Raw genomic sequence first — 55,514 nt, 5'->3', positions numbered from 1 at the left:
GAACGTCTACTCGCGCTCGCCGGCCGTCCTCGCGATGACCGCGGCCTCGCTGCAGCGGGTCTCGGACGGCCGGTTCGTCCTCGGAGTCGGCACGAGCACGAAGAAGTCGATCGAGGACCTTCACGGCGAACGCTTCGACCGCCCCGTGCGGCGCGCCCACGAGACGATCGAGCTCGTCCGCGCGTTCATCGGGGGAGAGGGTCGGGTCGAGTACGACGGCGAGTTGCTCGAGGCGAAGGACTTCCCCTCCCTCGAGGTGCCGACGCCGATCTACCACGCGGGACTCGGTCCCGCGAACCGCCGGGTCGTCGGCCGGCTCGCCGACGGCTGGATCCCGCACAACATCCCCTTCTCGCGGCTCGAGGACGCCTTCGATGAGATCGCGACGGCGGCCCGAGAGCGGGACCGAGATCCCGACGAGATCGCCGTCGCACCGTACGTCCCCGCGGCCGTCAGCGAGGATCTCGAGGCGGCCCGGGACGCGATCCGCGGCCACGTCGCCTACTACGTCGGCAGCGGCGAGGGGTACCGACGGGCCGTCGGCGCGGCCTACCCCGACGAAGCGGAGCGGATCGCCGAGGCGTGGCGGGAGGGGGAGCGAGGGGCGGCCGCGGACGCCGTCACCGACGAGCTGGTCGCCGACCTCGGCGTGGCGGGAACGCCCGAGGACGCCCGGGATCGCCTCGAGTCCCTCGTCGCCGACACCGTGATCGACCACCCGATCGTCGTCGTTCCCGACCCCGCCTCGAGCGCGGTGACGGAGCTGACGATCGAGACGCTCGCGCCCGATCGGTAGCGGGGCGAAAAAGCGGGCTGCAACGGTCGAGGGGAAGACTTTGCGCTTCTCCTGGAGGGCGACCACGGCTACACCTACGACCTCGACGAGTTCGTCGACCGGATCCGCGAGCGGCTCAATTACGAGGATCTCGACCTCGAGAGTTCCTACTCTACGCCCTCGAACGTCGATCGGGCCGACACCACCTACCGAACGAAAGCCGTCATCGCGCTCCTGAGCGAGACGACGCCGGGCGATCAGATCGCGAACGTCGAACGCCAACTCCCCGCCGAGTTCGAGGAGCCGTTCGAACTGGTCGACGCCGAAACCCAGCCCTGGGAGCAGTCCGACTGTCGCCCATCCCGCCAGGGTTCCTTCTACTCGAGGTCGATCCGTCGCCCCGAGTCCGCCGACTCGTAGGCCGCCTCGATGACTCGCAGGTCGGCGAGCCCGTCCTCGCCGTCCGGTTCCGGATCGGTACCGGTCAGCACGCAGTAACCGAAGTAGTCGAACTCCTCGCGGACCTCGTCGACCGGCGGCCCCGTGTACTCCATGCGGACGTCGCCGCTCTCGACGACCATCTCCTGTGGGACCACGCCGCCGAACGGCGAGGAGATCGACACCATCCCGTCGGTGCCGATCAGCTCGAGCCGACTGCTGGCGTGGGCGTCGAAGCTCGCGGTACAGGAGGCCGTCGCTCCCGTCGGGAACTCGAGCTGGAAGGCGACGTGTTCGTCGACCCGATCGAAGGGCTCCCCGCTCGAGTGGGTCCTCGCGTAGACGCCGGTCGGATCGCACTCCAGCAGGAACCGGACCGTGTTCAGCGGGTAGATCCCGAGATCGACCAGCGCGCCGCCGCCGGCCAGCTCGGGATCGAGCCGCCACGTGTCGGGTCCCGAATGCTCGAGCAGCGGGTGCGAGAAGCCGCCGTGGACCTGGACGATCTCGCCGAGGACGCCCTCGCGAATCAGATCGCGGGTCCGTCGGACCGCGGGCTCGGTCTGGAGTCGGTAGGCGGTCATCAGGACGACGCCGGCGTCGGCGCAGGCGTCAACGACCTCGCGGGCGTCCTCGGGGTTCGTCTCGAGGGGTTTCTCGCAGACGACGTGCTTGCCGCGCTCGGCCGCGGCGATCGCGTACTCGCCGTGGGTGGCGTTCGGCGTCGCGATATAGACCGCGTCGTAGGCGTCGGCCGCCTCGCCCGTCAGATAGGCGTCGTAGTCGATCGCACGGTCGGCGCCGACGTCCTCCGCGAGCGACGCTACCCGGTCGGGATCGCTCGTGACCAGCGTCGTCGTCCGGCAGTGCTCGCTCTCGCCGATCGCCGGCAGCGCCCGGTTGCGCGCGAAGCCGCCGATCCCGACGACGGCCATCCGCACCGTCCCCTCGGCCGAATCCCGTTGCCAGTCGCGCCGGGCGAAGTTCGCGAACGCGTTCTCGAGTCCCATAACCGGCGTACGGACCGGAACGACAAGGGCGTATTTCACGACTATCGGACCGTCGGCCGAGCGAACCGATCGCCGCGACGTACTGAGCGGTATTTATCGTTCCGTTCGGTCACCAGCGAGTGGTACCTATCCATGCTACCGTATCGAATAGAAAAGTTATTCAATAGTGGTCGGTGTGTAATTCTAGCCACGTGAAAGACGAATGGCAAAAATGGAAACCGCGGAGATCGAAACCGACCTGAGTCTGTTCAAATACGACCATCTCGAACAGCTTCCCTCGGAGTATCGGGGTCTCGAAGAGGAGGAACGAACGGAACGGATCGAGGCCGCCCTCGAGATCCTCGGCGACGACGTCGTCGTCCTCGGGCACAACTACCAGCGACGGGAGATCGTCGAGCACGCCGACTTCGTCGGCGACTCCTACGGGCTCTCGAAGGAGGCGGCCGCGGCCGACGCCGAGTACGTGATCTTCGGCGGCGTGACGTTCATGGCCGAGAGCGCCGACATCATCACCGACGACGACCAGACGGTGATCCTCCCGTCGATGGAGGCCTCCTGCCCGATGGCCGGGATGGCCGAGGCGCTGCAGGTCGACGCCGCCTGGGCGGAGATTACGGAGGCCGCACCCGACGCCGACATCGTCCCGATCACGTACATGAACTCCTACGCCGATCTGAAGGCGTTCTGTGCGAGCCAGGGCGGCCTGGTCTGTACCTCCTCGAACGCCCACGAAGCCTTCGAGTGGGCCCTCGAACGCGGCGACAAGGTCCTCTTTCTCCCGGACAAGCACCTCGGGGAGAACACGGCTCACCGCCAGGGAATGGCCGACGAGACCGTTACGTGGGATCCGTGGGATCCCGAGGGAAAAGACGCCGAAGAGGTCGCCGAGAAGGACCTGATCCTCTGGAACGGCTACTGCCAGGTTCACGAGCGCTTCAGCGAGGCCCACGTCGAGCAGGTTCGCGCGGAGCAGCCGGACGCGAACGTGGTCGTTCACCCCGAGTGTCGCCGCGAGGTCGTCGAGGCCGCAGACGTCGTCGGCTCGACGGCGACGATCCGCGAGACGGTCGCGAACGCCGCCCCCGGCGAGACGTGGGCGATCGGCACCGAGATCCACCTCGCCGAGCACCTCCAGCGCTGGCATCCCGAGGTCAACGTCGTGCCGCTGTGTGGCGACGCCTGCATGGACTGCAACGCCATGCGCCAGATCGACCCCAACTACCTCGCGTGGGTCCTCGAGGAGCTGGTCGCGGGCCGGGAGCGCAACGTAATCGAGGTCGCCCCCGAAGAGAAGGAGCTGGCCGAGCTGGCGCTCGAGCGCATGCTGGAGCTCTGATCGACCATGTCCGAGACACCACCCCACGACACCGCGGACGTCCTCGTCGTCGGCAGCGGCATCGCGGGCTGTGCGGCCGCGCTGCAGGCCGCACGCGAGGACGCGGAGGTACTGCTGGTGACGAAGGCCGAGCGCCCCGCCGACGCCAGCACCGACTGGGCCCAGGGCGGTATCTCGACCGCCCGCGGCGATCCCGAGGCGCTGAAACGCGACGTCCTCGCGGCCAGCGACGGGACCGCCGATCCCGACGCCGTCGACGTCCTCGTCCGCGAGGCCGACGCGGCCGTCGAGGACGTCCTCCTCGAGACCCTCGGAATCGGTTTCGACGAGCGCGCAGACGGCGCGTTCGACTACGCCCGCGAGGCGGCCCACTCCGAGCGACGCATCCTCCACGTCGACGCCGCGACGGGGACTCACATTCTTCGCCCGTTTCTGGCCTACGTTGACGACCACGAGCGCATCGAGGTTCGCCAGGATACCGCGGCGCTCGAGCTGATTACCCACGAGGGCCGCGTCCACGGCGTCCTCACCGACGAGGGCGCGACCGGCCACCCCGTCTACGCCGGGGCGACGGTGCTGGCGACGGGCGGAATCGGGACGCTTTATCCGCGCTCGACGAACCCCGACGGCGCGACGGGCGACGGGATCGCGACGGCCGCGCTCGCGGGCGCCGACGTTGCGGACCTCGAGTACGTGCAGTTTCATCCGACCGCTTTCGACGGGGAGGATCCGTTCCTGCTCTCGGAGGCGCTGCGCGGCGAGGGCGCCGTCCTTCGGAACGCGGACGGCGACCGCTTTATGCCCGACTACCACCCCGACGGCGAACTCGCACCCCGAGACGTCGTCGCTCGCGCGGTCGAAACCGAACGCGAGGGGACCGGCGAGGTCCTCCTGGACGTACGGACGCTCGAGGAGGGTTTCGAGGACGAGTTCCCCGGCATCGCCGAGAACTGTCGCGACCGCGGGATCGAGGGCGACGAGATTCCGGTCGCGCCCTGCGAACACTTCCTCTGTGGCGGGATCGACGTCGACGACCGCGGACGGACGAGCCTCGAGGGACTGTACGCCGTCGGCGAGTGCGCTCGGACGGGCGTCCACGGCGCGAACCGCCTGGCGAGCACGAGCCTGCTCGAGGGATTGGTCTGGGGATTGCGGGCGGGCGAGGCTGCGGCCAGCTGCGAAGTGAGCCCCCAGATCTTCGACGCCCCCGCCCTCCGGGACAGCGACCCCGCGCTGCCCGAGCGCTTCGCCGCCGAGAAGTTCGCGCGGCTGCAGCGAACAATGGCAGAACAGCTCGGCCTCGAGCGCGACCCCGACGGGATCGCCCGCGCGAGCGCCGTCCTCCGGCGGCTCAAGGGGGAGATCGACGCCTACACCCGAACCAGGACCTCCCGCGAGCTCTACGAGCTTCGAAACGCCTGCGTCACCGCGCTGCTGATCGCGCGGGCTGCAGGCGAGAACGCGGAATCGCGGGGCTGTCACCACCTCGTCCGCGAGGACTCGCCGACCGCCGAGCGGGAGGTCCCTCGATGATCACCGACGCGCAGGTCGAGCGCTGGCTCCGCGAGGACGTCGGCCACCACGACGTCACGAACCGAGTTCCGGGCGAGACGACGGGTCGGCTCGTCGCGAAGGAGAGCGGCGTCGCGGCGGGACTCGAGGCCGCCCGCGCCGTCTTCGAGTATCTCGGTATCGACGTCCTCGAGACGCTCGAGGCGGGGTCGCCGATCGAGCCCGGCGACGAACTCCTCCGCGTCGCGGGGGCCACGTGCGAGGTTCTCCGTGGCGAACGCCTTGCGGTGAACCTGGTCGGGCACGCCTCGGGCATCGCGACCCGAACCCGCAGGGCGGTCGACGAGGCGCGAACCGAGTCGGACGACGTCCGGATCGCCGCGACCCGGAAGACGACGCCCGGCCTGCGGGGCCTCGAGAAGCGGGCCGTCGTCGCCGGCGGGGGCGACACCCACCGGCTCGACTGCTCCCATATGGTGATGGTCAAGGACAACCACGTCGCCGAGCTGGGTCTCGAGGACGCCGTCTCGCGGTTCCGGGAGCGGGCGTCGTTCGCGACGCAGATTGAAGTCGAGGTCGAGTCCCCGGTAGACGCCCCCCGGGCCGTAGAGGCCGGTGCGGACGTCGTCCTGCTCGACAACATGACGCCCGCGGAGACCCGGACGGGGGTCGAGCTGCTCGCCGAGACTGACGCGCTGACAGAGGCAAGCGGCGGGATCGGACTCGAAGAGGTCCCCGAGTACGCCGGGACTGGCGTCGACGTGATCTCGATGGGGTCGCTGACTCACTCGGCGCCCGCGCTGGATCTGTCCTTTCGAACCGGCGAGGAGACCGCGTAGAGCGCGTCGCTCCGCGCACGACCTTTTTGGCCCTCGAGCGCCCATCGCTCTCTCGTGACGGAGCCAGTCCGAACCTGCGCGGATCACGGGCCGTTCGCGACCGACGACGGGACCTGTCCGCGCTGTGGCGGTCGTGGGACGGAGCTACTTTCGGGAGAGCGACGGCGTCGCCTCTCGAAGTTCGCGAGCGGTGCCCTCCGACACTTCCCCGGCGACGCCGGCCTCGAACTCGACGAGCGGGGGTGGACACCCTTCGAGGCGCTTGCTGCCGTCGTCGAGCGGAAGTACGACTGGGCGGGACCCGACCGTATCGCGGCCGTGATCGCGACCGATCCGAAGGGGCGGTTCGAGCGAACCGGCGGGGCGGACGGCGACGGGAGCGGCGACCGCGTCCGCGCGGCCTACGGCCACTCCGTCGACGTCGACCTCGAGCCGACCGACGCGCCGGTGCCCGACGAGCTCTACCACGGCACCGCCCCGGAGAACCTCGCGTCGATCCGCGAGTCGGGGCTCCAGCCGATGTCCCGCCAGCACGTCCACCTCTCGGAAAGCCACGGGGCAGCCCACCGCGTCGGGAGCCGCCACGCGAGCGATCCCGTCGTCCTCGTCGTCGACGCCGCGGGGATGCTCGCCGACGGCCACCGGATCACGAAACGCGGCCGCGAGACGTACACGGCGGATCGGGTGCCGCCGGCGTACCTCGAGAAGTTCGGCTCGAGCGACGATCCCCGCCGCTAGAGCGGGAGCGACGGTGCAGACTCGGTCGGTTCCCGTTTTCGGCATCGGACGAGGGCCGCCCGTGACGGATCCTCCGCTGTATCCGACGCGGACTGAGACGCGCCGTACTTGGGCGGTGAGCGGGTCGATCACCGTCGCGGCGGACACGGTCCCTCGAGACCGGCAGCGAGAGCGACGCGGAGGCGGTCGAACTCGCGAACGGCAGGATCCACGGGCTGCCGGGATCGGTCCGCGTCGAGACGGTCGCGCAGGCCCGCTGTTTGCGGACTGGTACCAGGAGTCGACAGGAAATTTATCCGTTCCGGTAGCCATTTCGCGGACATGGGTACGGGAGCGAGTCCCGAGAAAGGGGACGGACGGCTCTGGGGGAGCGTCGACGACGACGCGGCACTCGAGCGGTATCGGACGCTCGTCGGTGCGATCGACGACGGCGTCTATCAACTCGATGCGGACGGGACCTTCGTCGCGGTCAACGACGGTCTCGTCGAGATGACGGGCTACAAACGGGACGAACTCTTGGGGGAACACGTCTCGTTGGTTCTGGACGACGACGACGTTTCAGCCATCGAGGACGCGGTTTCGGCGCATCTCGAGGGAACGAGTGAGGGGAACGAAACGTTCGAACTGGGCGTTCGAACCGCCACCGGCGAGATCGTCCCGTGCGGACTCCGGGTCAATCCGCTCGCGGACGACGGCGAGCTTCGGGCCACGATCGGCGTAGTGCGGGACCGCACCGAGCCGAAGCGACGACTGGATACGTTCGAGTCCCCGGATGCGCCGTCGGGATCCGTCACCGACGTCCTCGACGAGGCCGACATCGGGGTGTTCGTCCTCGACGACGCGTTCGAGGTCGCGTGGGCCGACGAGACCATCGAGCGGTACTTCGGACTGGATCGGGACGCGATCGTCGGCCGCGACAAACGGACGCTGGTGGAGGAAACGGTAAAATACGAACTCGAGGATCCCGAGCGGTTCGCCGAGACCGTATTGGCCACCTACGACGACAACAGCTACATCGAGCGCTTCGAGTGCCGTGTCACGGCGGGCGACGGTCGCGACGGTCGGTGGCTCGAACACTACAGCAAGCCGATCGAGTCGGGCCGCTACGCCGGCGGGCGGATCGAGTTTTACTACGATATCACCGACAGGAAGCGCTCGGAGAGCGCCCTCCGGGAGAGCAGAGAGGAGTTTCGCTCCCTGGTCGACGCGATCGAGGAGTACGCGATCTTCCGGCTGGACCCCGACGGTCGCGTCATCAGCTGGAACACGGGCGCCGAGCGGATCAAGGGGTACGACCGCGAGGAGATCCTCGGCGAGGAGTTCTCGGTCTTCTACACGCCCGAGGACCGCGCGGCGGGCGTCCCCGAGCGGAACCTCGAGCGAGCGACCGAGCGCGGCTCGTTCGAGGACGAGGGGTGGCGCGTCCGTGCTGACGGGGCGCGGTTCTGGGCGAACGTTACCATCACGGCGGTCCGGGACGCCGACGGCACCCACCGGGGCTACCTGAAGGTGACGCGGGACATGACCGAGCGCTGGCGGCGCGAGCAACGGCTCGAGAGCGAACTCGAGGAGGTCTTCGGGCGGATCTCCGACGCGTTCTACGCGGTCGACGAGGAGTTCCGGTTCACCCACGTTAACGACCGCGCCGAGGACCTCCTCCAACGTCCCGAGGACGAACTGCTCGGCGAACGCCTCTGGGACGTCTTTCCGTCCGCCGCCGAGCTCGACGAGGTCTGGGACGCGTTCCAGACGGCGCGGGAAACCCAGGAGGCGACCAGCTACGAGCTCTACTACGACACGCTCGGATTCTGGGTCGAGGCGAACCTCTACCCCTCGGAAACCGGGATCTCGGTCTACTTCCGGGATATCACCGACCGCAGGGAACGCGAGCAGTACCTGGAGGAGACCAAAGAACAGCTCGAGGCCGCGACCGAGGCCGGCGCGGTCGGCACCTGGGAGTGGAACGTCGCCGAGGACACGTTCGTTACCGGCGCCTCCTTCGCGCGAACGTTCGGGCTCGATCCGGAGCGGGCGCGGGAGGGAGTCCCCCTCGAGCGGGTGCTGTCGTCGATCTACGAGGACGACCGCGACCGGGTCGTCGCACGGATCGAGGACGCCCTCGAGCGCTGCGGCGAGTACGAGGCGGAGTACCGCGTTCGCGACGCCGACGGCGAGATCCGCTGGGTCTTCGCTCGCGGCCACGTCGAATGCGACGAGGCGGGCGAGGCCGAGACGTTTCCCGGCGCGCTCACCGATATCACGGAGCGCAAACGGGCCGAGCTCGAGGCCGAGAAGCAACGCAGGCAGCTCGAGACGCTGTTTCGAGTGTTGCCCGTCGGCGCCGTGGTCGCGGACGCGGACGGGTCGCTGATCAGGGCCAACGCCGCGGCCAGGGAGATCTGGGGCGGGGACGTCTTCGACGCCGACTCCGTCGCCGAGTACGAGAAGTACGCCGCCGTCTGGGCCGACTCCGGCGAGCCGGTCGAACTCGAGGAGCGGACGATGTCCCAGGTGCTCCGCGGGGAGGAGGTGACCGAACCGAACGTCTACCAGATCCGGACGTTCGACGACGAACGGCGGATCGTTATGGAACACGGGATGCCGGTCAGAGACGAACGCGGAGACGTGCGTCGTGCGGTCGTTACGGTCACGGATATCACCGAGCGCCGCGAGTATCAGCGACGACTCGAGGAGACGATCGAGCAACTCGAGACCTCGAACGAACGCCTCGAGCAGTTCGCCTACGCGGCCTCCCACGACCTACAAGAGCCCCTGCGGATGGTCTCGAGCTATCTACAGCTGATCGAGAGCCGTTACGGCGAGCTGTTCGACGCCGACGGCGAGGAGTTCCTGCAGTTCGCTATCGGGGGTGCAGAGCGGATGCGAAGCATGATCGACGGCCTGCTCGCGTACTCTCGCGTCGAGACGGGCGGAAGCTCCTTCGAACCGACCGATCTCGATCGGCTCCTCGAGGACGTTCTCGACGACGTTCAGCTCCGGCTCGAGGAAAGCGGTGCCGACGTGACGGTCGAAACCCTCCCCCGGGTGAACGGCGACGCCAGCCAGCTCCGACAGCTGTTCCAGAATCTGCTCGAGAACGCGGTCGAGTACAGCGGCGACGAGCCGCCGACGATCCGCGTCGACGCCGAGCGACTGAACGGGACGTGGAAGATCGCGGTCCGCGACGAGGGGATCGGGATCGCCCCCGGCGATCAGGAGCGCGTGTTCGAGGTCTTCCAGCGCCTCCACGGCCGCGGCGAGCACGAGGGAATGGGGATCGGGCTGGCGCTCTGTCAGCGGATCGTCGAGCGCCACGACGGCGAGATCTGGGTCGACTCCGACCCCGGTGAGGGGACGACGGTCTTCGTTACGCTCCCGGCGGTCGAGGAGTCGTAACGGTCGGTCGATCGTCGAAGGGAATCGCGTCGACGGATGTCCTCGAGCCGAGACTACGGGAAACGACGCACCGGCGTCTCGCGTGTCTCGTTCGGCGACGTCGGAGCAGCCGGTTCGCTCGAGGCAGGGCTCGTCGGTTTTTTGAACTGCGAGGGAAGGGATTCGAACCACGCCCGAGAACCTGCTCGCTCCGCTCGCAGAACCTCGGTCTGATTCAAATCCCCTCGTCTCGCAGCTACCGCTCACGGGTGTTCGCGGTAGCATGCGAGGGAAGGGATTTGAACCCTCGGACCCCTACGGGAGCGGGTCTTAAGCCCACCGCCGTTGGCCTGCTTGGCTACCCTCGCACAGAAGTGCGCTCGAGGGTAGTCGCCGTGCTGGAATGTGTGTTTCGGTGTTCGCTCACCCCCGCGTCGGTCGACCGAGGTCGGAGCGTAGTTATTTGGGGAGCGGCCGATTATCGAGGGTGTATGGGTGAGAGTAACTTGCAGGAGGAGCAGGAGCCGCTGAAGGCCGAGTACGAGCAAAACCCCGAAGCGGCCCAGATCACGCTGACCGCGACCGGCGAGGAGCAAGACGACAGCCGGAGCTGTAACGTGGACATCGGCCGGGCGATCTACGAGGCCGAACTCCACGAGGGCGCCGGCGGTCCCGGAACCGGCGCCTGTTCGGGCGATCTGTTGCTGGGCGCGCTGGCGGCGTGCTCGCAGCTCACCGCCCAGGCCGTCGCGGAGAACTTCGGCCTCGAGGTCGACATCGGCGTCGAGGCCAGCGGCGACCTCGACCTCCGCGGGACGATGGGCGTCGACGCGGACGCACCCGTCGGCTTCCAGGACATCCGCCTCGAGGTCACCGTCGACGGCGATGTCGACGACGATACGAAGGCCGCACTGCAGAAGTACACCGAGCGGTACTGCGTGGTCTACCAGACCCTCGCGGAGCCGTCGGCCCTCGAGACCGAGTGGACGTTCCGGGAGGGCGGGGCGGACTGATCGGACGAATGACACGTCGGGGCCGCGCCGTCGCTACCAGTCGACGCTCAGCGTGCCGTCGCCGTGGGGATCTGGCGCGATCTCCTCGTCCGTGCGGCGGTCGATCACGTGGATACAGCCGTCGCCCTTCTTGGCTGGGCAGACCTCCGCGGCCCGAACGTTGTGCTCGAGATCGTCCTCGCCGAAGAAGTAGACCTCCGGCTGAGCGATTCCCGACTCGAGGGACATCCCCCAGTTGTCGCTGACCTCGGCGCACTTGCCCGCGCCGAAGCACTTGTTGGCCTCGAAGACGATCTTGTACGGCTTCTCCGAGACCGGCGGCGCGTCCGCGGAGCCGACGTCGCTCGCGCGCGTGATCTCCTCGTTGTTCATTGCGTAGAGGTTCGGCCGAATCGCCTTTCGCGTTACGGTCGGTTCGAGGGACGATCGGTCAGCTCCGCGCCGGCACGCCGGCTTTCGGTTCCGGGAGGTCGTAGCTGACGTCGGTCAGATCGCTCGAGACCGCCCACAGCCAGCGGGCCGTCTCCTCGTCGTAGGATCGGTCCGAGGAGGCCTGGCGTTCGGGCGTCCCGCGCATGTTCCCGAACCCGCCGGGGCCGTAGTAGGCGCCGCCCTCGGCCTCGGGCGCGGTCGCGGCGTACAGCGTCGGCAGCGCGCCCGTCGCGGACGGCTGGGCGATCACCGCGTTCATGAGTTTCATCGCCGCCATCCGGAGCCGACTGCCCCGCTGTTCGGGGCCTCGGTACTGCAGGTTCGTGTTCGCGTAGCCCGGATGCACTGCCACGCTGTCGGCGTTCACGCCGGCGGTGAGGAAGCGTCGCTCGAGCTCGTACGCGAACAGCACGTTCGCCAGCTTCGACTGGGCGTAGGCCTCCCACTCGTCGTAGGATCGCTCGCCGTGGAGGTCCTCGAAGCGGATCCGTCCCCGCTCGTGGACGGCACTCGAGACGGTGACGACCCGCGCGGGCTCCTCGCCGTCGGTCGCGAGGTTCTCGAGGAGCAGACCGGTTAGCGCGAAGTGGCCGAGGTGGTTGACGCCGAACTGGGTCTCGAACCCGTCTTCGGTCTCCGAACGGGGGATCGCCATGACGCCGGCGTTGTTGATCAGGACGTCGATCTCGTCGCCCTCGAGCCGATCGGCGAAGGCCCGAACCGACTCGAGATCGCCCAGGTCACACTCCTCGACGCGGAGTTCGGCGTCGGGTGCGTCCCGGCGGACCTCGCGTGCCGCCTGTTCGCCTCGATCGGTGCTTCGACAGGCCATGATCACCCGAGCGCCGTTGCGCGCGAGTTCGCGGGTCGTCTCGAGGCCGATCCCGCTGTTGGCTCCCGTGACGACGATCGTCCGGCCGCTCTGGTCGGGAATGTCCGCAGCCGTCCAGTTCATACGACAGCCAAGGGAGGCGTGCCCCTAAGCGTGGCCGTTGCATCGTTTGGGCGAATCGGGTATCGATCCGGCTCCGCCGAGCTCAGTCCTCCCCGAGCGACGGCGACGCGGCGTCGATCGTCGCCTTGAGCTTGAAGCCGTCGTAGACGGCGGCGACGGGAAGCTCGAGGAGTTCGCCGTCGGTGTCGGTGTAGCCGTAGTGTTCCTCGTCGGGTTCGAACTCGCCGAAAACCCGCAGCTCCTCGGCGTCGGTGGTGGCGAGGAACTGCTGGAGGTCGCCGGTGTCGTACCCGATCCAGAGGAGTCCATCCTCGATCTCGGCGGAGACGGGGTCCGGAGCGTCCTCGTCGACGTCGGTCGTCGCGCCGAAGAACGTCTCGGCGTCGCCGATCTCGGCCGCCCCCTCGGGGACGTCGAAGCAGAGCAGCGTTCGGCCGTCCTCCCGACGAACGGCCCGGTAGCTCCCGACGTCCTCGTCGACCCGCAGGATGCGGTTCTCGAGTTCGGGCTCGACGGGGCTGTGTTCTTCGACGTACTCCATCACGGCGGGGCCGAGGATGATTCCACCCTCCCAGAGCAGCTCCGCGTCGCTGAACGGTGCGTAGTCCTCGGCGGTGTTCTTGAGGTAGTCGGTCGTCGAGACGACGTACGTCTCGTCGGGCTCGAGGGGTTCGCCCTCGACGTAGACGTCGCCGACCTCGGGTTCCTCGTGGCCGCTCCACTCGTACTGGAGGCCGCCGACCTGCTGGCCCTGCTGGGCGCCGAAGGTGTTGTCCGGGAGCGTGTCGATGCGGTTCTCGAGTACCTGCAGGATCTCCTCGCCGGTCGCCTCGAAGACGACCGCCTCGTTGCCGAACGGGAGGATCCCCAGCACGTCGCCCGCGGTGAGTTCGCCTGGGCCGTACGTGGTGTTCGTTCGAATCCCGCCGCCGTTCTGGAAGGCGACCTGCGCGTCGGAGTGCAGATCGAGCATCGTGTCCGTGATGAGGTTACCGATCAGGGCCTCGCGGCCGTAGGTGATCGAGCCCGAGGTGTCGAGTTCGACGGCCGTCTCGCCGATCACCTCCGAGAGCTCCTCGTCGAGCTCGTCGTACTGGGCCTCGATGCGCTCTTTGAACTCCGGATCGGCTTCGGTGTCCTCGTCCAAGTCGAGGCGCTCCCAGCTCACGAGGTTCCCCTCCGAGTCGAGCGTCATCACGCCCAGGTGGAAGTAGGCGTAGCCGACCTCGCTGATGACGGTTCCTTCGTATTCCTCCGCGGTGTCCATCGTGTAGTGGGAGTGCGAGCCGAAGATGGCGTCCAGCCCGTCGACCTCCTCGGCGAGCTCGAAGTGGGTCTCGTGGGGCGTGTGCGACGAGCAGACGACGACGTCGGCGTCCTCCTCCTCCCGGAGCAGCTGGGTCATCTCCCGGGCCGTCTCGACGGGGTCGCGTTGCTCGTAGTCGTCCGGGTAGTCGGTGATCCCGTGAAAGCCCCGAAGGACGACGTTGAACAGGCCGACCGTGAGGTCGCCGATCTCGAGGGTGGTGTACTCCTCGGTCTCGGGGAACAGCTCGCCGTCGGGCGTGTACAGCGCCGAGTTCAGCCACGGGAACTCGCTGTCGGCGAACCGTTGCTCGGCGACCTCGACGCCGTAGTCGAAGTCGTGGTTGCCGACGCCCGCGGCGGTGAGGTCCATGTCGTTCATGAAGTCGATCTTGTGCTCGCCCTCGGTGAAAAACGAGATCGTCGACGAGCCGAGTTCGTCCCCGTTCGCGAGGAAGACGGCGTCGTCCCGGTCCCCGAGCTGCTCCTGGACGACGTTCCAGTAGCGCGCGATGTTGGGCTCGCCGGGCTCGCCGATCTCGCTGTGGGTGTGCAGATCGTGGACGATAGTGACGGTGTCGCCCTCCGGCTCGTCGGCCGCGACGCCGGAGACCTGCGAGCCGAGCGTCAGCGCACCCGCGGTGGCCGCGGTTGCCCCCATGAACGTCCGGCGCGTGTGCGTTCGTCCGCAGCCACACTCCCGCGCTACCTCCGAGGGCTCCTTGGGGCAGAGTTCGCCGTCGTCCTCGACCGCGTAGACCTGGCTCCGCTCCGTCGCCGGTTCGCCCCGCGTCGATCGACTCCCCGTTCGCCGTCCGCAGTCCGACTTGTCGGAAGACATCGATCGATAATTGAAAACCATCCGTGAAAGTTGTTCTCATACATGGATCGTATCTGGTATAATCTGACACGACTAGTAAAACAATTCGCTCGAGCAGCGTACCAAATCGACAGGATTGGCTCGAAACCGTGGAAACGACGGGCGCAAAACGAGAGAAACGCTCGAGTCGCTACTCGTAGTCGACCGACACCGACTCGAGGACGACGTCCTCGCGCGGTCGGTCGTTGGCGTCGGTCTCGACGTCGCCGATCTCGCGGACGACGTCCATCCCGTCGGTAACTTTGCCGAAGACGGCGTGGCGGTCGTCGAGGTGGGGCTGGGCGTCCAGCGTGATGAAGAACTGCGAGCCGTTGGTGTCTGGTCCGGAGTTGGCCATCGAGAGGACCCCGGCGTCGTCGTGGCGCAGCTCCTCGTGGAACTCGTCGTCGAACTGGTAGCCGGGGCCGCCACGACCGGTTCCGGTCGGGTCGCCGCCCTGGATCATGAATCCGTCGATGATCCGGTGGAAGACCACGTCGTCGTACAGCGGCTCGCCCTCGACCTCCTCGCCCGTCTCGGGGTCAGTCCACTCCTTGCCGCCCGTCGCGAGCCCGACGAAGTTGTCGACGGTTCGCGGCGCGCGCTCGTCGTAGAGTTCGACCTCGATGTCGCCCTCGCTCGTGTGCAGGGTCGCAGTAACGTTGCCCATACGTCGCTCGACGACCGGACGGGTGAAAACGGTAGTGGTCTCGGAACGGTGTAACCGCCTGCCGCAGGTACATACCGCCGGACGTGAAACGGTCGTTCATGACCGCCGGAACCCACACGGCCGAGGAGGTGACGCTCGCACGACTGCCGTCGGGCGTCGAGATCACGACGACGGTACACAGCTACGACGGCGCCGACGACGGGCCGACGCTGTACGTCCAGGCCGCCCAGCACGGCCGCGAGATCAACGGCACCGAGGTGCTTCGCCGGTTTCACGACCGACTCTCGCTCGAGTCGCTGTCGGGTCGGATCGTCGCCGTTCCCGTCGCGAACCCGCTGACGTTCGATCGCGTCTCCTACACGACCCCGGAGATCATCGACAGCGTCAACCCGAACATGAACCGGGTGTGGCCGGGAAACGCCGACGGGACCCTCCACGAACGCATGGCCGCCCGGCTCTGGGGGTACGTCGGCGACGCCGACGCCGTCGTCGACCTCCACACCGGGAGCCCGGACATGCTCCCACACGTCGTCTTCCTCGAGGGCGACGAGGAGTCGCACGCGCTGGCCGAGGCGTTCGGCACCGACCTCCTGCTCTCGGAGGAGGCCGACGACGAGGCGAGCGAGGAGTGGCACCGCCGCGGGTTCGCCGGCAAGCTGCGGGTCGCGGCCGCCAATGAAGGAATTCCCTCGATCACGCCCGAACTCGCCCACAACAAGCAGATCCTCGAGGATGCGGTCGAGATCGGCGTCGACGGGCTGCTCGACGTCTGTCGCCAGCTCGGGTTGTTGCCCGGCGAGGTTCCCGCGCGCGAGCAGACCCTCGCCAGGAACCACCTCGGCCAGGTCGTCGCCGACCACTCGGGGCTGTTCCGGCCGGATCCGGCCCTCGAGATCGGCCAGCCAGTCTCGGAGGGCGACGTGCTCGGCACGGTGTACGATCCGTCAACCTACGAGGCGCTCCAGGAGGCCGTCGTCGGTCGCGAGGGACTGTTGTACACGCTCACCCAGGAGGCGACCGTCCCGGCCGGCGAAAAGCTCGCCAGCGTCGCGCTGATCCGCGAGGAGTGAGCGGCTACGCCAGCCCGAGCGCGGAGAGGCCGGCCACCGAGCCGACGACGAGCGCGACCGTCCAGGCGCCGAGGCCGACCGTCAGCCAGACCGCGACGCGACGCGGACGGCCGTCGACCGTGACGGCGATCAGCGCCGCGAGGTGGATTCCGGCCAGTATCGGTCCGACGAACGCGAACGCGACGAGTCCGTACCGCTCCCAGACGCGTCGCGCGCGTTCGGGTCGACCGCTCGAGGTCGACCCGTCATCGCCGGAGCGTCGCCGCCACAGAGCGAGTAGGCGGTCCTGGAAGGCGACGAGCAGGTAGACCGCGGTAACGCTGCCGGCGAACGCGGCGACGCCCGTCGCAACGGGATCGAATCCGAGTCCGATGGCGATCGGAATCACGGCGAACGGCTCGACCGCCGGCACCATCGCGAGCAGGAAGACGAGCGCGTACCGGAGGAGCCCGCCCGCTTCCTCGAGTGCGGTCCCGGCGTCGACGACTGCGATCGAGAGTGACATGTGAGTGACTCGGCGTAACGGCGTCGCCGATAGCGACGTGAACCAACGAAAAAGCGATTTCGGTTCGCCGCCCAGCGGGCCTCAGCAGGTCGAAAAGCCGCCGTCGACGACCAGCCCGTGGCCGCTGACGAACGAGGCCTCGTCGCTCGCGAGAAACAGGATCGCGTCGGCGATCTCCTCGGCTTCGCCGAGCCGCTTGAGCGGGTACTCTTCGGCCATCGCCTCGCGGGCCGCCTCGGGGTCGTCCCGCATCGCCAGATACTGCTCGAGCAGCGTCGTGTCGGTAAAGCCCGGACAGACGGTGTTCGCCCGGATCCCGTAGGGGCCTGCCTCGGCGGCGATCGCACGCGTGAGGTTGAGCACGGCGCCCTTGCTCAGCGAGTAGGCGGCCTGCTTGGGCAACCCGAGGATGCTCGCCAGCGAGCCGACGTTGACGATCGACCCCTCACCCTGCTCTTTCATGTGCGGTAGGGCGGCGTGACAGCCGTTCCAGACGCCCTTGACGTTGACGTCGATGACGAAGTCCCGAATCGAGTCGTCGGTCTCCTCGAGCCGCGAGGAAGGGTGGCCCGTCCCCGCGTTGTTGACGACGATATCGAGCCCGTACTCCTCGGCGACCGTGTCGACGACCGCGTGAAACTGCTCGCTGTCGGTGACGTCGAGGTCGTAGAACTCCGCTTCGGTGTCGCCGTCGGCGAGTTCAGCCGCAACGGCTTCCCCGCCGTCGCTGTCGATATCGGTGACGATGACACGTGCGCCCTCGTCCGCGAAGCGTTCGGCCGTCGCGCGTCCGATTCCCGACGCCGCGCCCGTGATGAGGGCCGTCTCGTTCTCGAGTCGCATACCACGATGCTCGGACGGCTACTATATAAATTCGTTCGTGGTTTCGACCGATTCTCGAATTTTGTTCGGGATACCGGCCTAGATACAAAACATTGGTAAGCTCTCTCGAACCGATCGTTAGAACTCGCTTTCGGCATAGACGCCGATAACGCCGCCGAGGGCGCTCAAACCGACGGTGTATATCGTTACGAAGAGGAACGCGACCAGTCCCAGCACGCCCAGCACCGCCGAGTTTGCGCCGAACCCGAGGAGAAAAAGCAGGAAGAACCCGACGACGCTCAGCGGGAGCAGCGCGACCAGTCCGGCGAGCGCGCCGACCCGCAGTCCGTCGTCGGTGTCGCCGCCCTCGAGGTAGCCCGCGACGGCGCCCCCAAGCACCGGCGACAGCGGAACGAACGAGAGGACGATCCCGACGACGCCGCCGAGGACGGCGTTGAGCGTGGTACTCGTGCCGCGTCCGGGATCCTGTTCGTCGACCGGGGGCGGCGTCGGGTTCTCGAGCGACGGCGGCGGATCGTTCGGTGCCATACGCCAACCAATACACGATAGTTGATATATTTGGCTGTCAGGTCGCCGTAGTGGGCGGGATGATTGTCGGCGCGGACTCGATCAGTACGTGACGACCGCCAGCAGGCTCGACCGTGACGATTCCTCGTGCGAGTCCGAAGGAACCTCCTTGGCTCAGAACTCGCGTAGCTCCTCGAGGACCGCCTGCGCGCTGCCGTCAGCGATGGCGTCGCGAGCCCGCTCAAGGACGTGGACGGTTCGGAACGAACGCTTATCCGATACTCCGTCCTATCGTTGGCTATGACCGCAATCGAAATTCCGGAGGAGGTCTACGACGCGCTTCGGCTTCCGGAAGACGAGCGAGAGGGGGTCATGCGCGAGGAACTCGCGTGTTCGCTGTACGATCGGAGGGCCCTTTCGTTCGGGAAGGCACGAGAACTCGCGGGGCTGTCGAAACGGGAGTTCGGCGAGTTGCTCGGGAAACGCGGTATCGAACGCCACTACACCGACGAGGAATTGGCCGAAGATCTCGACTATGCCGACCGATAAGGGCGTCGTCGCCGACACGTCACCCCTGCTCAACCTCGCGCTGATCGGTCGACTCGAGTTGCTCCGTTCGCAGTTCTCGTCGATCACCGTTCCCGAGGCGGTTCGCTCGGAACTGCTCGCCGGTGAGGGCGAGGTCGATCGGCTCGAGTCGTTTCTCGAAAGCGGGTTCGTAACCGTAACCCGGCCACAGCGGACCGATCTCGTTCGAGAGTTTCGAACGGAGCTAGACGAAGGCGAGGCCGCCGCGATCGCGCTGGCGATCGAACACGGCGCCGAACTGGTGTTGATCGACGAGCGGGACGGGCGGCAGGTCGCACGTCGTCACGATCTCCCGGTAACCGGCGTTGTCGGTATCCTGTTGAAAGCCGCCGAACGCGACGAACTTGCGATCGAGCCGGCGCTCGATGCGCTTCGCGACGCCGGATTCTGGATCGACGACGAATTGTATCAGCAGGCGATCGATGCCGTCGACGACGGTCAAGACGGAACGTGATTCGTGAATCGGCGTTTCAGAACTCGCGTAGCTCCTCGAGGACCGCCTGCGCGCTGCCGTCAGCGATGGCGTCGCGAGCCCGCTCGAGTCCCTCCTCGAGCGAATCGACGTCCTGGCGGGCGTACATCCGGAACGCGCCGTTGAGCGCGATGGCATCGGCGAACTGATCCTCGCGCTCGCCCGCGAGAACGTCCTCGGTGATCGTCGCCGAGTCGGCGGCGATGTCGTCGACCGCGAGGTCCTCGCTTTCCATCTCCATACCGTACTCCGCGGTTTCGATCTCGTAGTCGGTCAGGTCCTCCCCCGCGTTCCACTCGGCGACCTTCGTGTACCCCGGCCGAATGTCGTCGTACCCCTCCATCCCCTGGAAGAAGATCGCTCTCGAGTAGTCGAGTTCCTCGCTCCCCTTGAGGAGGTCGGTCAGCTTCTTCGCGAACGCGAGGTGGTAAAAGGAGCCGAGGTGGACGTCGGCTTCGGCGGGGTTGGCGACCGTCTCGATCGTGTTGACGAACGTCCGGACGCCCATCTCGTCGCGTCGCTCGAACAGGTCGTCGATTCCCGGATTGAACGCGGGCTGGTAGTAGAAACCGAAGCCGGTCTCGTCGACCATATCGGCGCTTTCGTCGGGCTCGAGGTCGGTCCGAACCCCCAGTTCGTCTAGCACGTGCTTGTAGGCGGTCTCCTTCTGGGTCGGAACGCCGTCGCCGGAGTGGACGACGACCGGGGTGTCCGCCGCGGCGGCGACGACGCCGGCACCGACGCCGAGCAGCGCGGAGGTGTGTTTGCCGTCGTAGTTCGCGCCGCAGTCAACCGGGTCGACGTCGGGGGCAGCGGTGACGACCGACTCCTCGCGCATGACGTCGGTGTAGGCCGCCAGCTCCTCGGGGGTGTTTCGCTTCCAGCGGTTGGCCAGCCAGAACGCGCCGAGTGTCGTCTCCTCGGGCTCGCTAGCGAGGATGCGCTGGAACGCCTCGCGGGCCTGCTCGCGGGTCATGTCGTCGGCCGATTTGGGACCGGAGCCGACGACCTCGGTCAGCAGCCGCTTGAGCGGCCACTCGCCGAACGTCTCGGAGTTGTTCGTCATGGATCGTCGTTACCGAAGCGGGCGCAAAAGATTCCCGTTTCCGGCGCTTTTTCGGGACCGTCTCCGACGCCGGGCGACGTAGCTGGATTCGAAACGGACCCCGCTCTCGGGGACGTCCCCGCCATCCGTGGTCGCACCGAGGGGAGCTCCGAGAGGCGTCTCAGCGGACGATCGTGACCGGAACCGGCGAGCGGCGGGTGACGGTCTCGGCGATGCTACCGAGCAGGATGCGGCTCGCACCCGAACGCCCGTGGCTTCCCATGACGATCGCGTCGACGTCGTGGTCGGTCGCGTAGTCGACGATCGATCGGGCGACCGCGCCGGTGACCCACTCCGTCTCGATCTCGGCGCCGCGTTCGGCGGCCGTTTCCTCGACTTCCGCGAGCAGCGCCCGAGCCTGCTGCTCGTAGTTCTCCTGGATCTGCTCGTAGTTGGTCGTGATGCTGCCCTCGATTCCGGTCCCGGAGTAGAACTTCCGCGGATCGACGACGTGAAGTGCCGTGATCGTCGCGTCGGGGTGGACCTCGAGGGCGTACTCGAGGGTCTCGTTCGAGCGCTCCGAGTCGTCGATCGGGACGAGTACGGTGGAGACCATGGCGGTTTCTACGATGGGCAGCGCCATAAACCGACTCCTCGAGTGCTGATCGGTCCGGCTCGCTCGAGCCCTCGCAACGGGTTCTCCGACGATTCGACATTCAGTTGGATCTTCTACATTTCTATCGAGTAATATCCAGATAAAACATATATGCATCACAGAATATATCGAGTGACCAAATAAGTAAATTATATTATATTCGCTTGGTTATGTATATATCGCCGTATGACAGGACACAGATCGCGTCGAGCAGTACTGGCGGGAGCGGGCGCTGCGGTTGCCGGACTCGTGGGAATTGGATCTCAGGCGGCCGCCGACGGACACGGCGTACCGGTCGTCATCGAGTCAGTGACGCCCGAGCAGGACCTCATCGTGCTGCGAAACGAGGGGGAGTCGACGGTCGACCTCTCGGGCTACGTCGTCGACTGGCTGTACAACAATCCGGACTACGACCAGTCCGACTCGCTGCCGAGCGGAACCGAGATCGCGCCGGGAGGAGAGCTTCGCATCACCTCCGGATACTACGACACCGACGCCGACGTCACCTACGACTACGAGGCCGGACGGATCGACAACGAGGGCACGAACGTGATCGCCCTGTACACGCCGAGTCGGTCCAACGCAGTCTCGGTCTACGACACCTCGACGGGTGAAACGGAACCCGGCGATCCCGTCGACGACTCGGAGGACGAGGAGACCGAAGACGAGGAGTCGGAGGACGAGGAAGCTGAAGACGAAGAGCCCGAAGACGGTGAGGCAGAGCCCGACGAGCCGGAGCCCGAGGACGGAGAACGCGAAGACGAGGGGGAGGAGACTGAGGAGAAACCGGACGAGTCGGAGCCCGAGGCCGAGGAAGAGGAGACGGCCGAACGGAAGGAAGACGACTGTCCCGAGGAGGAAGCTGAAAAAGAGGAGTCCGAGGAAGACGATTGCTCCGAAGAAGAGAAGAAAGAACCCGAACCCGAAGACGACGACTGTCCCGACGAAGAAGCGGCGGAGCGATCCGAAAAAGGGGAGAAAGAGACGGACGAATCGGAGCGCACGCAAGACGACTGCTAACCAACAACCGGGTAGCGCGATTCGCTACCGGACAGTGAATTTTTAGACTGGAAGGTTTCGAGGGGAAGCTACCGAAGCGCGGCGTCGACGAGTTCGATCGGCGTCGGAGGCTCCTCCGTGTCTCCGTCGCGGTTCTGCAGCTGGGTGCGACAGGAAGCGCCGGGTGCGACCACCCGCTCCCCGGGACTCGAGTCGACCTGGTCGTAGAGGATCGAGGCGATCGCGTCGCTCATCGAGCCGTGTTCGGCCTCGTACCCGAAGCTGCCGGCCATGCCACAGCAGCCCGAGTCGAGGGGGTCGACGGCGTACCCCGCCCGCCGGAGCACGCCGACGGCGTGGTGGTCCTTCGCCGTCGCCTTCTGGTGGCAGTGGCCGTGGTAGGTCAACGACTCCTCGGGCGCGTCGAACGCGAGCCGTTCGTCGAGCCGGAACGCGTCGATGTACTCGCAGACTCCGTAGCTCGCCTCCGCCAGGGTTCGGGCCTCCTCGTCGGAGAGCAGGTCCAGGTAGTCCGACTGGAACATCACCGCGTCGGAGGGTTCGATCACGACCACGTCCCACCCTCCCTCGATCAGCGGGGCGAGCGCCCGGACGTTCTCGCGGGCGGTCTCGCCGGCCTGTTCGAGAAAGCCCTTCGAGAACGCGGGTCGACCCGTGTCGTCGAGCTCGTCGGGTACCTTGACCGGGACGCCCGCGGCCTCGAGGACCCGAACGGCAGCCTTCCCCGCCTCGGGGTGGCTGTAGTTGGTGTAGGTGTCGGGGTAGACGATCGCCTTCCGGTCGGCGCCGCGCTCGGGAACGCGCGAGCCACCTCGCGCTTCCAGCGCTCGCCGTTCCGAGGCGGTCGGGCCGCCTCGCTCTTCGAACCAGTCACGGAACGTCATCGGGCGGAACGACGGCAGCGGTCGGCTCGAGTCGATCCCGACCGTCGCCTCGAGCAGCTTCCGGGCGCCGGGGAGCTTCGGGGCAGCGCTCGAGAGCAGCGGGAACTTCGAGCCCCACTTCGAGAGGGTCGAGACGTTGGCGAAGAGCCGATCCCGCAGCGACGAACCGTTTCGCTCGTGGTACTCGTGGGTGACCTCGGCCTTGAGCTTCGCCATGTCGACCTCGCTGGGACAGTCGATCGCACACCCCTTGCAGCCGATACAGAGGTCCATCACCTCCTCGACGAACTCGTCGGAGAAGGCCTCGTCGGGGTCGAGGTCGCCGCTCATCGCCTGGCGCAGCGCGTTCGCTCGACCGCGGGTGCTGGTGATCTCCTCGTGGCTCGCCCGGAACGTCGGACACATCACGCCCCCGGTCGTCGACTGTTCGCCCCGACAGCCCCCACAGCCGTGACAGAGTTCGACCATCCCCTGAAACCCGTTGTCGTTGTCCCACTCGAGGGCGGGCTCGAAGCCGGGTTCGAACTCGTAGTCGGGACCGAACCGGTGGTGCTCGGTCATGTCGGTCGGGTTCTCCTCGCGAAAGACGACCTGGCCGGGATTCAGGATCCAGTCGGGGTCGAACGCCGTCTTCAGCTCCTGGAAGGTCTCCCACAGCTCCTCGCCGTAGAGCTTGCGGTTCCACTGCGTGCGTGCACGGCCGTCGCCGTGCTCACCCGAGACCGAGCCGTCGTACTCGACGACCAGATCCGTGACGGCGTCGGCGATCGACGACATCTCCTCGAGGCCCGCCTCGGTCTTCGTGTCGATCAGCGGCCGGATGTGGAGGACGCCGGGCCCGGCGTGGGCGTAGAAGCTGGCGTAGGTATCGTGGTCCTCGAGGACGTCCTGGAAGTCCGCGACGAACGCCGGGAGGTTCTCGGGTGGAATGGCGGTATCCTCGAGAAAGGCGATGTGCTTCTCGTCGGTCGTCCGCGAGAGCAAGATCGGCAGGCCGGACTTGCGGAGCTTCCAGATCTGGCTCCGGCTCTCGGCGTCGTGGGCCTCGATCGCGTCGAACGCGTGGACTTCCTCGTCGGCGACGACCCGCTCTTCGGGAGGGTCGACCTCGCCGACGGGATCGACCGACGGACAGCGGTCGGCGAGCAGGTTCGCGACCCGTCGCTTTCCGTCGGCCGCGTCCTCGGCGTAGAACTCGACGATGAGGACGGCGCCGGTCCCCTCCGGAAGCATCTCGGTGACGGACGCAAACTCGGCGGTCCCTCGTGCGAGGTCGATCAGCACGTCGTCGATGACCTCGACCGCGGCCGCGTCGTGGTCGACGATCGCCGCCACGTCGTCCATCGCCTCGAGGACGCTGTCGTAGGCGAGCAGCGCCATGCTCTTCTCGGCGGGGATCGGCTCGAGCGAGACGGTCGCCTCGGTGACGATCGCGAGGGTGCCCTCGCTGCCACAGAGCAGCTTCGCGAGGTTGACCGTCCCGCCCTCGGAAGCGGGCTCGCCGACGCCGCGCTCTCCGCCCAGCGCGTCCTCGACGAGCCAATCTAAGTTGTACCCCGAGACGTTGCGCTTGAGGTCGGGGTACGTTTCCGCGATCAGCTCACCCCGTTCCTCGAGGATCCGCGCGACCTCGGCGTAGATCGCCGACTCGAGGTCGTCGCCGGCGGCGAGCTCGGGCAGGTCCTCGAGGGCGACCTCGCCGAAGCGCGTGCGAGTACCGTCGGCGAGGACGACCTCTACCTCCTCGACGTAGGCGTCGGTCTTGCCGTACTGCAGAGAGTGGGCGCCCGTCGAGTTGTTCCCGATCGCGCCGCCGAGCGCGCTCTTGTCGCCCCAGGCGGGGTCGGGCGCGAACTTCAGTCCGTGGGGCTCGAGGGTCTCGTTGAGCGTCTCGAGGTAGATTCCGGGCTGGGCGGTCGCCCGACTGGCGTCGGGGTCAACGTCGACGACGCCGTCCATGGACAGCGTGAAATCGAGCACGACGGCCTCGTTGACCGTCTGCCCGGCGAGGCTCGTTCCGCCGCCCCGCGGCAGCACCGGGATTCCCCGTTCGGCGCAGTACTCGACGGTCGCGGCGACGTCGTCGGTCGACAGCGGGAAGACGACGGCGACGGGAGTCACCTCGTAGATGCTCGCGTCGGTCGCGTACAGCTCCCTCGAGTACGAATCCGCGCGGACGTCGCCGTCGATCAGTCCGCCGATGTCCTCGACCAGCGCCGGCCGATCGACGTCGTCGCTCCGGTAGTCGTAGTCGGCTCTGGGATTGTCGGCCGGGTCGGATCGGGAGGGTGGCGTCGTAGTCATGGGAACGATCGGTGTTCGCCCGCGGTGAAAGTTCCTGTCGCGATACTTGAACGACCGCCGAGAACCGAAGGGGGACGGTCACCGCCGCGCTCGAGGGAGAATCGAACGGCCATTATCCGACCATGAGTGGACCCCACATATAGTTGCTGGGCTAGAGGACGGTTTTCGTCACGGCCCCTCGCGGTCGACCCGCGAACCGACCCCTCGACGACACCGGGGAGTCGCTCCCAGTGAGTGAGACAGCCACTCGAGGGAACGGGTTGCACAACAGTAATGTGGATCGGGTCGCAGGGTCGAGATATGAGTACCGAATCAGGGTCGCTTCGACGGCGGTTTCAGGACTCCCTCGCCGACCTCGAGGTCGGCGTGAGCCGGACCGAGCCCGCCTCGTTCGAGGCGACGCTCGAGGACGTCGTCGACGACCCCGTCGTGGGAACCCCCCTCCCGTTCGACGGCGTCTCGTTGCCGGCGTGGGTCAACGAAGAACCGTCGCCGCGGACGCTCGAGGCGGCGACGACGGGCGTCACCGCCGCCTCGTTCGGGATCGCCGACTACGGCAGCGTCGTCCTGCCCACGACCGAGGACGGCGCCGAGCAGGTGAGCCTCTTTCCGGACCTCCACATCGCCGTCCTCCGGGAGGCGGATCTGGTCCCCGACATGCCGACGGCGATCGACCGCCTCGGCCCGACGCTCCGCGATGAGGGGAGTGCAATTCTCGCGACTGGACCGAGCGCGACCGCCGATATGGGGTCGCTCGTGAAAGGCGCTCACGGCCCGAAGGACGTCCACGTCGTCCTGCTCGAGGAGGCAGCCGATGAGTAAGCCCGACGACCGACGGGCGAAGGCGGCCCGGATCCGCCACCTCCTCGAGACCGAGGGCGACGCCGTCGAGGCCAACACGGCCGGATTCAACCGGGGACGGTACGAGGCCGTCGCCGATCTCGAGGCCTACGAGGAGCTGAAAGGCGAAGCTCGCGCGATCAAGGAGGACGCGATCGAGCGCCTGCCGGAGCTGCTCGAGCAAGTGACCGAGACCGTCGAGGAAAACGGCGGGACGGTCTACCTCGCCGACGACGCCGCAGACGCCAACCGCTACATTCGGGAAATCGCTGCAGAGAAAGAGGCCGACCGTGTCGTCAAGTCGAAGTCGATGACCAGCGAGGAGCTCGAGGTCAACGAGGCGCTCGAGGGCGACGGCGTCGACGTCGTCGAGACCGATCTCGGCGAGTGGGTGTTGCAGGTCGCCGACGAGTCTCCCTCCCACATCGTCGCGCCGGCGATCCACCGTTCCCGCGCGGAGATCGCCCGGCTGTTCAACGACCGCTTCGAGCTCGAAGAACCGCTCGAGACGGCCGAGGAGCTGACGATGTTCGCCCGGGAGCGACTCGGCGAGCAGATCCGCGGAGCCGACGTCGGCATGACGGGCGCGAACTTCATCACGGCCGACTCGGGGACGATCATGCTCGTCACCAGCGAGGGCAACGCCCGCAAGACGGCCGTCGTGCCCGACACCCACGTCGCCGTCGCGGGCGTCGAGAAAGTCGTCCCCTCGGTCGAGGACCTCTCGCCGTTCATCGAGCTGATCGGGCGGTCGGGCACCGGCCAGGACATCACCTCCTACATCTCGCTGCTGACGCCGCCGGTCGAGTCGCCGACCGTCGATATCGACGAACCCGACGTCACCTTCGCCGAGCGCGAGGACGACCGCGATTTCCACCTCGTATTGATCGACAACGGCCGCACCGCGATGCGCGAGGACGATCAGCTCCGCGAGACGCTGTACTGCATTCGGTGTTCGGCGTGTGCGAACTCCTGTGCGAACTTCCAGTCGGTCGGCGGCCACGCCTTCGGCGGGGAGACCTACTCGGGCGGGATCGCGACGGGCTGGGAGGCCGGCGTCCACGGCGCCGACAGCGTCGCCGAGTTCAACGATCTCTGTACGGGCTGTTCGCGCTGCGTCAACGCCTGTCCGGTCGAGATCGACATCCCCTGGATCAACACGGTGGTTCGGGACCGGCTCAACCGCGGGGGCGATCCGGACCGGTTCGAGTTCCTCTACGACGAGCTCGTCCCCGACGAGGAATCGAGTGGGCTCGACCTCCAGAAGCGCCTCTTCGGCAACTACGAGACCCTCGCGAAGCTCGGCAGCGCGACCGCGCCGCTGTCGAATCGAGTGGCCGAACTCGGGCTGGTCCGGTCGCTACTCGAGCGGTCCGTCGGCGTCGACAGCCGGCGACCCCTGCCGGCGTTCGAGCGCGAGACGCTTCGCGAGTGGTACGGCGAACGAGGGTCGCGAGTCGCGGCGAGCGAAGCCGACCGGGAGGCCGTCCTCTACCCCGACACGTACACGAACTACGTCGACGTCGATCGGGGGAAGGCGGCAGTCAGGGTTCTCGAGGCGCTGGACGTTCACGTCCGCGTTCCGAACGTCGGCGAAAGCGGACGCGCGCCGCTCTCCCAGGGGATGATCGCGACCGCCGACGAGCAGGCCAGCGAGGTGTACGCGGCGCTGGCCGAGCACCTCGATGCGGGACGGGACATCGTCGTCATCGAGCCCTCGGATCTGGCGATGTTCCACCGGGAGTACGAGAAGCTTCTTCCGGAGCGCTCGTTCGAACGGCTCCGGGACGGGAGCTACGAGATCCTCGAGTACGTCTACGGCTGTCTCGAGAACGGCGCCGACCCTGCGGCGCTCCAGGCTCCCGACCGACCGGTCGCCTACCACAGCCACTGCCAGCAGCGAACGCTGGGACTCGAGGCGTACACGACGGCCGTCCTCGAGGAGCTCGGCGCCGACGTCTTCGAGAGCGACGTCGAGTGTTGCGGAATGGCCGGCAGCTTCGGCTACAAGCAGGAGTACTACGAGCTCAGCATGGACGTCGGCGACCGACTGCGCGATCAGTTCGAGAGCCCGACCGCCGAGGACCGACTGGTCCTCGCCAGCGGCACCTCCTGTGAGGACCAGCTCGACGACCTGCTCGAGCGCGAGGCGAGCCATCCGGTCGAAGCGATCGATCCAGGCAGCGGGGCCTAGTCTCGACCCATCAGGTTCGAGATAATCAACCGAGGTCAACAGGTTCGATCGGTCGCCGTCGCTGGAAGTGATCCCGTCGAGCCACTCTACGGGGGCAAACCCCGAACCAGACGTCGATACTCCTGCCGGTAGGCGGTCTCGAACGGCAGATCTCTCTTCTCGATCGATCGTCTTCCGTAGCGTACAAGACCGTATTCGAACGATAGGGGGTCCGAGCTAGTTTGATAATAATTCTGATACTATACGACTCCACTTCACATTGGAGTCAGTATTTTTATCCGGACAGGAAGAGTTGAACACATCGCCGCGCGAAACGACCAGGTTTCGTCAACCGAACGCCTCCCGCCCCGGGAGCGACTACAGCAGTTGATCGGCGATGATGTTCTTCTGGATCTCGCTGGTTCCCTCGTAGATCTTCGTTATGCGGGCGTCGCGGTAGTACCGTTCGGCGGGGTAGTCAGTGACGTAGCCAGAGCCGCCGTGGACCTGAATCGCCTCGTCGGCGACGTCGACCGCGCGCTCGGAGGCGAACAGCTTCGCCATGCTCGAGAAGCGCGCGGCGACCTCCTGGTTGCCCCGCTCGACCTGCGTCGCGGCGCGGTAGGTCAGCGAGCGGGCGGCCTCGACGTTCGTGGCCATCTCGGCGAGCTTGTGCTCGATCGCCTGGAACTCGCTGATCTTCTGGTCGAACTGCTCGCGCTCGGTGGCGTACTCGAGGGCCGAGTCGAGCGCCCCCTGGGCAGCCCCGACGGCCTGAGCGGCGACGCTGGTTCGTCCGGCGGCGAAGAACTCCATCAGCTGATAGAAGCCCTCGTCGACTTCGCCGATGACGTTCTCTTCGGGGACGCGGACGTCGTCGACGATGACCTCCGCGAGGTCCGAGGCGCGGATGCCGAGCTTGTTGTCGATCTTCTCGGTCGAGATCCCGTCGGAATTCATCTCGACGAGGAAGGCGGTGATGCCGCGGTGGCCCTCGTCGGGGCTCGTCTTGGCCATCAGGACACCGACGTCGGCGACGGTGCCGTTGGTGATCCACATCTTGTTGCCGTCGAGAACGTAACCGTCGCCGTCCTTTTCTGCGCGGGTCTCGATCCCCGCGACGTTCGAGCCGTGTGCGGGTTCGGAGATCATCGAACACGACGCCGTTTCTCCGTTGGCGATCCTCGGCAGCCACTTCTCTTTCATCCACTCGTCGCCGAACTCGAGGATCATGTTCGTCCCGAAGCCCGCGGAGCCGACCGCGGAGCCGATTCCCGGATCCGCGCGCCACAGCTCCTCGGTGACGATCGTCGAGGAGAGCTTGTCCATCCCCGCGCCGTCGTACTCGAGCGGAATTCCTGGCGCGACGAAGTCGTACGATGCCGCCTCCTTGCGGATCTCCTCAGGATACGTGCAGTTCCGGTCGTACTCCTCGGCGACCGGCTCGATCTCGTTTTCGCCGAACTCGCGGACGGCCTCGCGGATCGCGCGGTGCTCGTCGGACAGGGCGAATGCCATACCCGGGTATCGGAAGCTACGTACAAAATACCTTCGCTTATGCTAAACACTGTAAGGTGATGTGGGATATATGGAATTGGTGTAAGGAGTGGTCGGCGAGAGTTTTGTTCGAGCAACCCTGTAGACTGGACGGACGACCCCGATCGCAACGTGTGACAGAATGCGTACCACAATGCCTATTGGCTCGTTGGCGTACTATCCGGTATGCTGGATTTCGTCCAACTCGAGGCCGATCTCGACCAGGAGGAGCGCATGATCCGGGACACGGCCCGGGAGTTCGTCGAGGAACACGTCAAACCCGACATCGGCGACCACTTCGAGGCCGGAACCTTCCCCGAGGAACTCATCCCGAAAATGGGCGAACTCGGCTTCTACGCGCCGAACCTCGAGGGGTACGGCTCGCCGAACGTCTCGGAGACCGCGTACGGACTGCTGATGCAGGAACTCGAGGCCGGCGATTCGGGGCTGCGCTCGATGGCCTCGGTCCAGGGCGCGCTCGTAATGTATCCGATCCACGCCTACGGGAGCGAGGCCCAGAAGGAGGAGTGGCTCCCGGCGATGGGACGGGGCGAGGCGATCGGCTGTTTCGGCCTCACCGAACCCGAGCACGGCTCGAACCCCTCGGCGATGGAGACTCACGCCGAGGCCGACGCGGACGGCTACGTCCTCAACGGCTCGAAGACCTGGATCACGAACTCGCCGGTCGCCGACGTCGCCGTCGTCTGGGCGCGGGATCGCTCGAGCGAGGACGACCCCGTTCGCGGGTTCTTAGTCGAGACCGATCGGGACGGCGTCTCGACGAACAAAATAACCGAAAAGCTCTCGCTACGAGCGTCGATCACGGGCGAGATCGGGCTCAACGACGTTCGGGTCCCCGAGGAGAACGTCCTGCCCGGCGTCTCCGGAATGAAGGGGCCGCTGTCGTGTCTCACGCAGGCCCGCTACGGCATCGCCTGGGGTGCGGTCGGGGCCGCGCGGGACTGCTTCGAGGAGGCCCGCGCATACGCTACCGAGCGCGAGCAGTTCGGCGGCCCGATCGGTCGCTTCCAGCTCCAGCAGGAGAAGCTCGCCGAGATGGCGACCCAGATCACGCTCGCCCAGCTGCTGGCCTACCGCCTGGCGGAGCTCAAGGAACGGGGTGAGATGCGCCCCAAGCACGTCTCGATGGCGAAACGCAACAACGTCCGAACGGCCCGCGACCAGTCGCGGGTCGCCCGCGAGATGCTCGGCGGAAACGGGATCACGACCGACTACTCGCCGATGCGACACATGGCGAACATGGAGACGGTCTACACCTACGAGGGGACCCACGACATCCACACGCTCGTCCTCGGTGAGGAACTGACGGGCTTCCAGGCGTTCACGTAGCGGTAGCGATCCCCGGCGGCTGATCCGCCCGTCGCCGAAGTGGCGTCCGCTCGAACCGAACCGCTAGATCTCGGAGACGACGTCGTGGCTCTGTGCGAGCTGCTCGGCGTCCTCGTCGAGCAGCGCCACGACGAGGTACGGCGCGTACGACTCGAAGTACTCGACCAGCGCCGTGATCCGCTCTGCGTCGATCGCCTCGAGGGAGTCGAGCAGCATGAACGGCACCGTCTCGTAGACGTCGTGGACGAGGTATCCCGCCAGCGCGAAGACCAGTCCCGTCACCTCGCGCTCGCTCTCGCTTAGGTGTTCGATCGCGTCCTCGTAGGCCGCGCCCTCCTCGGTGCTGCGGACGATCTTCAGATCGAACGAGGACCGCGAGACCTTCCGGCGACCCTCGCGGACCTCCCGCGTGGTGCGGTCGATCCAGATCCGATCGAGGTTGCTGTACCCCAGCGTCTCGAGCAGGTTCTCCATGTGCTCGTTGAACGCCTCGACGGCGTCCTCCTCGATGCGGTCGATGCGGGTTCGCAGGTCCGTCAGCTCCTCGGTCGTCCCCTCGCGGCGGCTCTCGAGACCTTCGCGCTCGTCGAGTCGGTCCTCGACGTCGGCGATCTCCGCTTCGATCTCGTCGCGCTCGCGCTCCTTGCGCTCGAGTTCGAACTCGAGCTGGTTGACCTCGCGGTGCTGTTCGAGGATGTCCTCGGAGCCGTCGCTTTCGAGGTCGTCGATCTCGCTCTCGAGGTCGTCGATCTCCTCGGTGAGCGACTCCCGCTCGTCGGTGAGGTCGTCGATCCGGTCGCGGCGGCGCTCGATCTCGTCGTCGATCGAGTCGAGTCGCCGATCCGCTCGGTCGTACTCCGTTCGGTTCTCGTTGATCTCGGTCAGCGTCGCCCGCTTCTCGTCGAGTTCGTCGTCGATCGCAGAACGATCCTCGAGTCGGTCTTGGTGGACCCCGCGAAGCTGTTCGAGCGTGCTCTCGATCTGTTCGGTGGCGACCGACGAGCCACAGGTCCAGCAGGTGACCGTCTCGGAGTCGCTGTCGGCCAGCAGCTGGTCGGTAACGGCGCCGCCGTCGTGTTCGTGGCCGTCGTCGCCGAGGAACTCCCCGGCTTCCTCGAGTAGCCGTTCGTTGAACTGTACCGTCCGCTGGAGCTGCGAGATTTCCTCGTTGAGGTCGTCCTTTTGGGCCTGCAGCGAGTCGATCTCGGCCTCCAGGCGGCCGACGTCGGTTTCCTCGCCCGTCGAGAGCTCCTCGAGCTGCGCCTCGACCTCCTCGCGTTCGTCCTCGAGGGCCTCGATACTCTCGCGTTCGGTGTCGATCCGGTCGCGGGTGCGCTCGAGGTCGGATCGGGTGCCGCGGAGTTCGTCCAGCTTCGTCTCGAGCTCGGAACGCTCCTCGCGGCGGGTCTCGACGTCGACGTTCGTCGCCTCGAGCTGTGCTTCCGCTTCCTCGAGTTCCTCCCGGAGCGACTCGATCTCGTCGCTCACCCGCGTTCGCTTCGCTTCGAGATCGGGAAGCCGATCCTCGAGGTCGTCGAGTTCGTCGAGTTCGTCGTCGATACGCTGCTTTCGCTGTTCGAGCTGCTGGATCTCAGCCTTGATCGCGTCGGTGTCGACCGGACGCATGATCAGGTCCCGGAGCTCGTCGCCCCGAGCGACGGCCCGGCGCGCTTCGTTGGACTCGAGCAAGAACGCGAACAGATCCGCAACCTCCGGATCCTCGAGGTACGGGTCACCCTCCGTGGCAACGGTTCCGTTCCGCCGGTGGAGCGTTCGGCGGTACGTCTCGTCGCCGAACTCGAGGACGGCCTCACCCTCCTTCGCGTCGGCCTTGAGACTCGCCCGGTCGCTTCCGAGTGCGGCCATGATGCCCTGGAGCAGCGACGTTCTGTTGGTCGCGTTTCGGCCCGAGAGGACGGTGATCCCCTGCTGGAACGAGACGGTCGTCTCCTCGATACCGCCGATGTTGCTTACCGAGAGCGTCGTCTGGTCTGGAGTCTCCCGATTCGATACGTTCTGGCTCGTCTTCATACAGCCCGGTAACGCGGCCGGGCAAATAGGTATTGTCCATTCAGCTTCCACCGGGACCGGATTCAACTCTCGTTAGGCCGAACAGTCGCAAGCTCGCTCCTCAAGGAGTTCGCGCACCGTATACTGCTGCTGGCACTCCTCGCAGGTCACCGTCACGGAGACGAGCACGTCGAACGTACCGATGTCGACGACGTCGTTGCGTCGCAGTTGGGCGATCGTATCGCCCGTGACCGCCTCAGTCCGGTTCTGGAGCGCACCCAGTTTCTCCTCGGCTCGCTCGAGCCGTTCCTCGTCGCTCGGGGTCGCAAGCTCGGCCTCGAGACACTTGGTGAGGTGGTTGTAGACGGTCTGGTGGGAGACGAAGTTCGATTCGACGTCGTCGACTGGGACGCCGTCACGCTCGAGTTCGTTGCGCGTCTGGACTCGAGTCCCGCTCGTCACGTCGTCGGCGCTGAGCAGCCGATAGGTGTTCTCGATCTCCCCTTCTTTGTACGAGACGCCGGCGGTCTCGAACGCCGCCTCGAGGATCCGTTGGTTGACGATCGTCGCCAGCTCTCGCGTGCTGTACTGTTCGTCGCCCGTCCCGGTCCAGTACGAGACCAGATCCTCGTCGAGTCCCGAGAGCGAGTACGTCTCGGCGACTCGGCCGAGCTTGCAACACGTCGCGTCACGGTCAGCCATTGGTACGGCGAACGGCGTACCAAGCAAAAAGGGTTCCGAGACCGCGGTGCGTTTACACAGGTATGTCCGTAATACGGACTGGAAGTCCAGTAATAAGTGCCAGATAGAGATAATACTAGTTCTCTATATCTATCGAGGCAGGTACGAACGATACAGCTACGAACCGATCTTCGGATTCGTAATAGTTCCACTAATTTAGTCCTAAATATTATACCTAATTGGAATTAATATCGTCTTTAGGTCCCAAATGGCTCGTAGTCGATTCATCACCGAGGTGTTCTATCCGGAACACCTCGTACCCGAATCCCGCTTTGGATACTTATCTGTATTCGTAGTATTTCCCCTATACATACATAAAGTGATTAGTTTCGGTGCATGTGATCGAACTGTCCCTTCCGGTTCCACGAATTTATATATCAAACCGAGGCCAACCGGGGTATGACAGATCGAACGAAACTGTCGCGACGAACCGTCCTTCGAACTGCGGGCGCACTCGGGATCGCATCGGTCGCCGGATCGGGCGCGGCCGCTGCGCGATCGGAATCGGCCTCGAGCGAGGGCGTCGACCAGTACATCGGCGTCGTCGATCGGATCGTCGACGGCCGACACGTCGTGATCCTGCTCGAGGAGGACAACCGGGTGGTCGACCAGCTCGTCGTCGACGTCGACGAGTTCGACGAGATCGACGAACGGGACGTTTTACTCGTCGTCGTCGAGGATAGAGCGCTCCGTCGCTACCAGCACCTTCCGGAAAAACCCGAGAGCACCGGTCGGCCCTGACGCTCTCGGGAACGACTTCGTCGACTCGCGACGGCCGGGTCGGAAACGACGCGATTCGGGATCGAAACGAAGCCGACCAGTGGTGTCCAGTGGCAGGTCAGCGACGACAACAGTTCGCGATCGCGCTCTCTGCCGCCCGAACGTCACGACTTCGGGCGACGGTTCGAACGGGACTGCTCACCGGGGCGGTCGTGGCCCGTTTCGTCGTCGCCGCCGAAGCCGGCGCTGATGATCCGCGTCAGCGCCGACTCGGTGGTCTCGTCGAGCTCCGTGATGTCGTCGGGATCGGCCTCGAGCACGAATCCCGTGGAGATGTTCGGCGCCGTCGGCAGGAACAGCATCACCTGGTCGTCGTCCGTCTGGTGGCCGGTTTTGAACGCCGTCATTCGGACCCCGCGCCAGATCTCGAGTTTGACCGGTCCCTGGACCGACTCGGAGCCGACCGTCACCTCGGTCGTCGTCTTCGAGGCGTTGTAGACGAGTCGCAGCCCCGGCACGCGGTTCGCGGCGCGGTCGAGCCAGGCCTCGAACAGCTCTCCAGCCGTCGTCCGCGCGAGGTGGCCGAGCAGGTACATCAACGCGGCGATGATCGAGAAGACGGTAACGACGCGCAACAGCCCCGCGACGATCTCGCGTGCTCGGTCGCCGACGCCGGGGAGAACCGGCTCGAGAGCGGCGCCGTCGAGCAGCATCGTCGGAACGAACGTCGAGACGAACGAGTAGAGCACGTAGACGAGAACCGCCGTGATTGTGATCGGAACGATGACGACGAGTCCGCGCCCGAAGTCTCGCTTCCACGTGCTCAGGTCGGTTCGTTCCACACTCACGGGTAACCGCCTCGCCCTATGAATAGGTTTAGATCGCGGTCGGCCGAGGTCAAAGCGTCCGCCGGAGTTCCGCGAGGAGGGGCGCCGGCAGATCCAGCCCCGCAAGCAGCGTCTCGCGGTGGCTTCGATCGCCGTATCCGGCTACGAACCCGTTCAGTCGCGCGACGATCGTCGAGTCGACGAACGAGTCGCCGTACAGCGTCTCGAGTTCGTCCCCGACGGTCGGTCTCGAGCGGAGCTCGTACTTCTGGTGGGACGGCTCGGCCGAGTAAAACGACGAGAGCCGCTCGATATCGGTCGCCGGCGACCGTCCGGTTCGGTCCGCGATCGCCGCCCGTTCCCGACTCGCGGTTTCGTACTGGTCGTCGTCGTGAGCGAGGACGACGCTGCGGTACTGTCGCTTCGGAGCGCTCGAGTGCCAGTCGTGGTTCGCCCAGAACGCCTCGAGAAGCTCCTCGTAGGACAGCAACTCGGGGTCGTAGACGACCCGGACGACCTCGGTGTGATCGCCCAGTGCGAAGTAGGTCGGATCGGGCTCGGTCCCGCCCGCGTAGCCGACTCGGGTTCGGGCGACGCCCTCGAGCGCGCCGAAGCGGGCGTCTGGTCCCCAGAAACAGCCCATCCCGAGCGTCGACCGCGCGGTCCCGTTCGGAAGTTCGATGGGACCGTCCTCGAGCAGTGCCGGCTCGTCGGTCGCGGACTCCGTCGGTTCCATACCGGTTCTTCGGGCCGAGCTTGATGTGACTGTCGTCGCCCGCCGGACGACTCCGTTCCGTCGGCACCTGCAGCCCCTAGTTCCTTGCCCCTCGTCGGTGGCTCTCCGGACGTTATGGGAACAGTTGACGTAGCGATCGGCGTCGACGCGGACTGCGTCGCCGGCTGGCTCGGCTCGTACGGCGGCGAGGACTCTCCGGCGGACCTCTCCCGAGGACTGTCGGCCGGAAGCGAGGGAATTCCTCGGATGCTCGCGCTGTTCGAGGAGCAAGATATCGAGACCTCCTGGTACGTCCCCGGTCACACGATCGAGACCTTTCGAGACGAGATCGAGGCGGTCGCGGCCGACGGCCACGAACTCGGCGTTCACGGCTACTCCCACGAGAATCCGACTGACCTCTCGCGGGAGCAGGAAGACGAGATCCTCGAGGTCTCGATCGAGCTCATCGAGGACGTCACCGGCTCCGAACCCGTCGGCCACCGCGCCAGCTGGTGGGAGTTCAGCGAGAACACGCCGGAACTCGTCCAGAAACACGGCTTCGACTACGACAGCAGCCTGATGGAACGGCAGTTCGAACCGGGCTGGATGCGGGAGGGCGACAGCTGGGAGAAGATCGACTACGACGAGAGCCCGGAGACCTGGATGGAGCCCTACCAGTACGGCGAAGAGACCGACGTCGTCGAGATTCCGATCAGCTGGTACCGCGACGACATCCCGCCGATGCTGTTCATCAAGCAGCCGGTCTATCACGCCGGCTACAAGGACCCCGAAATGATGTACGAGCAATACTACAAGCGACAGTTCGACTACCTCTACAACCGTCGGGGATCGGGCGTCTACACCTTCACGATCCACCCCGACCTCCACGGGCTTCCGCACATGATCCCGCTGTTCGAGGAGTTCATCCAGTACGTCAAGAGCCACGAGAACGCGCAGTTCGTCACCCTCGAGACGATCGCCGAGCGGTTCAGGGACGATCCGTCGGTGTACGAAAGCGAGAGCAACTACGTCTGATCGGCCGAATCGGAGCCGGTCTGCGGACGACGACCGTCAGCCGAGTCGTCGGCCGACGGCGTCCCCGATCTCGTTGCGGACCTGGCGAACGATCGGCATCGGATCGTCGCGGTGGAGGAAGTCGAACGACCGGTCCTCGACGCATGATTTGGCGATCTCGCCGGCCCGTCCCGCGAGCGATGGCCGTTCGACGAACGGCGACTCCTCGCGGGCGACGCTGACGAGGTGCTCGAGTTCGCCGTAGAGGTAGTGCGTGCTGACGCCGGTCTCGTAGGTGGGGTCTATCAGCTCGCTGCGACCCGTCGCCGCGAGCCAGTACCAGGCCGGGAAGTCCGCGCCGGCCTTGACCGCACAGGCGAGCGACTGCCACATCCGCGGGTTGATCTCGACGATCGAGAACTCGCCGGTTTCGGCGTCTTCGATGTACTCGATGCAGGCCAGCCCGTGCCACTCGAGTTCGTCGAGGATCGCGCGCCCGGCCTCCTCGAGTTCGGGAATGTGGACCGACTCCCGATAGACGCCGCCGCTGCCGGTGTAGGAGTCGCCCCGGAGCTGGCGGTGCTGGAAGGTGCCAAGCGCCTCACCGTGTTCGTACAGCGCGCCGAAGACGTACTCGTCGGCGCCCTCGACGTACTCCTGAACGATCGGTTCGTGGCCCATCTTCTCGATCAGCGCGTCCGTATCGGGCGTCTCGCCCGGCGCGATATGCTCGACGGATTTGGCGATCTTCGAGTCCTCGAGTTCGAACTCCTCGAGGTAGGCGTCGGTGAGCAGGTTGTAGCGGGACTTGACGATCCGGTTGTCGCTCCAGTCCTCGACCTCGGAGAGCAGTTGCGTCTCCGGAATCGCCACGCCCGCGTCGGTCGCGATCTCGGCGAGGCGCTTGCGGTCGTGGACGTTGCGAAGCATCTCCATCGGCGGGACGACGAGGTCGACGTGGCGGTCGAACGCCTCGTACTCCCGCGAGAGGATGTAGGTGTCGTGGGGACGGTGGGGGATGATCGTCCGAACGTCGGGACGGGCGGCCAGGCCGAGCAACGCGTCCCGGTAGGCCGGGAGATCGCTCGGCGGCGGCACGAGCGCGGTCTCGTCGCAGTACCGCGAGGCGGTGACGCTGAGGTTCGGATCGTCGACCGCGGCGATGGTGTACACGCCCTTCGAGCCCAGCGAACGGACCGAGGTGTAGCCGTGTGGATACCGGGATGCGGGGATGACGACCGCGTCGCGTTCGTCACTCAACGTCGATCACCCTCGATTGACGGTACCGCGAGGCGTTCGGTTTCGCTCGGTTCGGGTCGGTCGTCTCGGAATCGGTGAGGTGGGCGGTTACTGGCATGGTCAGGACGGTCAACAGCGTGTAGAGCTCTCCGACGCGGTCCTCGTCGTGGCAGTGCGTGTGGTACAGTCTGCGGATCGCGTCCGCGTTCGGACCGGGGAACGCGTCGGCGAGGTGGCCGCGCTGTTCGAGGACCTCGCCCGTGAAATCGAACGATCGGAGGAGTTCGGCGTCGTCCAGCCAGGGGCCGTCGGTCAGGTACGGTTTCGGCGGCGTCCGATTGGTCACGTGCTTGCGCCAGAACTCCAGAAAGTGCTCGCCGGCGTACTCCACCGGGAACGACCGAGAGAGCGAGACGCCGGTGCTGGCGTGTGGGATCGCCGCGAGATCGGGATCGAGCCGAGTAACGGCCTGTCCGATCAGATCCCGACGCAGCTTGTACCGAGGCGGCATCGACAGCGAGAGATCGAGCAGCCGGTTGTCGAGGAACGGCGATCGGTACGGAAGCATTCGGCGGAGATCGCTGTGGAACCGCATATCGTCGTCGTTCGAGAGCGGGTAGCAGTCGCCGTAGTAGACGACGTCCTTGAGCGATTCGTAGGTGACGCCGTGGTGGACGACCTGATCGCCATCCCGGTAAATGTTCGACTCGAGGATCGTGCGGAGATTGGTCGGCATCTCGAGGTCGTCGGCTGCGGTCTCGAGCAAGAGGTCGATATACTCGTCGACGGAGTCGACCGGCCGTTCGATCGGGACCGTCATCGAGCCCAGGGGCCCGAGCGAGACGTTCGGCGACGGCACGCCGTACTCGCCGAACAGCGAGTCGCTGTACAGTCCCGATAGCACGCCGTCGACCTGACTGGTGACCTCGGTTTCGAACCCGCTGGTGTACGGCTGACTGAACCAGCCGTTGAAGGAGTCGGCCCAGCGGTTCCGTTCGAGCGCACCGATTCGGTAGTCGGCCCCGCGCTCAAGCAGTCGGAACTCGGCGCCGGCCTCGAGGGCCACCCGCTCGGCGATGCGCGACTCGCGGTTCATCCAGTCGTTCATGTGGAACGCAGTGGCGTTGTCGAGAGCAGCGAGGACGAGCCGGGAGTCACTGCCCCCCGACAGTAACACGCCGTACTCGCAGTCGTCGTGTGTCCACTCGTCGACGACGGTCCGGAACCGGTCGGTGAACTCCTCGACGAACCACTCGAAGGACTCGTCACGTGGTCGGTACTGGGGTCGCCAGTACTGGTCGGCCCGAACCGATCCGTTCTCGAGTTCGATCGACGTGATCGCTCCGGGCTCGAGCTTTTCGACCCCCTCGAGCGGTGTCTTGACGCCAAACGTGCGCCGGAACGCGAGATACTCGTGGAGATATGCCGGATGGAACGCGGTGTCGACGTCGGGGTGGAACGGGATCAGTTGGACGTTCGTCGAGAAGACGATCCTGTCGTCGTCGGTTCGCGTCCAGTAGACCGGAACCGTCCCGAACCGATCCGTACAGAGAGTAAAGTGGCGGTTCTCACGATCGTAGAGCAACAGCGTGTAGTTCCCGTTGAGTCCCTCGAGGAACTCGAGTCCCGTTCGTTCGTACAGAGACAGACAGTACTGTGCGGGGTCGATGTCGGCAGGTCGGGGCTCGTAGCCACCGGATCGACCCACGCCGCCGGCTTCGTAGCCGTAGACGTCACCGAGCAGCCAACAGCGAACGGACTCGTTTCCGGCACCCGCAGACTGACCCGACGAGTGACACTCGTTGGGGTCGGTCGCGATTGCAACGTGGTCGGTCGTGTACTGAATCGCCGGCTCGGACGGAAGCCACTCGTCGAACGCTCCGTCCGACAGCGCCCCATCAGCACAGACCACACCGTTCGTACACCTCACGAAATGTCACCTCAGCTCCGGATCGGCGACACCGGTTCGGCCGATCGGTAGCAGTCGGTGCTTACGGACTGGCAACATCACAGTCAGGAGAAATCTATTCTGGCTGTTTATTATAGCGTCGGTAAAGATCACTCGGTGGGAATCGGGATGGCCGAAGATCGATGACGCCCACAGTCGCGGACGGATTCGGTCCCAAACCGATCCTCGAAAAGCGCTTAATTGACTGTTAACCGGCCTGACTGGAACGTGGACGTGTCACGGCGAATCGACTCGAGCCACTGCAACGATGGACGAAACGAATTGAAGAAGAGGCTATATCGTACCGGCACGACCACCAACAGTTCCTTACGGGCGGGCCACTCGACCGACCGACGGTCACCGCCTCGAGACGCTGTCCGTAGAACGGAGTGACTCGGACAGTGCTCGGGCTGTCCGTCCGAGCGGACACCGGTCGGAAGTTCGGGGTCGTGTCTTCACAACAGTTTGGTAGGGCCACTCCCGAACTCGGTCGCTACAAAACGATGGACACGGTCAAACCGTAGTCGACTCGAACTCATTTCGCTCCCGTTCACGAATCAGCGGCCAGCACGACAGCGTCTCAACTCTCGAAGCAGCACGTGCTCATCGTTTACAGACCAGTTCAGAGCGAGAAGTGGGCCAACTCGGATTTGAACCACGTGAAGAGGGTCCTGCTCGCCTCGCTACGCTCGGCTGTGCGGGCATGCGACTTCTCTACTCCAAGTCCGAGTTACGTCACGAATTTCCGGCTCACGGTGTTGTTCGCCGAAAAAGCAGTGGGCCAACTCGGATTTGAACCGAGAGCCTCCACCTTATCAGAGTGGCGCTCAACCTAATTGAGCTATTGGCCCGCGTCCGCATCAGTCAGTTGTGCGCTGGGATGGTTAAGTGTTTCTTTCTGGAAGAGGCGTGAGAATCGCTACCGGGCGTAGGGGTCGTCAGGATCCTCGTCGCTCGAGTCGGTACGTTCGTCGCCGAACTCGACCGTGTACGACTCCTCGCTGTCGACGCTGTAGTCGTCCTCGCTGAGGTCGTAGGTGTTGCCGCCGTCGGACCACTGGGCCTGTCCCTCGTTTCCGTTGGGGCTGCCCTCCGGGAAGCCAAACGTCCAGACGTTCCCGCTTGCGAAGCCGCCAGTTTTCTTGTCCGCGTACGGGACGATCACGTAACGTTTGAGCGCGGTTCGGATCGGAATTCGAGTAAGCGGGACGACAAGCAGGAATCCGATCAGATCCGTGACCAGCCCCGGGGTAAGCAGGAACGCGCCGGAGGCGATCAGGAACCCACCGTCGAGGAGTTCGTCGGTCGGCGGCTTCCCCTCGGCGAGCGAGCGTTGCATCTTTCGGATCGTTCGTCGCCCCTCGGCCCGGACGAGTAACATGCCGACGAGACCGGTCAGAACGACCAGCAGTACCATCGGCACCCAGCCGATGTAGGCGGTCGCGACGAACCCGAGGAGTATCGCATCGAGAAACGGGATCAGCAGTAGTGCGAGGATCCACCGGAGCATGCCTCAACGTAGCCGGCGACGGGTGAAAACCCTTTACACTCCCTCCCGGCGGTTCGGAGAGAGCCGAACGAAGCGCTTACCCTGCCGACGGCCCGACGACCGGTATGAACGATTCGACGCGCGTCGAGTGGCGCGAGTGGGGTCAGGACGCCTTCGACGAGGCCGAGACCGCCGACGTCCCGATCCTGTGTGCCCTCACCGCGACGTGGTGCGATCACTGTCACGAGATGGATGCCGAGACCTACGCGGAACCCCGCATCGCGGCGCACATCAACGACGGGTTCGTTCCGGTTCGAGTCGACGTCGACTCACACCCTCGCGTGCGCGATCGGTACAACATGGGCGGGTTTCCGTCGACGGTCTTTCTGGCTCCCGACGGCACCGTACTGACCGGCGCCGGCTACCTCGGACCGGACGGGATGCGCCAGGTGCTCGACAGCGTCCGGACGATGTGGGAGGCGAAGGGGGCCGGCGCGGGTCGCGTTCCCCGACCGCTTCGAGAAGACGCGCCGCCGGCCGGCGAGCTCTCGAGCGACATCGAGGCGTCGATGCTCGGCCAGCTCACCGAATCCTACGACGAGGTCGCCGGCGGCTGGGGGACCGAGCCGAAGTTTCCCCTACCGGACGCCCTCGAGTTCGCGCTCAAGCGCGACCGCGAGATGGCGCTGCGTTCGTTCGACGCCGTCGGCGCGAACCTGTTAGACGAGTACGAGGGCGGGTTCTACCGGTTCGCAGCCGAGCGCGACTGGGCAGGGCTGCAACACGAGAAGCTGCTCGACTCCAACGGCGCGCTCGTGCGCGCGTTCGCGAACGCCTACCTCCACACGGGGAAAGACGAGTACCGCGAACCCGCCGAACGAACCGTCGAGTTCCTGACGACGACCCTGTGGAACGGCGACGCCGAGGCGTTCGCGAACAGCCAGGCACCCGGTGACCCCGAGAGCCACGGCCTCGAGCCAACCGAACGCGAGGCGGCGGCGGACCCACCGGTCGACGAACGGGTCTTCGCCGGGCCGAACGCGTTAGCGATCGAGGGACTGTGTACCTACTACGCCTACACCGACGACGAACGGGCGCGGCGGTACGCCGAGCGTGCGCTTTCGACGCTTCGGAGCGAGCTCCTCGAGGACGGCGTCGCCAGGCATCGACTCGAGTCCGACGCCGAAGCCGGATCCGGCGAGGGAGCGACGTGTCTGCTCTCGAACCAGGCTCGAGCGCTCGCCGCACTGACGACCGCGGCGAGCACCCTCGACACCGACGCGGTCGCCGAGGCCGAGGCGGTGGCGGACGCGACGGTCGAGCGACTCCGCGACGGCGACTCGTTCCTCGATAGCGAGGGCGACGGCGTCGGCCTCTGCGATCGGCCGCTGCGACCGCTGGATACGAACGTCGCCCTCGCCGACGGGTTAGTCGAACTCGCGGAGCTCACCGACGAGGATCGGTACCGGGGGGTCGCCAGAGAGACTCTCGAGGAGTTCGCCGGCGCCAGCGACCGCTTCGGCGTCCAGATCGCTCGGTACGCAACGGTTGCTTCGCGGCTCCTCGAGGGACCGCTGGTGATCCGGGTCGGCGGCGAGCCCGGTTCCGATCTCCACCGCGCGGCGCTGCGACTCGCGGACCACGAGAAGGTCGTCGTGCCCGACGATGGCGGTCTGGAGGTCGGGACCGGATGCGTCGAGCTCGGCGAGAACGTTTCGGCGGTCGCCGAAACTCCGGAACAGTTGAGCGAGAGAGTGCAGGAGGTTCTCGACCAGCACACGTAGTGAGCCCCCGGAGATCGAATCGAGGGCAAACCACCACAGCGTTTTTGTTTCTCGGGTGAGCGTCTACGGTATGGCCAGTCTCAGGGATCTCGGGCTCTCCGAGTACGAAGCTCGTGCGTACCGAGCACTGCTGAACACCGGCCCCACAACGGCCAAGGAGTTGTCGCGAGCGAGCGACGTGCCGATGGGGCGGATCTACGACGTACTAAATAGCATCGAGCAGTACAACCTCGTCCGCAGTCAGACCGCGAGCCGGCCGAAGAAGTACGTCGCGGTCGAGCCCTCGACCGCGCTGGATCGCCTGCTCGAGGACAAGAAGCGCGAGCTCGACGAGAAGGCCGACCAGTACGAGTCGATCGTCGACGACCTCGCCGACGAGCTCGACGCGGCCGACCCCGTCGAGGAGCAGTTCTGGACCGCCGCCGTCGGTCCCGAGGAGACGATCGACCTCCTGCTCGAGCGCCTCGCCGCCGCCGACGACCACATCGTGATGGTCGCCGCGGATCCGGTACCCGAACGGGATATGCAGGCCGTCAGCGAGGACGTCCTGGCCCAGCTCGAGGACGCCCTGGATCGGGGGGTGTCGGTCGATATCCTGATGACCCGAAAGATGGTCGACTCGCTCTCGGCGAACGTCGGCGAGCGCTACCGGACGACGTTACAGAGCCGCGACGACTTTCACGTCCGGACGAACGACGACGTCACGGGATCGTTCAACATCATCGACGGCGTCGAGATCTGTATCCAGGTTCCGAATCCGCTGTCGTCGGGCGACGCGTTCGGCATGATCGACCTGAAGGATCCGGAGTTCGCCGCGAACGTCCACGGGGAGTTCGCGCCGCGGTGGGAGGAAGCGGAGCCGCTCGTCTTCTAGTCGTCGACTTCCGATCGGAGCTGGTCCATCTCGACGACGCGCTCGGCGTGGGCGTTGTGCTGGTGGATCGACTCGTCGTTGGACTGTTTCATCGTCACCACGGCGTCGTCCGGGAGCTGGTCGAACTCGTCGACGACGCCCTCGGCCATCGAGCGCACGCAGTCCTCGACGAACTTCGCGTCGGCGTGGGCCGCGTAGGTCATGTGGTCCTCGTCGGGTCGCTTCGCCAGGTTGTAGATCCGGGCGCTCATCGAGTCTCGCGCGATATCGATAACGTCGTTGAGGTCGACGTCGGGATCGCCGGCGGCTTCGACGGTCAGCGTTGCGTGGCCGCGCTGGGAGTGGCCGGGCTGTGGCACCTGCTCTAGGAACTCCGTGATCGTCTCTCCCTCGACGCCCAGATCCTCGAGCGTCTGTTTCGCGCGCGCGGCGGACATTCCCTGCGAGCAGGGACAGACGGTCATGCCGACGACTTTCGCGCCGATCTCCTCGCGGGTGCCGTCCTCGGTCGCCGTCGCCGACGCGATGATGTCGACGGTGTGTTGGGTCTCGCGGTCGCTGGCGGGGGTCTGCTCGCGGCGCATGAACTCGGCCTCCATCGAGACCTCCGCGCGGGAGGTGTAGTCGTGTTTTCCGAGCAGGCGTTCGGCGACCTCGCCACAGACCTCCTCGACGCGGTAGGCCTCGTCGCGGGTCGCGTCCTCGAGGATCTCGTCGATGACCTCCATGTTGCGGCTCATGTCCGCGCCCTTGCGCCACGACGGGAGGTCGACGAAGACCTCGAACTCGGCCGTGAGCACGATCGGGCGCTTGTCTTCGCGGGCGATCTTGACGAGTTTCTCGACGCCGGTGACGCCGACCTGGCTCAGGCCGACGGTGACGTCGGGCGAGGACGCCTGAACGTCCGGGAGCTGCTGACTCATTGCCCGTATTCAGGGTAGCGTGCGATTCAACCTTTCGGAAGCGGGGACGTTATCCGATCGCACGGCGTTCCGACTGCGAGCGTCGCCGTTCGTCGGAATTCGATCGTGTCGCCGGGGCGGCTACACCGACCGTTCTTTAAGTGCCTCTGGTCACAAGGTGGAGATACGACGGGAAGTCGTCGTTCTCCGAGGACTCCAAATTCGTAGAGCCTCGCGTCCGCCGTCCAGCCGTTTCGAGGGGATGCTCGAGCGCTCGTCCTTTAAGTAGCTCTGATCATAAGGTGGAGCTATGACGGGAAGTCGTCGATTCTACGGTCTTCAACTCTACTGCAGCCGCGCGTCTCAAGCGGGCTCGAGAGCGGCGGACGGGAAGAGCGACATACGATAGCGATGGTATCGGTCCCCCGCCACGTACGCGAGACGGTAGATCGACACCTGGACGAGATCGAACGCGTCCGGGGGGTGTCGGTCGTTCTGGCGGTCGCCCGCGGAAGCCACGCCTGGGGTGCGGCGGGACCCGACAGCGATTACGACGTCGGCTTCGTCTACGCGCCGACGGACCTCAGACGGTACGCCCACCTCGGCGGCGTCGAGGCGGTGTGCCTCGAGGAGCGCGAGGACCTCGAGTATCAGGGCTGGGACGTCCGCAAGTTCGCCGCGCTGCTTGCCGACTCGAACGACGGCGCGATCGACCTCCTCAGGAGCCCGATCCGGTACCGAACGCGCTACGATCCCGACCCGCTTGCGGACTACGTCGAGCGGACGTACAACCCGATCGATCTCTATCACGCCTGGCGCGGGATCGCAACGAACAACTACCGGAAGTACCTCTCGGAGCACCTGGTTCGGAACGACGACGAGACGTTTCCGATCCTCGAGCACCGCGAAGACGAGTACCTCGTCGAGACCGACGAGGGGACGACGATCGTCGACGCGGACGACGAGCGATTCGCCGAGACGGGGACGCGGCCGACGGTCAAACGGAACCTGACCGTGACCCGCGCCGCGATGAGCGCGCGCTACCTGAAAGCGACCGGCGAGCGCGGCGACCACGAACTCCCGGCACTCGAGTTCGAGACCTTTCTCGAGACGCAGGCGCCCACAGTGTTCGACGTCGAACGGATCGACCGCGCTCGGAATCTCCTCGAGCGAAAGCGCGTTGGCGAGGGCGGCGTCCGGATCGGCGACGCGGTCGGTCGCGCGTTCGCCCACCCTCCGAAGCGCATCGACCCGGCGGTGCACGCTCGAGACGGCCCCGATCGGGTACGACTGAACGACGCCATCGACGAGCTGATCGCGGCGAGTCGGTAATGTGGGTCGCTCGTTCTTTAAGTGGCTCTGGTCACAAGGTAGAGCTATGACGGGATGGCGCCGCTTCTCGCGTTCTCGATTTCGATAGCCGTGGGTCTCCGATCAGACCAGTGCGCGTCGCTCGCTCTTTAAGTGTCTCTGGCAACAAGGTAGAGATACGACGGGAGGTCGTCGCTTCTCACGTTCTCACTTCGGTAGCCATACGCATTCGACGGGACCCGGAGGTACCGCTCGCCCTTTAAGTCTCTCTGGTCACAAGGTGGAGCTACGACGGGAGATCGCCGCTTTTCGTGTTCCCAACCTCGGCAGCTACGGATATCCGATAGGAACTCGGTGCACACCGCTCGTTCTTTAAGTGCTTCTGGACACAAGATAGAGCTACGAAGGGCTTTTCGCAGACGGGTTCCCGACTCGGCGAGCGGAGGCTCTCGGGTTCGGTGAAACGAGCAAGTCTTTTTCCGTCTCCCGGTCTGAGCGACACACGATGTACGACGGTGTTGACTCCGGGCCAGCCCTCCAGCGGGAATCCGCCCCCGACGGCCTCGAGGAGGACCGTCGCCTCGAGACGCGTCCCGGTTCCGGGGCGCTCTCCCGGGCGGACGTCCAGCGCGACTCGACCGTCCGCCAGTGGGGCGTCGTCACTCCGAGCGCGACCGTCATCGGGCGTGCGGATTCGCCCGAGGCGGATCTCCCCGAGAGCGTTCGACGGCTCCACGACGAACAGCACGGCGCGACGCCGGGGTACAGCGAGCGCGCCCACAGGCTCGACCGACTGCGAACGACCCAGGCGCTGTGTAACGCCCTCGATCTCACGCCCTGGCAGCGGGATCTCGCGCTGGGCGTGATGGACGAGATCGACCTCACCGAGTTCGGCAGCCAGCGGGCGATCCCCAAGGTCGCTCTCGTGGTGATCCGCCACGTCGTCGACGTCGATCGACGGGCGTACTTCGGGCTCGACGAGGTCGACGTCTCCGCGCTCTCTCCCGATCGGATGGACGAGCTGTTCGGCCAGTACCGGGCCCACGACATCACCGACGAGGAGACGTTCAAGCGTCTCGCCGCCGACCACGGGCTCGATACGACGAGTCTGAACCGCCTCCGACGCGTGCTGAAGGCCCAGCTCGAGGACGAGCTACCCGCCTACGGGCGCAACCCCTACCGGGATCCGAACCTGCCGAGCCTCGAGGATCGAGCCGACGAGGAATCGGTGGACACGACCGAAAGCGAGACGACCGACGATCCGACCGACACCGAGTAGGTTCAGTCCGTGTCCTCTGCCCGGGGCCGTCGTCTTTTCCGTCGCGGACCCCTACCGCGACTATGTCCGATACGGAGTCCGTCGATCAGCTCACGATCTACGCCGACTACGTCTGTCCGTTCTGTTACCTCGGTAAGCAGTCCCTCGAGCGGTACCGCGAGCAGCGAGAACCGCCGCTCGAGGTCGAGTGGCACCCGTTCGACCTGCGGCGAGACAAGCGACGCGAGGACGGCTCGATCGACCACTCGGTCGACGACGGAAAGGACGACGAGTACTTCGAGCAGGCCCGGGAGAACGTCCGTCGACTCCAGGCGGAGTACGACGTCGAGATGAGCCAGACGCTCGCGATCGAGGTCGACTCGCTGCCGGCACAGCAGGCCTCGTGGTACGTCTTTCAGCACTACTCCGACGGGTGGGCCGCGTTCGACGCGGCGATCTACGAGGCGCTCTGGCAGGCCGAACGGGACATCGGCGATCCCGACGTGTTGGTCTCGATCGCGGCGGATACCGGCCTCCCCGCCGACGAGATCCGCGACGCGATCGACGACGACGGGCTCCGAGCGGAGCTCGAGGAACGGTTCACCGACGCACACGAGCGGGGGATCACCGGCGTTCCGACGTTCGTTCACGACGGATACGCCGCCCGCGGTGCGGTCCCGCCGGCGCAACTCGAGCGTCTGCTCGAAGGCGAGTGATCACTCGAGCTTCTCGAGGGCTTCGAAGAAGTCGGCCTGAGGTCCGGCGAGCGTAACTGGCTCGTCCGCGACCGAGACGTCGACGGTCGCCGGTGGCTCGAGTTCGCGTCGGTTCCGCCCGTCGCTGATCGCGTAGGCGGTTTCGGCCTCCGAGACGGCGAGCGTGATCTCCGCACCGCGGTCGACGACCAGCGGGGGCATCGCGTCGCTCGCGGCCATCTGCGTAACCACTAGGGTATCGCCGTCGGGATGGACGAGCGGTCCGCCCTCCCCGAGGTTGTACGCCGTTGATCCCGTCGGCGTCGCGACGAGGACGCCGTCGGCGTGGCTCTCCGCGTACCGGTCCCCGTCGACCCGGATCTCGATCGTTGCGCCGCCGCCGTGACCCCGTCGCGGTCCGTGGACGACGACCTCGTTGAGCGCCGGCTCGAGGGTCCACCCCTCGCCGTCGGCCCGGAGCCGATCGAGCTCTCGACCGTCGATCGCACCCGTCCGCCGGAGTGTTTCGACGGCGTCGGCGACGGCGGCGACGGCCTCGTCGGGAGAAACGGCGTTGAGAAACCCCACCTCGCCGAGGTTAACTCCGAGGATCGGCGTCCCGCCGACCTCGCGGGCGACGAACAGCAGCGTCCCGTCGCCGCCGATGCTCACGACGAGGTCCCGGTCGGCCATCGATCCGACCGGGACGCCGTCCTCACCGACCGCGGCGCTCGTCGCGTCGTCGACGACGGTGGAAACACCGTCCTCGAGGGTATCGACGAGCCTCGCGGCGAGAGTCTGTGCCCGCTTGTTGTCCCGCTGGGCGACGATTCCGACGGCGACGTTCATCGTCACCGCATAGCTGCCCGCGAATAAAAAGGCCACCCGTCTCGCGCCGGCTCGCAAGCCCGTGAGCGGAACGCTGTCACAGCCCACAGTTTCTTTGAGGATCGGTCGCTAGCTACGAATATGGCCGAACGGACGACCAACGACGAGGTGATGAGCCGGAGCGAACTCGCAAGCTACCTTTCGGAGCTCTCCCAGCGGTTCGACGACGGGGGAGACGGCGTCGACGTCCCGGTCGGGAACAAGACCGTCTCCCTCGGTCGCTCCGACGACGTTTCCGTCTCGGTCGACGTCGTCGAGCGCTCCTCCAGGCTCCGCGGGAACCGCGAAACGGTGACGGTGACGATGAGCTGGAAGCCCGATTCGTAGCGATCCCGGGACGACCGCGTAGCCGTTCCAGTCGAACGGTCCGCCAGGGCCGTCAGCGTGTCGACGTAGGTGCTCGATACGGCAACGGGTAGATTGATAGGTCAGCTCTCACAACTGAGTGGAAATGCGTCGTTCGCACGTGGTTGCAGTCGCCCTCGTCGTCGTCGCGGTGCTGTTTATCGGCGGCCCGTCGCTGCTTTTTGCCGACTCGGTTGACGAACAGGTGACCGAGGATACCCAGGAGACGCCGGAGCTCGTCTCCCTCGAGGACTCCGAGAGCGAGTTCTGGCGGTTCCTGAGTCCCGAGGCGGAATTCCACGAACGGAGCCCGATCAACGTCATCGTCCGCGGTGAAAGCGAGGACGTCCTACGGGCGATGAGTGAGCAGGGCGACGGCGACTGGGGGGAGATCGAAGAGGTCGAGGAGGAGGTCGAAGAGGATGCCGAGGACGGACCCGGGAACGGGACGGTCCTCGAGAACAACACCGTCCTCGAGAACACGACGGTTCTCGAGGAACACCACCGCCACGCGACGGGCATCGCGTGGGGCGAGGCCGACGGGACCACCCGCTACGCCTGGGTCGACCCCGGCGAGGGCGAGGACGGCTACTGGGCCACCGAGTCGCTCCAGCTCGAGGAAGGGGAGTACTACGGCCAGCGCTACCACATCCGGCTCTACGAGAGTCCGAACCCCGACGACGAGTGGATCGCCATGCAAGCCCACACCGAGCACTTCGACTGGTTCACGCTTCGCCACCGGGTCGACGGCGTCGAGGCCGCCCAGACGAAAGTCGAACAGGACTTCATGAACCTGCCCGGCGTCGACGCCGAGACGGACGTCCGCCGGATCCACATCGACAACGCCGGTCCCTCCGACGCCGACGGCTGGACGACCGTCGTCGACCTGACGTCGATGGTCGTTCTCCCCGCCGGCGTCGGTCTCGCGGCGGGCCGTCGCTACCGGCGCTCGGCCGCGGAGAGCGTCGGGAAGGAGCGAACGCATCCCGCCGAGGAAGGCGCCCCCGAGCGCGGGCTCACCGACGTTGATCGACGACGACTCGCAGCCGCCTACGACCGCCTCGAGGCGGGCCACCTCGTGCTCGTCTTTGCGATCCTCGCGCTGTTCCTCGGGGTTCGGATGGGCGGGCTCCTGCTCGAGCGACGGGCGAGCTTCCTCACGCCACACATGATCGCGGCGCTGCTGTACCCGGTGATCGCGGTCGGGGTCCCCGTCGCGACGTACCTGATCGCACGCGGGCTCACCAGCCGGCTCGACGCCGCGATCGCCGCCGCCGGCTCGCTGTCGCTCGCGATCTGGCTCGACTACGGACTGCTCGGCGTCGACGTCATCCGGCTCGACGTCGTGCTCCAGCGGAGCCTCGTCGTCATCGCGCTCGGGCTGATCGCCGCCGGCGCGGCGAAACGCGCGACTCGAGAGCGCCGGTTCAACGACCTGCTACTCGCCGGTGTCGCGATGTGGGTACTGGTGCTGGTCGGAACGCTGTTCGGTTACCTCTGAAGGGGCAAGCCGGCGAACTCTTTCAACTCGGGCGCTCGAGGGCGCACCTGCGCGCAGTCCGCATACGGGAGTCGCCGCCGTACCCGTGGTATGGCGATCTGTCCACACTGCGGCGACGAACTGGAACTCGAGGTCGAGCCGGACACGGTGACGGTCCACGAGGGCGAAGCGAGTCGGACGATCGAGCCCGACGTGTTCACGTGTTACTCGTGTGATGCGGTACTGTTCGCGACGGTGAGCCGGGAACTCGCCGGTAACTGACTCGAGGCGGGGCCGAGTCTCCGGCTGCGCTCTACGCTGTGGTCATCGGCTGCTGCTCGAACTCCTCGAGAACCTTACTGCCCGCGGAGTGAGCGCGAAGTCGTGACGGAGCTGTAGCTCCGTGTCGATTGGCTACTGTCCCGAATTTTCGCGGTTCGACGAAGGATGCGCGGTCCGGGATTTGAACCCGGGCTAGCTGCGTGGGAGGCAGCTGTCCTACCGCTGGACCAACCGCGCTCTACATTGGGATTTCCGGTCTACGAAGTTAAACGCACCGTCTCTTCGAGGACGGTGTTCCGTACGGGTGGGCTCGCTTTCCAACGTCGCCTTCTCCCTCGAGCCCGCGGCCGAAAACTGACCGATCGTCCACATTGTGCCGTTTGGGGGAGCCTATTAGGGCAGTCCCGCCGTACTACCGGTCGATGCTCGAGCTTCACTTTTCGGACGCGGAGCTAGATCGACGACGCGACCACATCACGAACTTCGTTCGCGAACAGATCGACGCGGCGGGCGCCGAAGGGGCGGTTCTCGGGCTTTCTGGCGGCATCGACAGCACCCTCGTCGCACACCTCGCAGTCGACGCGCTCGGCGCCGAGAACGTCCACGGGCTCGTCCTCCCGGCGCGGGTCAGCGGCGACGACAACATGAGCGACGCCGAGCGCGTCGCCCGGGAGCTTGGGATGAGCTACGACGTGATCGAGATCGAACCGATCGTCGACTCGCTGCTCGGCGCCTACCCCGAAGCCGAGGGCGATCGGATGGCGGTCGGCAACGCTCGAGCACGGGTCAGGGGGGTTCTCAACTATCTCGTCGCGAACCACGAGAGCCGGCTCGTGCTCGGGACGGGGAACCGAAGCGAGGGCGCCGTCGGCTACTTCACCAAGTACGGTGACGGCGCCGTCGACTGCCATCCGATCGGAAACCTCTACAAGGCGCAGGTCCGCCAGCTCGCCCGCCACGTCGGCGTGCCGGAGGACCTCGCGGCCAAGCCCGCCACCGCCGAACTCTGGGAGGACCAGACCGACGAGGACGAGATGGGGATGGACTACGAGACGCTCGACTCGATCCTGGTTACCCACATCGACGGGCCGCTGTCGGCCGACGTGGCCGCTCGAGAGCTCGGCGTCGAGGTCGAAACCGTCGAAAAGGTTCGGCGGATGTACGAGCAGAGCATGCACAAGCGTCGAGTGCCGCCGTCGCCCGATCCCCTCGAGTAGTCAGGACGAACGCCACTCCTCCTCTACGAGTCCGTACCAGTGGACGTCACAGTATTCGCCGTCGACGAACGCGGCGTCGCGGTGGACCCCCTCCTCGGTGAAGCCGACGGACTCGAGGAGCCGCTTCGAGCCGTCGTTGAACGCGAAGGCGCGGGCCGACAGGCGGTGAAGGCCCAGCTGGTCGAACCCGTGCTCGAGCACCAGCTCCGCGGCTTCGGTTCCGTACCCTCGCCTGTGGTGGTCCGGGGCGATCCAGTAGCCGATCTCGCCGCTGCCGGCTCGCCAGTCGATCGCGTCGAGTCCGATCGTTCCGACCGGGGTCGAGTCGACCGCGATCAGGAGGTGGATCGCGTCGTCCGAACAGACGGCCTCCTCGAAGAACTCCCGCTCCTGTTCGGCGTTGAGCGGCATCGAGTTGCCGATCGGCCGCCAGATCGCGGGGTCGTTGACCTGCGTCTGGAGGAACTCGAGGTCCTCCTCCTCGATCGTTCGCAGCGCGACGCGCTCGCCGGTCAGGAAGGCGGGTCCGGGCATCTACCGGTAGCCACCACGCCGGGCGGAAAAAGCGGTTCGGCCGTCCGAAGGTCACTCGAGCAGTCCCTCGAGCGACCCGGCGTGTGCGTCTACGAGGTCGCCGAACGCCTCGGCCTCCCGTCGCTCCTGAGTCTCTCGGTCGGCATCGTCGCGGATTCGGCGCTTCAGGACGGCGAGTGCGCCCGTCTCGTTCGCGGCGAGCTCCTCGGCAACCGTCCGCGGCTCGGCCTCGATCCTCGAGAGCAGCCCCATCCGCAGCGCCTCCTCGGCGCCGACGGCCCGACCCGTGCAAGCGAACTCGAGGGCGTCGCCCTCGCCGACGATCCGCGGGAGCCGGACCGTCCCGCCCCAGGCGCCGAACAGGCCGAACGTGGCGCCGGGCTCGCCGTAGGTCGAGTCGGGCGTCCCGACCCGCACGTCGCAGGCGAGCGCGAGCTCGAGCCCCCCGCCGCGTGCGGGACCGTCGATCTCGGCGACGACGATCGCGTCGCTGTCTTCGATACGTCGGGCGACCCGCTGGCCCAGCCGGGCGAACGCCTCGGCCCCGTCCCGGTCGAGTTCGGCGACGACCGAGAGATCGGCGCCGGCACAGAACGCGGGGCCGGCGCCACGAAGCGCGATGATGGGGTCGTCGGAGCCGGCGATGGCGCGCTCGAGCGCCTCGAGTCCCGCCTCGGTCAGCGCGTTCCGTCGCTCCGGCCTGTCGATCGTGACGGTCCGGATCGATCCCTCGCTGTCGACGTCGATCATGGAACGAGTCTACTCGGCGTTTCCAAAGGTCTTTGCCTGCTCCCTCGTAACGGCCCTATGATGGAACAGGCGGACAGCTGTCGGCGTGTGGCCATCGAGGCCGTCACGGACGTCGAACCACCGGCGCTCTACGAGCTTATCGAATCCACGCTCGAGAGCGCGTCGATGCTTCCCGGCGCGCTCACCCTCGAGAGCGCCGGAGCCGTCGCACCGAGTGAAACGGCCGCCCGAAACGGGGACGAGCCGGACGACGGGATCATCACCCACGCCGCCGGCGTGCAGCTCATCTACGAGGGACTTCGACTCACGCGATCGCTGGCCCACGAGGAGCCCTGGGCCGACGACGACGGCACGACCGACGTCGACGGCGATCTGGAGATCCTCGCAGCCGACATCCTCGTCGCCCGCGGCTTCTACCTGCTGGCCCGGACCGACGCCGCGGACAAGGCGGTTCGTACCGTCCAGGCGTTCGGCCGCGAACAGACCCACCGCCTCGACGAGCGCGACGACGGACACGCGGCGACGACCCGCGATGCGACCCTCGAGCGGGACGTCCTCGAGCTGGCCGTTCTGGCCGGCGCCGCGGCCGTCGACGAGAACCCGTCGCCGTCGCTGCTCGAGCGCGCCGACGAGATCGCCGCAGCCGCGGGGACGTCGTTTCCCCCCGCCGAACGGTCGACGGTCGGCTCCGAGAGCCGCGTCTCCGAGCGCTCCCTCGAGGAGTCGACGACCGACCGGGCGACGTCCGTGACCGACAGCTGACCGCGCCACGGCCACCCACGCCCGGTGGCGAATCGAAACCCCTAAAGTGAGCTCGACGCAACCAACGAGTGCGCCTGGGTAGCTTAGCGGTAAAGCGCGTCCTTGGTAAGGACGAGACCCCGGATTCAAATTCCGGCCTAGGCTCTCGCCGATTCTCGCGTCGTCTAGTTCTCTCGAGTGACGACTCCCTGCGGGAGCTGTCTGCTACGTCCTCTACGATCCCCGCACTCGAGCCGTCGGTCCGCTCCCGCTCGAGCGGTAGCTCCCGCGGGCCGGGTTTCGAAAGGGATAAATTCGCCACGGGCGAACCACGAATTACGCGCCTGGGTAGCTTAGCGGTAAAGCGCGTCCTTGGTAAGGACGAGAGCCCGGGTTCAAATCCCGGCCTAGGCTTTTCACAGATAACCGCGAGAGGAGTCGCTGATCGTCTGCATTGGCGGCCTCGACCCTCTGAACCGCTCGAAAACGACGAAAACTGTCGGCGGGAATCGACGAGTAGGGCGAGGAGGGAACACGATGACACAGATGCCTGTCCTCGAGCGCCAGACGTCCTGATGGAACGGTGGCCCTTGCCACATCACGGCCCTGAACGGACGTCGTCCTCGGCGGTGTTCAGATAAGGTTGAAGAAGTGAGGCGTGGCGTTTTCAAAGTGTTCTATGCCCGAAAACGCACGCCTCA

The 55,514-nt window shown here is 66.3% G+C and carries 50 protein-coding genes and 5 tRNA genes (1 of these 55 running past the window's edge); 29 read left to right on the top strand and 26 right to left on the bottom strand.

The features are described 5' to 3' along the window. Together ACFEMD_RS11265 and ACFEMD_RS11260 are read left to right on the top strand one after the other, a co-directional pair. Positions 1-796, top strand: partial view of an LLM class flavin-dependent oxidoreductase gene (locus ACFEMD_RS11265; RefSeq protein WP_394741102.1) — the 3' portion only. 182 nt of this gene lie to the left of the window's left edge; only the last 796 of its 978 coding nucleotides appear in the window; its start codon lies beyond the left edge, outside the window; the stop codon is at positions 794-796. A 51-nt stretch (positions 797-847) separates the two neighbouring features. After that, the gene (locus ACFEMD_RS11260; RefSeq protein WP_394741637.1) at positions 848-1,195 is read left to right on the top strand and encodes a DUF2267 domain-containing protein; all 348 of its coding nucleotides are present in this window, start codon (positions 848-850) and stop codon (positions 1,193-1,195) included. Here the strand turns inward: ACFEMD_RS11260 and gfo6 are convergent. After that, complete coding sequence (gene gfo6 / locus ACFEMD_RS11255) at positions 1,153-2,223, bottom strand: D-xylose 1-dehydrogenase Gfo6 (protein WP_394741101.1); 1,071 nt, start codon at positions 2,221-2,223, stop codon at positions 1,153-1,155. The genes ACFEMD_RS11260 and gfo6 overlap by 43 nt on opposite strands. A gap of 202 nt (positions 2,224-2,425) precedes the next feature. On the opposite strand from gfo6, the gene nadA reads away from it, so the two are divergent. From nadA to ACFEMD_RS11230, 5 genes are all read left to right on the top strand, one after another. Then, the gene (gene nadA / locus ACFEMD_RS11250; protein WP_394741100.1) at positions 2,426-3,559 is read left to right on the top strand and encodes a quinolinate synthase NadA; all 1,134 of its coding nucleotides are present in this window, start codon (positions 2,426-2,428) and stop codon (positions 3,557-3,559) included. 6 nt (positions 3,560-3,565) lie between these two features. Then, positions 3,566-5,092, top strand: a complete 1,527-nt coding sequence (locus ACFEMD_RS11245) for an L-aspartate oxidase (protein WP_394741099.1) — start codon at positions 3,566-3,568, stop codon at positions 5,090-5,092. After that, positions 5,089-5,910, top strand: coding sequence for a carboxylating nicotinate-nucleotide diphosphorylase (nadC, locus tag ACFEMD_RS11240; RefSeq protein ID WP_394741098.1), 822 nt, complete (start codon positions 5,089-5,091; stop codon positions 5,908-5,910). The genes ACFEMD_RS11245 and nadC overlap by 4 nt, the downstream gene beginning before the upstream one ends. Before the next feature lie 54 nt (positions 5,911-5,964). Continuing rightward, a complete protein-coding gene (locus ACFEMD_RS11235) occupies positions 5,965-6,648 on the top strand; it encodes an RNA 2'-phosphotransferase (RefSeq protein WP_394741097.1) in 684 nt (227 codons plus the stop codon). A 321-nt stretch (positions 6,649-6,969) separates the two neighbouring features. Next, positions 6,970-10,044 (top strand): PAS domain-containing sensor histidine kinase, encoded by a 3,075-nt coding sequence (locus tag ACFEMD_RS11230; RefSeq protein WP_394741096.1) that lies wholly within the window; start codon positions 6,970-6,972, stop codon positions 10,042-10,044. A 263-nt stretch (positions 10,045-10,307) separates the two neighbouring features. Here ACFEMD_RS11230 and ACFEMD_RS11225 read toward each other — a convergent pair. Then, positions 10,308-10,391: transfer RNA gene (locus tag ACFEMD_RS11225), tRNA-Leu, on the bottom strand. 123 nt (positions 10,392-10,514) lie between these two features. Here ACFEMD_RS11225 and ACFEMD_RS11220 point away from each other — a divergent pair. Then, a complete protein-coding gene (locus tag ACFEMD_RS11220) occupies positions 10,515-11,036 on the top strand; it encodes an OsmC family protein (protein WP_394741095.1) in 522 nt (173 codons plus the stop codon). A gap of 33 nt (positions 11,037-11,069) precedes the next feature. On the opposite strand, the gene ACFEMD_RS11215 is transcribed toward ACFEMD_RS11220, so the two are convergent. The 4 genes from ACFEMD_RS11215 to ACFEMD_RS11200 form a co-directional block, all read right to left on the bottom strand. Next, complete coding sequence (locus ACFEMD_RS11215; RefSeq protein WP_394741094.1) at positions 11,070-11,408, bottom strand: ferredoxin; 339 nt, start codon at positions 11,406-11,408, stop codon at positions 11,070-11,072. A gap of 58 nt (positions 11,409-11,466) precedes the next feature. Continuing rightward, positions 11,467-12,423, bottom strand: a complete 957-nt coding sequence (locus ACFEMD_RS11210; RefSeq protein ID WP_394741093.1) for an oxidoreductase — start codon at positions 12,421-12,423, stop codon at positions 11,467-11,469. Between the two features lie 82 nt (positions 12,424-12,505). Then, positions 12,506-14,569, bottom strand: coding sequence for a bifunctional metallophosphatase/5'-nucleotidase (locus ACFEMD_RS11205; RefSeq protein ID WP_394741092.1), 2,064 nt, complete (start codon positions 14,567-14,569; stop codon positions 12,506-12,508). A 169-nt stretch (positions 14,570-14,738) separates the two neighbouring features. After that, positions 14,739-15,257, bottom strand: coding sequence for a peptidylprolyl isomerase (locus ACFEMD_RS11200; protein WP_394741091.1), 519 nt, complete (start codon positions 15,255-15,257; stop codon positions 14,739-14,741). A gap of 98 nt (positions 15,258-15,355) precedes the next feature. Here ACFEMD_RS11200 and ACFEMD_RS11195 point away from each other — a divergent pair, with 98 nt between their 5' ends. Beyond that, complete coding sequence (locus ACFEMD_RS11195; RefSeq protein ID WP_394741090.1) at positions 15,356-16,327, top strand: succinylglutamate desuccinylase/aspartoacylase family protein; 972 nt, start codon at positions 15,356-15,358, stop codon at positions 16,325-16,327. Between the two features lie 4 nt (positions 16,328-16,331). Here ACFEMD_RS11195 and ACFEMD_RS11190 read toward each other — a convergent pair whose 3' ends face one another. The 3 genes from ACFEMD_RS11190 to ACFEMD_RS11180 all read right to left on the bottom strand — a co-directional run bounded on the left by ACFEMD_RS11190 (position 16,332) and on the right by ACFEMD_RS11180 (position 18,203). Next, the gene (locus ACFEMD_RS11190; protein WP_394741089.1) at positions 16,332-16,832 is read right to left on the bottom strand and encodes a small multi-drug export protein; all 501 of its coding nucleotides are present in this window, start codon (positions 16,830-16,832) and stop codon (positions 16,332-16,334) included. Between the two features lie 81 nt (positions 16,833-16,913). After that, positions 16,914-17,675: an SDR family NAD(P)-dependent oxidoreductase gene (locus ACFEMD_RS11185; protein ID WP_394741088.1), complete on the bottom strand. Its 762-nt coding sequence runs from the start codon at positions 17,673-17,675 to the stop codon at positions 16,914-16,916. Between the two features lie 117 nt (positions 17,676-17,792). Next, complete coding sequence (locus tag ACFEMD_RS11180) at positions 17,793-18,203, bottom strand: DUF5518 domain-containing protein (RefSeq protein ID WP_394741087.1); 411 nt, start codon at positions 18,201-18,203, stop codon at positions 17,793-17,795. Between the two features lie 279 nt (positions 18,204-18,482). Here ACFEMD_RS11180 and ACFEMD_RS11175 point away from each other — a divergent pair, with 279 nt between their 5' ends. Together ACFEMD_RS11175 and ACFEMD_RS11170 are read left to right on the top strand one after the other, a co-directional pair. Then, the gene (locus ACFEMD_RS11175; protein ID WP_394741086.1) at positions 18,483-18,731 is read left to right on the top strand and encodes a UPF0175 family protein; all 249 of its coding nucleotides are present in this window, start codon (positions 18,483-18,485) and stop codon (positions 18,729-18,731) included. Next, positions 18,718-19,224, top strand: a complete 507-nt coding sequence (locus tag ACFEMD_RS11170; RefSeq protein ID WP_394741085.1) for a DUF3368 domain-containing protein — start codon at positions 18,718-18,720, stop codon at positions 19,222-19,224. The genes ACFEMD_RS11175 and ACFEMD_RS11170 overlap by 14 nt, the downstream gene beginning before the upstream one ends. A gap of 16 nt (positions 19,225-19,240) precedes the next feature. Here ACFEMD_RS11170 and ACFEMD_RS11165 read toward each other — a convergent pair whose 3' ends face one another. Then, positions 19,241-20,308, bottom strand: coding sequence for an anthranilate phosphoribosyltransferase (locus ACFEMD_RS11165; RefSeq protein WP_394741084.1), 1,068 nt, complete (start codon positions 20,306-20,308; stop codon positions 19,241-19,243). Positions 20,309-20,468: 160 nt separating this feature from the next. Then, positions 20,469-20,903 carry a universal stress protein gene (locus ACFEMD_RS11160; RefSeq protein WP_394741083.1) on the bottom strand — a complete coding sequence of 145 codons (435 nt, stop codon included), beginning with the start codon at positions 20,901-20,903 and terminating at the stop codon, positions 20,469-20,471. A 225-nt stretch (positions 20,904-21,128) separates the two neighbouring features. Here ACFEMD_RS11160 and ACFEMD_RS11155 point away from each other — a divergent pair, with 225 nt between their 5' ends. Continuing rightward, positions 21,129-21,962 carry a lamin tail domain-containing protein gene (locus ACFEMD_RS11155; RefSeq protein WP_394741082.1) on the top strand — a complete coding sequence of 278 codons (834 nt, stop codon included), beginning with the start codon at positions 21,129-21,131 and terminating at the stop codon, positions 21,960-21,962. Positions 21,963-22,030: 68 nt separating this feature from the next. On the opposite strand, the gene ACFEMD_RS11150 is transcribed toward ACFEMD_RS11155, so the two are convergent. Continuing rightward, positions 22,031-25,150, bottom strand: a complete 3,120-nt coding sequence (locus ACFEMD_RS11150) for an FAD-binding and (Fe-S)-binding domain-containing protein (protein WP_394741081.1) — start codon at positions 25,148-25,150, stop codon at positions 22,031-22,033. 300 nt (positions 25,151-25,450) lie between these two features. Between ACFEMD_RS11150 and ACFEMD_RS11145 the strand changes: the two genes are divergently transcribed. Together ACFEMD_RS11145 and ACFEMD_RS11140 are read left to right on the top strand one after the other, a co-directional pair. Continuing rightward, positions 25,451-25,972, top strand: a complete 522-nt coding sequence (locus ACFEMD_RS11145) for a LutC/YkgG family protein (RefSeq protein ID WP_394741080.1) — start codon at positions 25,451-25,453, stop codon at positions 25,970-25,972. Continuing rightward, a complete protein-coding gene (locus tag ACFEMD_RS11140) occupies positions 25,965-28,184 on the top strand; it encodes an LUD domain-containing protein (RefSeq protein WP_394741079.1) in 2,220 nt (739 codons plus the stop codon). Before ACFEMD_RS11145 ends, ACFEMD_RS11140 begins: the two co-directional genes overlap by 8 nt. Positions 28,185-28,541: 357 nt before the next feature. Here the strand turns inward: ACFEMD_RS11140 and ACFEMD_RS11135 are convergent, their stop codons facing one another. Then, complete coding sequence (locus tag ACFEMD_RS11135; protein WP_394741078.1) at positions 28,542-29,681, bottom strand: acyl-CoA dehydrogenase family protein; 1,140 nt, start codon at positions 29,679-29,681, stop codon at positions 28,542-28,544. Between the two features lie 204 nt (positions 29,682-29,885). Between ACFEMD_RS11135 and ACFEMD_RS11130 the strand changes: the two genes are divergently transcribed. Then, a complete protein-coding gene (locus ACFEMD_RS11130; RefSeq protein WP_394741077.1) occupies positions 29,886-31,049 on the top strand; it encodes an acyl-CoA dehydrogenase family protein in 1,164 nt (387 codons plus the stop codon). Between the two features lie 63 nt (positions 31,050-31,112). Here the strand turns inward: ACFEMD_RS11130 and ACFEMD_RS11125 are convergent, their stop codons facing one another. Beyond that, positions 31,113-33,080, bottom strand: a complete 1,968-nt coding sequence (locus ACFEMD_RS11125) for an archaea-specific SMC-related protein (RefSeq protein ID WP_394741076.1) — start codon at positions 33,078-33,080, stop codon at positions 31,113-31,115. Positions 33,081-33,152: 72 nt separating this feature from the next. Further along, the gene (rdfA, locus tag ACFEMD_RS11120; protein ID WP_394741075.1) at positions 33,153-33,761 is read right to left on the bottom strand and encodes a rod-determining factor RdfA; all 609 of its coding nucleotides are present in this window, start codon (positions 33,759-33,761) and stop codon (positions 33,153-33,155) included. A 438-nt stretch (positions 33,762-34,199) separates the two neighbouring features. On the opposite strand from rdfA, the gene ACFEMD_RS11115 reads away from it, so the two are divergent. Then, the gene (locus tag ACFEMD_RS11115) at positions 34,200-34,541 is read left to right on the top strand and encodes a hypothetical protein (protein WP_394741074.1); all 342 of its coding nucleotides are present in this window, start codon (positions 34,200-34,202) and stop codon (positions 34,539-34,541) included. 143 nt (positions 34,542-34,684) lie between these two features. On the opposite strand, the gene ACFEMD_RS11110 is transcribed toward ACFEMD_RS11115, so the two are convergent. Continuing rightward, complete coding sequence (locus ACFEMD_RS11110) at positions 34,685-35,362, bottom strand: DUF502 domain-containing protein (RefSeq protein WP_394741073.1); 678 nt, start codon at positions 35,360-35,362, stop codon at positions 34,685-34,687. A gap of 55 nt (positions 35,363-35,417) precedes the next feature. Next, complete coding sequence (locus ACFEMD_RS11105) at positions 35,418-36,083, bottom strand: peptide-methionine (S)-S-oxide reductase (protein WP_394741072.1); 666 nt, start codon at positions 36,081-36,083, stop codon at positions 35,418-35,420. A gap of 114 nt (positions 36,084-36,197) precedes the next feature. Here ACFEMD_RS11105 and ACFEMD_RS11100 point away from each other — a divergent pair, with 114 nt between their 5' ends. Continuing rightward, positions 36,198-37,097, top strand: coding sequence for a polysaccharide deacetylase family protein (locus ACFEMD_RS11100; RefSeq protein WP_394741071.1), 900 nt, complete (start codon positions 36,198-36,200; stop codon positions 37,095-37,097). A gap of 36 nt (positions 37,098-37,133) precedes the next feature. Here ACFEMD_RS11100 and ACFEMD_RS11095 read toward each other — a convergent pair whose 3' ends face one another. From ACFEMD_RS11095 to ACFEMD_RS11080, 4 genes are all read right to left on the bottom strand, one after another. Further along, the gene (locus ACFEMD_RS11095; RefSeq protein ID WP_394741070.1) at positions 37,134-38,336 is read right to left on the bottom strand and encodes a carboxylate--amine ligase; all 1,203 of its coding nucleotides are present in this window, start codon (positions 38,334-38,336) and stop codon (positions 37,134-37,136) included. Further along, the gene (locus tag ACFEMD_RS11090; RefSeq protein ID WP_394741069.1) at positions 38,329-40,245 is read right to left on the bottom strand and encodes an asparagine synthase-related protein; all 1,917 of its coding nucleotides are present in this window, start codon (positions 40,243-40,245) and stop codon (positions 38,329-38,331) included. The genes ACFEMD_RS11095 and ACFEMD_RS11090 overlap by 8 nt, the downstream gene beginning before the upstream one ends. A gap of 795 nt (positions 40,246-41,040) precedes the next feature. Next, positions 41,041-41,114: transfer RNA gene (locus ACFEMD_RS11085), tRNA-Ile, on the bottom strand. Positions 41,115-41,182: 68 nt separating this feature from the next. Further along, positions 41,183-41,773 carry an FxsA family protein gene (locus ACFEMD_RS11080; protein WP_394741068.1) on the bottom strand — a complete coding sequence of 197 codons (591 nt, stop codon included), beginning with the start codon at positions 41,771-41,773 and terminating at the stop codon, positions 41,183-41,185. Between the two features lie 104 nt (positions 41,774-41,877). Between ACFEMD_RS11080 and ACFEMD_RS11075 the strand changes: the two genes are divergently transcribed. Continuing rightward, the gene (locus ACFEMD_RS11075) at positions 41,878-43,536 is read left to right on the top strand and encodes a DUF255 domain-containing protein (RefSeq protein WP_394741067.1); all 1,659 of its coding nucleotides are present in this window, start codon (positions 41,878-41,880) and stop codon (positions 43,534-43,536) included. Positions 43,537-43,606: 70 nt separating this feature from the next. Further along, positions 43,607-44,410, top strand: a complete 804-nt coding sequence (locus ACFEMD_RS11070) for a TrmB family transcriptional regulator (protein WP_394741066.1) — start codon at positions 43,607-43,609, stop codon at positions 44,408-44,410. Here ACFEMD_RS11070 and mptA read toward each other — a convergent pair. Further along, the gene (mptA, locus tag ACFEMD_RS11065; RefSeq protein WP_394741065.1) at positions 44,407-45,333 is read right to left on the bottom strand and encodes a GTP cyclohydrolase MptA; all 927 of its coding nucleotides are present in this window, start codon (positions 45,331-45,333) and stop codon (positions 44,407-44,409) included. The two genes, ACFEMD_RS11070 and mptA, sit on opposite strands and share 4 nt — an antisense overlap. A 390-nt stretch (positions 45,334-45,723) precedes the next feature. Between mptA and ACFEMD_RS11060 the strand changes: the two genes are divergently transcribed. The 3 genes from ACFEMD_RS11060 to ACFEMD_RS11050 all read left to right on the top strand — a co-directional run bounded on the left by ACFEMD_RS11060 (position 45,724) and on the right by ACFEMD_RS11050 (position 48,597). Then, positions 45,724-46,644: a nucleotidyltransferase domain-containing protein gene (locus ACFEMD_RS11060; protein ID WP_394741064.1), complete on the top strand. Its 921-nt coding sequence runs from the start codon at positions 45,724-45,726 to the stop codon at positions 46,642-46,644. Positions 46,645-47,128: 484 nt separating this feature from the next. Continuing rightward, on the top strand, positions 47,129-47,902 hold the full coding sequence (locus ACFEMD_RS11055) for a DNA-directed RNA polymerase subunit epsilon (protein WP_394741063.1): 774 nt from the start codon (positions 47,129-47,131) through the stop codon (positions 47,900-47,902). Positions 47,903-47,964: 62 nt separating this feature from the next. Then, the gene (locus tag ACFEMD_RS11050) at positions 47,965-48,597 is read left to right on the top strand and encodes a DsbA family oxidoreductase (protein WP_394741062.1); all 633 of its coding nucleotides are present in this window, start codon (positions 47,965-47,967) and stop codon (positions 48,595-48,597) included. On the opposite strand, the gene ACFEMD_RS11045 is transcribed toward ACFEMD_RS11050, so the two are convergent. Beyond that, positions 48,598-49,425, bottom strand: coding sequence for an NAD(+)/NADH kinase (locus ACFEMD_RS11045; RefSeq protein ID WP_394741061.1), 828 nt, complete (start codon positions 49,423-49,425; stop codon positions 48,598-48,600). Between the two features lie 120 nt (positions 49,426-49,545). On the opposite strand from ACFEMD_RS11045, the gene ACFEMD_RS11040 reads away from it, so the two are divergent. The 3 genes from ACFEMD_RS11040 to ACFEMD_RS11030 all read left to right on the top strand — a co-directional run bounded on the left by ACFEMD_RS11040 (position 49,546) and on the right by ACFEMD_RS11030 (position 51,571). Then, on the top strand, positions 49,546-49,791 hold the full coding sequence (locus tag ACFEMD_RS11040; RefSeq protein ID WP_394741060.1) for an amphi-Trp domain-containing protein: 246 nt from the start codon (positions 49,546-49,548) through the stop codon (positions 49,789-49,791). A 124-nt stretch (positions 49,792-49,915) separates the two neighbouring features. Continuing rightward, complete coding sequence (locus ACFEMD_RS11035; RefSeq protein ID WP_394741059.1) at positions 49,916-51,310, top strand: hypothetical protein; 1,395 nt, start codon at positions 49,916-49,918, stop codon at positions 51,308-51,310. A gap of 90 nt (positions 51,311-51,400) precedes the next feature. After that, entirely contained in the window at positions 51,401-51,571 is a 171-nt protein-coding gene (locus ACFEMD_RS11030; protein WP_394741058.1) for a hypothetical protein, read from the top strand. A gap of 166 nt (positions 51,572-51,737) precedes the next feature. Here the strand turns inward: ACFEMD_RS11030 and ACFEMD_RS11025 are convergent. After that, positions 51,738-51,808: transfer RNA gene (locus ACFEMD_RS11025), tRNA-Gly, on the bottom strand. Positions 51,809-51,993: 185 nt separating this feature from the next. Between ACFEMD_RS11025 and ACFEMD_RS11020 the strand changes: the two genes are divergently transcribed. Next, positions 51,994-52,788 (top strand): NAD+ synthase, encoded by a 795-nt coding sequence (locus ACFEMD_RS11020; protein WP_394741057.1) that lies wholly within the window; start codon positions 51,994-51,996, stop codon positions 52,786-52,788. On the opposite strand, the gene ACFEMD_RS11015 is transcribed toward ACFEMD_RS11020, so the two are convergent. Further along, a complete protein-coding gene (locus ACFEMD_RS11015; RefSeq protein ID WP_394741056.1) occupies positions 52,789-53,322 on the bottom strand; it encodes a GNAT family N-acetyltransferase in 534 nt (177 codons plus the stop codon). 51 nt (positions 53,323-53,373) lie between these two features. Beyond that, positions 53,374-54,072 (bottom strand): enoyl-CoA hydratase/isomerase family protein, encoded by a 699-nt coding sequence (locus tag ACFEMD_RS11010; protein ID WP_394741055.1) that lies wholly within the window; start codon positions 54,070-54,072, stop codon positions 53,374-53,376. Positions 54,073-54,132: 60 nt separating this feature from the next. Here ACFEMD_RS11010 and ACFEMD_RS11005 point away from each other — a divergent pair, with 60 nt between their 5' ends. The 3 genes from ACFEMD_RS11005 (at position 54,133) to ACFEMD_RS10995 (ending at position 55,227) form a co-directional block, all read left to right on the top strand. Next, the gene (locus ACFEMD_RS11005) at positions 54,133-54,834 is read left to right on the top strand and encodes a DUF7114 family protein (protein WP_394741054.1); all 702 of its coding nucleotides are present in this window, start codon (positions 54,133-54,135) and stop codon (positions 54,832-54,834) included. Between the two features lie 72 nt (positions 54,835-54,906). Continuing rightward, positions 54,907-54,978 (top strand) — tRNA-Thr (locus ACFEMD_RS11000). Positions 54,979-55,155: 177 nt separating this feature from the next. Beyond that, a tRNA-Thr gene (locus tag ACFEMD_RS10995) sits at positions 55,156-55,227 on the top strand. The last annotated feature ends 287 nt before the right edge of the window (positions 55,228-55,514 follow it).

Origin of the sequence: Natronococcus roseus (assembly GCF_043677095.1) — an archaeon.
Classification (GTDB): Archaea; Halobacteriota; Halobacteria; order Halobacteriales; family Natrialbaceae; genus Natronococcus; species Natronococcus roseus.
This window is presented reverse-complemented; position numbering and strand designations above follow the sequence as displayed.

What these genes read in the sequence shown, in the direction of transcription:
- gfo6 (WP_394741101.1), bottom strand. Translation starts at nt 2,223, where the DNA reads ATGGGACTCGAGAACGCGTTCGCGAACTTCGCCCGGCGCGACTGGCAA.
- nadA (WP_394741100.1), top strand. Translation starts at nt 2,426, where the DNA reads ATGGCAAAAATGGAAACCGCGGAGATCGAAACCGACCTGAGTCTGTTC.
- ACFEMD_RS11245 (WP_394741099.1), top strand. Translation starts at nt 3,566, where the DNA reads ATGTCCGAGACACCACCCCACGACACCGCGGACGTCCTCGTCGTCGGC.
- nadC (WP_394741098.1), top strand. Translation starts at nt 5,089, where the DNA reads ATGATCACCGACGCGCAGGTCGAGCGCTGGCTCCGCGAGGACGTCGGC.
- ACFEMD_RS11230 (WP_394741096.1), top strand. Translation starts at nt 6,970, where the DNA reads ATGGGTACGGGAGCGAGTCCCGAGAAAGGGGACGGACGGCTCTGGGGG.
- ACFEMD_RS11220 (WP_394741095.1), top strand. Translation starts at nt 10,515, where the DNA reads ATGGGTGAGAGTAACTTGCAGGAGGAGCAGGAGCCGCTGAAGGCCGAG.
- ACFEMD_RS11215 (WP_394741094.1), bottom strand. Translation starts at nt 11,408, where the DNA reads ATGAACAACGAGGAGATCACGCGCGCGAGCGACGTCGGCTCCGCGGAC.
- ACFEMD_RS11210 (WP_394741093.1), bottom strand. Translation starts at nt 12,423, where the DNA reads ATGAACTGGACGGCTGCGGACATTCCCGACCAGAGCGGCCGGACGATC.
- ACFEMD_RS11205 (WP_394741092.1), bottom strand. Translation starts at nt 14,569, where the DNA reads ATGTCTTCCGACAAGTCGGACTGCGGACGGCGAACGGGGAGTCGATCG.
- ACFEMD_RS11200 (WP_394741091.1), bottom strand. Translation starts at nt 15,257, where the DNA reads ATGGGCAACGTTACTGCGACCCTGCACACGAGCGAGGGCGACATCGAG.
- ACFEMD_RS11195 (WP_394741090.1), top strand. Translation starts at nt 15,356, where the DNA reads ATGACCGCCGGAACCCACACGGCCGAGGAGGTGACGCTCGCACGACTG.
- ACFEMD_RS11190 (WP_394741089.1), bottom strand. Translation starts at nt 16,832, where the DNA reads ATGTCACTCTCGATCGCAGTCGTCGACGCCGGGACCGCACTCGAGGAA.
- ACFEMD_RS11185 (WP_394741088.1), bottom strand. Translation starts at nt 17,675, where the DNA reads ATGCGACTCGAGAACGAGACGGCCCTCATCACGGGCGCGGCGTCGGGA.
- ACFEMD_RS11180 (WP_394741087.1), bottom strand. Translation starts at nt 18,203, where the DNA reads ATGGCACCGAACGATCCGCCGCCGTCGCTCGAGAACCCGACGCCGCCC.
- ACFEMD_RS11175 (WP_394741086.1), top strand. Translation starts at nt 18,483, where the DNA reads ATGACCGCAATCGAAATTCCGGAGGAGGTCTACGACGCGCTTCGGCTT.
- ACFEMD_RS11170 (WP_394741085.1), top strand. Translation starts at nt 18,718, where the DNA reads ATGCCGACCGATAAGGGCGTCGTCGCCGACACGTCACCCCTGCTCAAC.
- ACFEMD_RS11165 (WP_394741084.1), bottom strand. Translation starts at nt 20,308, where the DNA reads ATGACGAACAACTCCGAGACGTTCGGCGAGTGGCCGCTCAAGCGGCTG.
- ACFEMD_RS11160 (WP_394741083.1), bottom strand. Translation starts at nt 20,903, where the DNA reads ATGGTCTCCACCGTACTCGTCCCGATCGACGACTCGGAGCGCTCGAAC.
- ACFEMD_RS11155 (WP_394741082.1), top strand. Translation starts at nt 21,129, where the DNA reads ATGACAGGACACAGATCGCGTCGAGCAGTACTGGCGGGAGCGGGCGCT.
- ACFEMD_RS11150 (WP_394741081.1), bottom strand. Translation starts at nt 25,150, where the DNA reads ATGACTACGACGCCACCCTCCCGATCCGACCCGGCCGACAATCCCAGA.
- ACFEMD_RS11145 (WP_394741080.1), top strand. Translation starts at nt 25,451, where the DNA reads ATGAGTACCGAATCAGGGTCGCTTCGACGGCGGTTTCAGGACTCCCTC.
- ACFEMD_RS11140 (WP_394741079.1), top strand. Translation starts at nt 25,965, where the DNA reads ATGAGTAAGCCCGACGACCGACGGGCGAAGGCGGCCCGGATCCGCCAC.
- ACFEMD_RS11135 (WP_394741078.1), bottom strand. Translation starts at nt 29,681, where the DNA reads ATGGCATTCGCCCTGTCCGACGAGCACCGCGCGATCCGCGAGGCCGTC.
- ACFEMD_RS11130 (WP_394741077.1), top strand. Translation starts at nt 29,886, where the DNA reads ATGCTGGATTTCGTCCAACTCGAGGCCGATCTCGACCAGGAGGAGCGC.
- ACFEMD_RS11125 (WP_394741076.1), bottom strand. Translation starts at nt 33,080, where the DNA reads ATGAAGACGAGCCAGAACGTATCGAATCGGGAGACTCCAGACCAGACG.
- rdfA (WP_394741075.1), bottom strand. Translation starts at nt 33,761, where the DNA reads ATGGCTGACCGTGACGCGACGTGTTGCAAGCTCGGCCGAGTCGCCGAG.
- ACFEMD_RS11115 (WP_394741074.1), top strand. Translation starts at nt 34,200, where the DNA reads ATGACAGATCGAACGAAACTGTCGCGACGAACCGTCCTTCGAACTGCG.
- ACFEMD_RS11105 (WP_394741072.1), bottom strand. Translation starts at nt 36,083, where the DNA reads ATGGAACCGACGGAGTCCGCGACCGACGAGCCGGCACTGCTCGAGGAC.
- ACFEMD_RS11100 (WP_394741071.1), top strand. Translation starts at nt 36,198, where the DNA reads ATGGGAACAGTTGACGTAGCGATCGGCGTCGACGCGGACTGCGTCGCC.
- ACFEMD_RS11080 (WP_394741068.1), bottom strand. Translation starts at nt 41,773, where the DNA reads ATGCTCCGGTGGATCCTCGCACTACTGCTGATCCCGTTTCTCGATGCG.
- ACFEMD_RS11075 (WP_394741067.1), top strand. Translation starts at nt 41,878, where the DNA reads ATGAACGATTCGACGCGCGTCGAGTGGCGCGAGTGGGGTCAGGACGCC.
- ACFEMD_RS11070 (WP_394741066.1), top strand. Translation starts at nt 43,607, where the DNA reads ATGGCCAGTCTCAGGGATCTCGGGCTCTCCGAGTACGAAGCTCGTGCG.
- mptA (WP_394741065.1), bottom strand. Translation starts at nt 45,333, where the DNA reads ATGAGTCAGCAGCTCCCGGACGTTCAGGCGTCCTCGCCCGACGTCACC.
- ACFEMD_RS11060 (WP_394741064.1), top strand. Translation starts at nt 45,724, where the DNA reads ATGGTATCGGTCCCCCGCCACGTACGCGAGACGGTAGATCGACACCTG.
- ACFEMD_RS11055 (WP_394741063.1), top strand. Translation starts at nt 47,129, where the DNA reads ATGTACGACGGTGTTGACTCCGGGCCAGCCCTCCAGCGGGAATCCGCC.
- ACFEMD_RS11050 (WP_394741062.1), top strand. Translation starts at nt 47,965, where the DNA reads ATGTCCGATACGGAGTCCGTCGATCAGCTCACGATCTACGCCGACTAC.
- ACFEMD_RS11045 (WP_394741061.1), bottom strand. Translation starts at nt 49,425, where the DNA reads ATGAACGTCGCCGTCGGAATCGTCGCCCAGCGGGACAACAAGCGGGCA.
- ACFEMD_RS11040 (WP_394741060.1), top strand. Translation starts at nt 49,546, where the DNA reads ATGGCCGAACGGACGACCAACGACGAGGTGATGAGCCGGAGCGAACTC.
- ACFEMD_RS11035 (WP_394741059.1), top strand. Translation starts at nt 49,916, where the DNA reads ATGCGTCGTTCGCACGTGGTTGCAGTCGCCCTCGTCGTCGTCGCGGTG.
- ACFEMD_RS11030 (WP_394741058.1), top strand. Translation starts at nt 51,401, where the DNA reads ATGGCGATCTGTCCACACTGCGGCGACGAACTGGAACTCGAGGTCGAG.
- ACFEMD_RS11020 (WP_394741057.1), top strand. Translation starts at nt 51,994, where the DNA reads ATGCTCGAGCTTCACTTTTCGGACGCGGAGCTAGATCGACGACGCGAC.
- ACFEMD_RS11015 (WP_394741056.1), bottom strand. Translation starts at nt 53,322, where the DNA reads ATGCCCGGACCCGCCTTCCTGACCGGCGAGCGCGTCGCGCTGCGAACG.
- ACFEMD_RS11010 (WP_394741055.1), bottom strand. Translation starts at nt 54,072, where the DNA reads ATGATCGACGTCGACAGCGAGGGATCGATCCGGACCGTCACGATCGAC.
- ACFEMD_RS11005 (WP_394741054.1), top strand. Translation starts at nt 54,133, where the DNA reads ATGGAACAGGCGGACAGCTGTCGGCGTGTGGCCATCGAGGCCGTCACG.